This window comes from Pseudomonas sp. GW456-L12 (assembly GCF_059424045.1).
In genome coordinates this window covers 173,015-223,483 of the sequence record NZ_JBWKZA010000010.1, presented here as the reverse complement: position 1 = coordinate 223,483, position 50,469 = coordinate 173,015, and the positions used below count along the sequence as shown (strand labels likewise).

Below are 50,469 nucleotides of genomic sequence, written 5' to 3'. Positions count from 1 at the left end.
CCGGGGGCCTTGTCCAGCGGGCCGGGCAGTTGGCGCGGGGACCTGCTGATTTTCGGCTGCGTGCTGGGCTGGGGCGTCTATTCGTTGTTTTCGCGTACCCTGAACCAGACCCTGGGCCCCTTGCAGACCGTGACCTATTCGATCCTGCTGGGCACGGCAATGCTCTGCAGCACCGCGGCCCTGCGCGGCGAGGTACGGCTCGAAGCGCTGTCGAGCCTGACCCTGGAGCAGGGCCTGAGCTTGTTGTACCTCGGCGTGCTGGGCTCGGCCCTGGCGTATATCTGGTATTACGACGGCCTGCGCAAGATCGGCGCGACCCGCTCGGGGGTGTTTATCGCGCTCAATCCGCTGACCGCGGTGATCCTTGGCGCGCTGCTGCTGGACGAGCGTCTGAGCCTGGCCATGTGCCTGGGCGGCGGGTTGATCCTGTGGGGCATTTACCAGTGCAACAAACCCCTTGCGAGCCTGGAAAAAAAGCGGATTTTATAGAGAGTGCGGACAAACAGTTTTACGCTGTGTAGAATCTGGTTACGCATACAATAATAAAGTCTTCTGGCAGCAGAAGCCTCGCCCCCCAGCCGGTAAGACAAGGGTCGACATGAAGATTCTCGGGTTTCAACTGATTTACGGTGACTTCCTCGCGCGCAGCGTGCGGGGCATCTCTTGCGCGCCACCTGCCTGCCTCAGCATTGCTAGCAACTAACGATCCGTTAATTCCAAGCTATTGATTCTAAAAGCATGATGAGGCGCCAACCATGGCAGATATCTTCGAAAACCCGATGGGCCTGATGGGCTTTGAATTCATCGAATTCGCATCGCCGACCCCCAATACCCTCGAGCCGATCTTCGAGATCATGGGTTTCAGCAAAGTCGCGACCCACCGCTCCAAAGACGTGCACCTGTATCGCCAGGGTGCGATCAACCTGATCCTCAACAACGAGCCCCACAGCGTCGCTTCGTACTTCGCCGCCGAGCATGGTCCGTCGGTGTGCGGCATGGCGTTCCGCGTCAAGGATTCGCAAAAGGCCTACAAGCGTGCCCTGGAACTCGGCGCCCAGCCGATCCACATCGAAACCGGCCCGATGGAGCTGAACCTGCCAGCGATCAAAGGCATCGGCGGCGCGCCGCTGTACCTGATCGACCGCTTCGGCGAAGGCAGCTCGATCTATGACATCGACTTCGTGTTCCTGGAAGGCGTCGACCGTCATCCAAAAGGCGCCGGCCTGAAGATCATCGACCACCTGACCCACAACGTGTACCGCGGGCGCATGGCTTACTGGGCCGGCTTCTACGAGAAGCTGTTCAACTTCCGCGAGATCCGTTACTTCGACATCAAGGGCGAATACACCGGCCTGACTTCCAAGGCCATGACCGCGCCCGATGGCATGATCCGCATCCCGCTGAACGAAGAGTCGTCCAAGGGCGCCGGGCAGATCGAAGAGTTCCTGATGCAGTTCAACGGCGAGGGCATCCAGCACGTGGCCTTCCTCACCGACGACCTGATCAAGACCTGGGATCAGTTGAAGAAGATCGGCATGCGCTTCATGACCGCGCCACCGGATACCTACTACGAAATGCTCGAAGGCCGCCTGCCGAACCACGGCGAGCCGGTGAACGAGCTGCAGTCGCGGGGCATCCTGCTGGACGGCTCCTCGGAAGAGGGCGACAAGCGCCTGCTGCTGCAGATCTTCTCGGAAACCCTGATGGGCCCGGTGTTCTTCGAATTCATCCAGCGTAAAGGCGACGATGGTTTCGGCGAAGGCAACTTCAAGGCGCTGTTCGAATCGATCGAGCGCGACCAGGTCCGTCGTGGCGTGCTGTCCACCGACTAAGTCGCGGCCTGCCTGACAATCGAGCCCGGTCGGGGCATTCTCGACCGGGCTTTTTCTTGCCTGTCGGTTGGCGATTGTGAATGTGTTAATGTTCGGCCTTTGTGACGCTCCGCGTCGCCATCCAGCCCTGTGAACGACCCGCACATGACCAACCCAAGACCTTCCCTGACATTGACCCTGCTCCAGGCCCGCGAAGCGGCCATGGCGTTTTTTCGCCCATCCCTCAACCAGCACGACCTGACCGAGCAGCAGTGGCGGGTGATCCGCATCCTGCGCCAGAACGGCGAACTGGAAAGTCATCAACTGGCGAAAATGGCCTGCATCCTGCCTCCGAGCATGACCGGTGTGCTGACCCGCCTGGAGCGCGACGAATATGTCAGCCGGCGCAAATCCCCCGAGGACCAGCGCCGCCTGTTCATCACCCTGACGGAAAAGGGCGAGGCCTGTTTCGAGTCCATGAGCGGCGACATGGAAATCAACTACCAGCGCATCCAACAGCAGTTCGGCGAGGAGAAGATGCAGGCCTTGCTGGCCCTGCTCAACGAACTGAAGCAGATCAAACCCTGACCCATCTTCCGTAGGAGCGAGGCTTGCCCGCGATGCCGACAACTCGGAGCAACAGGTGATCCGCGTCGCATTCATCGCGAGCAAGCTTCGCTCCTACAACAGCAACAGCAACAGCCGCATCAGCTTCTGCGCTGGCGCATCAAGTGCTTGAACCCCTCGTACACCAGCACCAGCACCGCCAGCCAGATCGGCAGGTAGGTCAGCCATTCCCCGGCCTTGATGCTTTCCCCCAGCAGCAGGGCCACGGCCAGCAGCAACACCGGTTCGACATAGCTCAACAAGCCGAACAGGCTGAAGGGCAGCAGACGGCTGGCGATGATATAGGCCACCAGCGCCGAAGCACTGATCAACCCCAGCAACGGAATCAGCAGGTACAGCCAGGGGTGTTGATCGACCACGGCAAAACCCTGCTCGCCGCCTTGCACGAACCACAGCGCGATCGGCAACAGCAGGGCCATATCGAGCCACAGGCCGCCCAGGTTGTCGGCGGCCAGGCGTTTGCGTAGCACGAAATAGACGGGATAACCGATGGCCACCACGAGCGTCGCCCAGGAAAAACTGCCCACCTGATACAACTCGTTGAGCACCCCCAGGGTCGCCAGGCCGGCGGCGATCTTTTGCAGCCGCGACAGCTGTTCGCCGTAGACGATGCGCCCGGTCAGGACCATGGTCAGCGGCAGCAAAAAATACCCCAGCGACACGTCCAGGCTGTAGCCATTCAACGGTGCCCACATGAACAGCCACAGCTGCACCCCGAGCAGCGCCGCGGACAGCGGCAGCGCCAGCAGCAGAAGCGGTTGGCCCAGCAGTCTCTTGAGGATGGCGCCGACATGCCGCCATTCGCCGCTCACCAGCATGAATACCGTCATGCATGGGGCGGTAAGCAGCATGCGCCAGCCGAAAATCTCCACCCCGGTCAGCGGGGCCAGCAAGGAGGTGTAGAAATACATGACGGCAAACAGCACCGACGCCAAGACCGATAGAGCAATACCTTTAGACAAGCTGTCCTCGTGTGACCTGAACCAGGCAAATGGGATGGAGGGAAAAACTGCGGGGAATATAGAGGGTTTGGCGCGAGACGTTTACTCGGATTTATCGCAAGTTACGGGAAAATATCCCGTTTGCCGCCACTGACCGGCAGCGCGGCAGCAGGTGGCCCGCGGAAGGGGCCACCGCTGTGGGGGAGGTCAGCGCGGCGTGCGTCCGGAGACGAAGTGGCTGACGTCGTTGAAGCCCGGGGTCGAGGCATGCCCCGGAGTGACCAGCGAATCGATGAAGGCTTCATCCTCGGCGCTGATCTTCACGTCCAGCGCCTTGGTGTAGGCGTCCCACTGTTCCTCGGTGCGCGGGCCGACGATCGCTGAGCTGACCGCGGCATTGTTCAGCACCCAGGCGATGGCGAACTCGACCATGCCGACCCCGCGCCCCTGGGTGTACTGCTGGATCTGCTGGGCGATGCGCAGCGACTCGACGCGCCATTCGGTTTCCAGGATGCGTTTGTCCTGGCGTCCGGCGCGGCTGTTGCTGTCGGGGGCGACATCCGGCGCGTACTTGCCGCTGAGCACGCCACGGGCCAGCGGGCTGTAGGGCACCACGCCGAGCCCGTAGGCCTGGGCCGCGGTGATCTGTTCGGTCTCGGCCTGGCGGTTGACGATGTTGTACAGCGGTTGGCTGATCACCGGCCGGTCGACGCCGAGCCGGTCGGCGACGCGGATCACCTCGGCGATGCGCCAGCCGCGGTAGTTGGACAGGCCCCAGTAGCGGATCTTGCCCTGGCGCAGCAGGTCGCCGATGGCCGACACCGTGACTTCCAGCGGCGTGTTGTGGTCTTCGCGGTGCAGGTAGTAGATGTCGATGTAATCGGTGCCCAGGCGGGTCAGGCTGGCGTCGATGCCATTGAACATGTGCTTGCGGCTCAGGCCGCTGCGGTTGGGCACGCCATCGACGGGGCCGAAGCCGACCTTGGTCGCCAGCACCCATTGGTCACGCTGGCTGGCGATGGCTTCGCCGACGATCTCTTCGGAGCGGCCGCTGGTGTAGACGTCGGCGGTGTCGATGAAATTGATGCCCTGGTCCCAGGCCTTGTCGATGATGCGCAGGGAGTCCTCGGTACTGGTCTGTTCGCCGAACATCATGGTGCCGAGGGTCAGGGGGGACACGTGCAGCCCGGAATGGCCGAGGATGCGATAGCTCATGTACGAAATCCTTGTGCGTGAGGTAAGGCCGGCGCGACAACGGCCAGCGACCGGTCATGGGACGCCCATCAAATACCAGAACGGGCGTAGGGGGCAATCTGAATTATCCCGCCAGTAACTGGCAGCGGGCCTGCAAAAAGCGTTGCAGCACCTTCACCCGTTCCGAGACCTGCAAACGGTGCGGGCACAGCAGGTTGAGCGGCACGCTTTCGCCTTGCCAGTCGCCGAGCAGGGGTATCAGGCGCCCGGCGCGGATATCGCTGGCCACATCCAGCCAGGCCTTGTAGGCGATGCCATGGCCGGCCAGGGCCCAGCGCCGCGCCACTTCACCGTCGTCGCTGAGGTAGTCGCCGCGCATCTGGACCTCCTGCACCTCGCCGTCGCGGCTGAAATGCCAGCTGTTGTAGGGGCGACCGTTGCGCAGATAGATCAGGGCACTGTGCTCGCCCAGTTCGGCGGGTGTCTGCGGGGTGCCGTGGCGCGCCAGGTAATCGGGGCTGGCACAAGCCAGCCGGTGATGCCGCGGCAGGATCGGCAGGGCCACCAGGCTGGAATCGCTGGGCACGCCGAAGCGCAGGGCGACGTCGACGGTCTCGCGGAACAGGTCGCTGTGCCGGTCGTTGAGCAACAGTTGCAGGCGGATATGCGGGTGTTCGCGCTTGAAGTCGTCCAGCCAGGGCAGCAGCAGGTTGCGCCCGAAGTCCGACGGCGCCGCCAGTTGCAGCACGCCGCTGAGGCCCTGGCTCTGTTGCTTCAGCGCCTGTTCGCCCTCCGCCAGGGCCGCCAGCGCCACGCGCACGCTGTCCAGGTAGCGCCGGCCTTCTTCGGTAAGGCGCATGCTGCGGGTCGAACGCGCCAGCAAACGCATGCCCAGGCGGGTTTCCAGGCGCTTGAGGGCGATGCTGGCGGCGGCGGGGGTCAATTCCAGGCTGCGGGCGGCGGCGGAAATGCTGCCGGAATCGGCGGTACGGACGAAGACCTCAAGGTCGAGAATCGAGCTCATTGCTAAAAATCCTTTAAAGATCCTTGCGTTTTACCGGGATTTTTCCTCGATTATCAAGCTGAGAATATGCAGTCACTTCCATCGCACCAGGGTGACCCCATGAAAGCGCTCAGTACGTTCTTGCCGGATCGCACCGCCGTCATCGGTGGCGGAGGTGTGTCATGACCTGGCACTTCGACCATCTGGCCTTCAACACCGCCGAGGGCGATGCCTTGCAGCAGGCATTCCAGGCCTTGCTTGGGCTGCAGGCTGGGCGGCGCCCGCCGTTTCCCTTTCCCGGACGCTGGCTGTACCAGGACGGGCAGGCGCTGGTGCACGTGATTGAACAACCGACCTTCGCCGAGACCGCGCTCAGCCATATCGCCTTCAGGACCGAGGAGGATGCCGCGCAGGTATTGCAGCGGGTCCAGGCCAGCGGCTTGCCGCATCAGGTGGCGCAAGTACCGCAGGACGGCACCTGGCAGATTTTCGTGCGGATACCGGGTGGCCTGGTACTGGAACTGGACGCACCGGCGAGCCCCGACCTGCATCCGGGGTATCGCTATGCGGCGGATGGCGGCGCGCCGGCCTGAAACATGGCCGCGCCAATACGGGGGGCGCAAGCATCTGGTCCGTCAGCGCAGAAGCCGAAACTGTAGCCGCTGCCGCAGGCTGCGATCGAGGCCGCAGGACTCGCCATCAGCCATGACGCGGTCTGTCAGCAAAACGGCTTCTCTCCGGTCACGGCTGCTTCGCACGGAGTGCCGCCCAAACCGATCGCAGCCTGCGACAGCGGCTACAGGTGAATGCCTTGAAGCGCGGCGACCCCGATGGCCGGGGCCGCCGGCAATTCAGGCCGAATGCAACTGGTAGCGCACCGCATAACCGCTCAGACGCTGCTCCAGGGCCGCGCGGCGGGTGGCGTCCAGGCCGGGCACATGGATATCCACCCGTTGCCCGTGGCGATCGTCGCTGACGGCTTCGACGCGGATGCCCTCGGCAACCTGGCGCACCTCGTCTTCGAACACCCGGCGAATGGCGTCCAGGCGCAGGGCCGGCTTGAAGGTCTTGCCCACGGCCGTCAAGGGGATCTGCTCGAGCAGCCAGACGTCCTTGGGCAGCGCGGCCCGTTCGTGGATATGGCGCGCGGCGTGCTCCAGCAATTCTCCCGGGTCGGCGCTGGCGCCAGCCTTGAGCTGGACATACACCACCGGCAGCTCGCCGGCCTTGATGTCCGGCTTGCCCACCGCCGCGGCCATGGCCACGGCCGGATGGCGGTGCAGGGCTTCTTCGATCATCTGCGGGTCGATATTGTGGCCGCCGCGGATGATCAGGTCCTTGCTGCGTCCGGTGAGCCAGATGTAGCCGTCCCGGTCGATGCGCCCCAGGTCACCGGTGTTGAACCAGCCGCCGTCGAGCCACAGGCCCTGGTTCTTGTCGGCCTGCAGATAGCCCTTGAACACTGTCGGCCCGCGCAGGCAGACGTTGCCGGGTTCGTCGGTGGCGGCGTCGCGCAGGTAATGGCCGTCGCTGTCGAGCACGGCGATCTTGACCTCGCAGTACGGCAGGCGCAGGCCGATGGAGCCGGGGCGGCGCTCGCCGTCCTGGGGGTTGCAACTGGTGGCGCAGGTGCCTTCGGTGAGGCCGTAGCCTTCGATGATCTTCAGCCCCGAACGCGCTTCGAACTGACGGATCAGTTCCACCGGCATGGGCGCGGCGCCACACACGGCAAAACGCAGGCTGGAGACATCGATGCCGTCATTGGGCACTTGCAGCAACGCGGCATAGATGGTCGGTACGCCGCTGAAACAGCTGACCCGATAACGCTCCACCAACTGCCAGAAATCCTTGATCAGGGTCGGGTTGCGGTAGCCCTGGGGGCCGGCCAGTAGCACCCGGGCGCCGCGGTGGAAGGCGGACAGGCCGGTGACCATCACGCCGTTGACATGGAACAGCGGCAGCCCGCAGAGCAGCACATCGCTGCTGTCGTAGTCGCCGTGCAGGCTAATGATCTCGGCCATCGCCACTTCATTGAGGTGGCTGTGGGGCGCCAGTTTCGGCGTGCCGGTGGTGCCGCCGGTGTGGAAGTACGAGGCGATGTCGTCCGGCTGGATCGCCCGGCCGCTTTCCAGGTGGTCGGCGGGGCAGGCGGCCAGCAGGCTGTCGAAGTCCAGCACGTCTTCCGGCATCGCCGGGCGCTGGCTCTGGATCGCGCTGCGTTGCGGCTCGGGCAGCAGGTTGGCCAAGTCGATGGTGACGATGGCCTCCAGCTCCGGCAGGCGTTCGCGCAGGTTGGCGACCTTTTGCCAGAGGTCGGTGCCGGGGAAGGGCGCCAGGGTCACCAGCACCGTGGTGCGCGAGGCGCGGACCAGTTCGGCGATGTGCGCAGGCTCCAGCAGCGGGTTGATGGCGTTGACGATCCCGGCGGCCTCGCCGCCCCAGATCACGTAATGGGTCTGCGGCAGGTTGGGTAGCAGGAACGACACCGCCTTGCCCGGGCGGATGCCCAGCCGGTGCAGGGCGTTGGCGGTACGGGTGACCTGGGCGAACAACTCGGCGTAGCTGATGTTCCAGGGCTGGTCCTGGATGCTGCCCTGGGGCAGGAAGGTCAGGGCGGTGCGCTCGCCGAAACGGCTGGCCGAGCGTTGCAACAGTTCATAGGTGCTGGCGGGAAGATTGCGCTGGGCCAGGGGCTGTTGTTGTTCGAGGGCTTGGATATCGCTGAGGCGGGCGAGGGAGATGGGCGCGGTCATGATCGTGTGGGTCTTCCTTCGGTAAGGTCTGCGAGGGAGTCATCAATCGATCCAGCCAATGGAAAACTGCCGCGGCCGGACGTCTGTCCGATATACCACGGGGGCGCTGAGGTCGGCTGTTGCTTTTTGTAGCGAGGCGATGACAAACCGCGGTTTGTCCCGGGAAGCCGGGCCCGCCAGAGGGCAGGCCCGGTGGCAGGCTCGGAGGTATGGCTCAGCGTTTCAGCGTGCGGGTCATGCGCAGCGCCAGCAGGCTGCCAGCGACGATGACCCCGGCCAGCAGGTACAGCGCGGCGTCGGTGGAGCCGGTGCTGTCCTTGACCCAGCCGACGATGTAGGGGCTGAGGAAGCCGGCCATCTGGCCCATGGAGTTGATCAGCGCCAGGCCACCCGCGGCGGCGCCGGCGCTCAGCAGCGCGGTCGGCACCGGCCAGAACATCGGCAGGCCGGTGAGGGCGCCCATGGTGGCGAGGGTCAGGCCGAGGATGGCGATGGTCGGGTTGGCGGCGAAGTTGACCGCGATCACCAGGCCGATGGCGCCCATCAGCATCGGTACTACCAAATGCCAGCGGCGTTCCTGGCGCAGGTCGGCCGAGCGCCCGACCATCAGCATGAACAGCGCCGCCAGCAGATAGGGAATGGCGCTGAGCCAACCGATCACCAGGTTGTCGCTGAAGCCGAGGTTCTTGATGATCGACGGCAGCCAGAAGTTGATGGCGTACACGCCGCTCTGGATGCAGAAGTAGATCAGGCCGAAAGCCCAGATGGCCGGGTTCTTGAACACCGCCGCCAGGGAGTCGCCGCTGGTGCGTGGCTTGCTCGCGGCGTCTTCGGCCTGGTCGGCTTCCAGCAGCGCGCGTTCCTGCGGGCTCAGCCACTTGGCGTGGGCGAAGTTGTCATTGAGCAGGAAGTACGCCAGGGCGCCGAGGATCACCGTGGGGATGCCCTGCAGCAGGAACATCCACTGCCAGCCGGCCATGCCGCCCTGGCCCGCGGCGAAGTGGTTGAGGATCCAGCCGGAGAACGGGCTGCCGAGCAGGCCGGACACCGGGATCGCCGACATGAACAGGGCCATGATGCGCCCGCGGCGAAAGCTCGGGAACCACTGCGAGAGGTACAGCACCACGCCGGGGAAGAAGCCGGCTTCGGCGGCGCCGGTGAGCAGGCGCAGGCTGTAGAACTGGGTCGGGGTGGTGACGAACAGCAGGCAGGTCGACAGCGTGCCCCAGGCGATCATCATCAGCGCGATCCAGCGCCGCGGGCCGAACTTGTTCAGCGCCAGGTTGCTCGGCACGCCGCACAGCACGTAGCCGATGAAGAAGATTCCGGCACCGAGGCCGTAGACGGTTTCGCTGAACTTCAGGGCATCGAGCATCTGCAGCTTGGCAAAGCCGACGTTCACCCGGTCCAGGTAGTTGAACAGGTAGCAGATGAAGATGAAGGGGATCAGGCGCAGGGTGATGCGCTTGTAGACGGCGTTTTTATCGTCATCGGTGGCCAGGGTGGCAGCGGCGCTCTGTGACATGGCGTGTCTCTCTTTATTATGATTTTTTGCGATGCGAGGTTAACGTTGATCGCCCCGAGAGTCTCGGTCACCCCATGGGCCGCTGTCTTTGTGCCGGCGCACAGGCTTTGCCGGCATCCCCTGTGCCGGTGAACAAGCCTTCGCCATCGCCCCGAGCCTGTTTTTAACGCAGCATGGCCCGCGTAGCGCCGAAGGCGCCCAGCATGCAGCCACTTTTCGTAGAGAGCCTAGGATCACGCCGCTATGTTCGAACTGGATCACGACCTGGCGCAGGACATTGTCGACCGGACGATGGCCATCCTGCCCTACAACGTCAACGTCATGGACAGCCAGGGCCTGATCCTTGGCAGCGGCGAGCCCGAGCGCATCAATACCCGCCACGAAGGCGCGCAACTGGTGCTGGCCAACGGCCGGGTGGTGGAGATCGACGCGCAGACCGCCAAGCACCTCAAGGGCGTGCAACCGGGGATCAACCTGCCGCTGCTGCACGACCAGCGGTTGATCGGCGTGCTGGGCATCACCGGCGAGCCGGAACTGCTGCGCACCTATGCCGAGCTGGTGCGCATGACCGCCGAGATGCTGGTGGGCCAGCGCCACCAGCAGGCCGAACAGCAATGGCGCCGCCAGCGTTGCGACGACTTGCTGGCGCTGTTGCTCAGCGACAGTGGGGATTCGCCGCGGCTGGTGGACGAGGCGCAGCAGATGGGCCTCAAGCCGCAGTTGCCACGCACGCCTTATCTGTTCGAACTGGGCCAGCCCCAGGAGGGCGGGGCGCAGACCGTCGAGGCCCTGAGTACCTGGCTGATGTCCCGTTACCCGGACAGCTGGTGCGTCAGCTCGGCCAAGTCCTCGTTGCTGTGGTGCCGGCCGGCGACCCTGAGCGTCGACAACCCACGGCTGCTGGAGAAACTCGACAGCCTGGGCTGGAACATCCTGCGCATCGCCGTGGGCGGCCAGGCCGACGGGCTGGCGGGGCTGCGCCGTTGCTACCGGCGGGTCGGCGACTTGCTCGCCTATGGCCGTGATGTGCTGCCCCAGTCGCGCTTGCTGACCCTCAATCGTTTCCGCCTGCCGGTGATGCTCTGGCGCCACCGCAATGATGATGCCCTGGACGAGTTGCTCAGCCCCTTGCGCAAGGTCATCGCCAAGGACGCCAATGGCCAGCTGTTGGCGACCCTGCGCAGCTGGTGCGACCACGACGGCCAGAGCCAGGCCTGCGCCGACGCCCTGGGCATCCACCGCAACAGCCTGCGCTACCGCATGGAACGCATCGCCGAGCTCAGCGGCGTCGACCCGCTCAAGCTCGACGGCATGCTGGCGCTGTACCTGGGGGTGCAACTGTTGCCGCAGACCGATGCACCCTGACCACAGCATTCGTAGGAGCGAGGCTTGCCCAAGATGGCCACACTGCAGTGAGCCTGATACACCGCGGCGCCTTGATCGCGGGCAAGCCTCGCTCCTACAGGACTGCGTCTGGCTCCTATGATTGTGAAAATGAACAATAAAGCCGCCCCACACTTGTGCAGCGGACCGGGGTCAAGGTCGCGGCCAACTGGCAGCATGGGCGCCATAAGAACCGGAGATAGCCCATGAAAATCATCATCGCCCCCGACTCCTTCAAGGACAGCCTGAGTGCCTCTGGCGTGGCCAGCGCCATCGCCGACGGCCTGACGCGGGTGTGGCCGGACGCGCAGCTGATCCAGTGCCCGATGGCGGACGGCGGCGAAGGCACCGTGGAGTCGATCCTCGATGCCTGCGAGGGCCAGTTGCGCACCACCCGGGTCCAGGGACCGCTGGGCGCACCGGTGGAGGCGCGCTGGGGCTGGCTGCCGCAGAGCCACACCGCGATCATCGAAATGGCCGAGGCCAGTGGCCTGCAACTGGTGCCGCCGGGCCAGCGCGATGCCTGTACCAGCAGCACCCTCGGCACCGGCGAACTGATCCGCGCGGCCCTGGATGCCGGCGCGCGGCGGGTGATCCTGGCCATCGGCGGCAGCGCCACCAACGACGCCGGCAGCGGTGCCTTGCAGGCGCTGGGCGTGCGCCTGCTGGATCGCGATGGCCAGGTCTTGCCTCTGGGCGGCCTGGCCCTGGCGCGGGTGGCGCGGGTCGACCTGAGCCACCTCGATCCACGCCTGGCCGAGGTGCGTTTCGAGATCGCCGCCGACGTCGACAACCCGCTCTGCGGCCCCCATGGCGCCTCGGCAATTTTCGGCCCGCAGAAGGGCGCGTCGCCGCAGCAGGTCGAACAACTGGACCGCGCCCTCGGCCAGTTCGCCGACCAGGCCGCGCGGGTGCTGGGCAAGGACGTGCGCGACGAGCCGGGCAGCGGCGCCGCCGGTGGCCTGGGGTTCGCCGCCAAGGCGTTCCTCGGCGCGCGGTTTCGTCCGGGGGTGGACGTGGTGGCCGAGCTGGTGGGGCTGGCCGAAGCCGTGCAGGGCGCGGACCTGGTGATTACCGGCGAAGGTCGCTTCGACGCTCAGACCCTGCGCGGCAAGACCCCCTTTGGCGTGGCGCGCATCGCCAAGCAGCACCAGGTGCCGGTGATTGTGATCGCCGGGACCCTGGGCGAGGGCTACGAGCAGATGTATGAGCACGGGGTGGATGCGGCCTTTGCCCTGGCCAGCGGCCCCATGACCCTGGAGCAGGCCTGTGCCGAGGCGCCGCGCCTGTTGCGCGACAGGGCCGCGGACATCGCCCGGGTCTGGCGCCTGGCGGCGCGCCAGGGCTGAGGCCATCGCGGGCAAGCCTCGCTCCTGCAAGGCGCAGACCTGTAGCCGCTGCCGAGCCTGCGAGGCTGCGATCGACTGCGCAGCAGGCGCAAAACCTGTGATTGCTTTGGGTCTGGATAACCGCGTTGGCCCCGTTGCGGCCGCTGTGCGACCGATCGCAGCCTCGCGGGGCTCGGCAGCGGCTACAGAGGCTAGTAGACCCCGCCACCCGAGGTAGGCGCCGCCACCTCCTTGTACTGCCCCAGCAAGCCCAGCAAGCCCTTCATCAGCACCGTGGTATCCACTCCCACGGCGACGAAGTTCGCTCCCAGCTCGATATAGCGCTGCGCCAATGTCCGGTTGGCGCTGAGGATCCCGGCCGCCTTGCCGGCCTTGCGGATGCGCGCGATGGCGTCCTCGATCGCCGCGACCACCTCGGGATGCCCCGGGTTGCCGCGATGGCCCATGGCCGCCGAGAGGTCGGCCGGGCCGATAAACAAACCATCGACCCCGTCCAGGGCGGCGATGGCATCCAGGTTGGCCAGGCCTTCGAGGTTCTCGATCTGCAGCAGCAGGCACATCTGCTCATCGGCCTGGTCCAGGTAACCGGGAATGCTGTTCCAGCGCGACGCCCGGGCCAGGGCGCTGCCGACGCCACGAATGCCCGCGGGCGGATAACGCATGGCGCGTACCAGCTGCCGGGCCTGCTCGACGCTTTCGACCATGGGGATCAGCAGGGTCTGGGCGCCGATGTCCAGCAGTTGCTTGATCAGCGCGGTGTCGCCCACCGGCGGGCGAATGATGCCTTGCACCGGGTAGGGCGCGATGGCCTGCAACTGGCCGAGCAGGCTGTTGAGGTCGTTGGGCGCGTGTTCGCCGTCCAGCAGCAGCCAGTCGAAACCGGCGTTGGCCGCCAGCTCCGCGCAATAGGCATTGGCCAGGCCCAGCCACAGGCCGATCTGCGGCGCGTCCTGGCGCAGGCGTTGCTTGAAATGATTGATCGGCAGTTGCATGAGCATTCTCCTCAGACAAAACGGCAGGCGATGCTGCCGAGCTGATCGTAGTCGACGTGGAAGGTATCGCCGGGGCGGGCCGCCACCGGGCGGGTGAAGGAACCGCCGAGGATGATCTGCCCGGCCTCCAGGCCGACGTCGTAGGCCGCCAGTTTGTTGGCCAGCCAGGCCACGCCCTTGGCCGGATGGTTGAGCACCGCGGCGGACACCCCGGACTCCTCGATCACGCCGTTGCGATAGAGCACCGCCGGCACCTTGCGCAGGTCGATATCGTTGGGGCGCACCGCGCGGCCGCCCATGACCACCCCGGCATTGGCGGCGTTGTCGGAGATGGTGTCGAACACCTTGCGCGTAACCTGGGTTTGCGGGTCGACCTGCTGGATGCGCGCGTCGATGATCTCCAGGGCCGGGATCACCCATTCGGTGGCGTCGAGCACATCGAACAGCGTGCAGTTCGGGCCCTTGAGCGGCTTGCCGAGGATGAACGCCAGTTCCACCTCGACCCGCGGCACGATAAAACGCTGGAACGCAATGTCGCTGCCTTCCTCGAACAGCATGTCGTCCAGCAGGGCGCCGAAGTCCGGTTCTGTGATGTTCGACGACACCTGCATGGCCCGCGAGGTCAGGCCGATCTTGTGCCCGACCAGCTTGCGTCCGGCGCGGATCTTGTGTTCCACCCAACTGCGCTGGATGGCGTAGGCGTCCTCGATAGTGATGCCGGGAAACTCCAGCGACAGCTGGGCGATCTGTTCCCGATTGCGTTCGGCGGCGTCGAGGCGGGCGGCGGCCTGCTGGATGTCCGAAAGGCTGAGCATGGTTATTTCTCCTGGGGATTGACGATAAGGGCTGGCACCCGCAATACCAGCCAGGCGCCGAAGGCGATCAGCAGGGCCAGGGCATACAGGGCGAGGCTGGCGCTCTGGGTGGCGTCGCGGACCACGCCGATCAGGTAGGGCGCGAGAAAGGCGGCGATGCTGCCGAAGGAACTGATCAGGGCGATTCCCGCGGCCTGGGTGTTGCTGGCGAGAAAGGCCGGCGGCAGTTGCCAGAACATCGGCAGCGCGGCGCTGGCGCCCATGCCGGCCACCAGCAGCCCGGCCATCACCAGCCAGGCGTTGTCCGGGGCGACGCCTGCGACGATCAGGCCGAGGCTAGACATCAGCAGTGGCACGCCGAGGTGCCAGCGCCGTTCGCGCAGGCGGTCGGAGGAACGGCCGACACCGATCATGAACAGGCAGCCGGCCAGGTACGGCAGGGCGCTGAGCATGCCGACGCGGCTGTCGCGGGCGATGCCGGCGTGGTGGATCAGGGTCGGCATCCAGAAGGCGATGGTGTTGACCGCCAGCATCACTGCGAAATAGATGCACACCAGCAGCCAGATATGTTTGTCCTGGAGGATGCCGGCGAAGCGGGTGATCGGCTTGTGCTGTTCCTCCTCGCTCAGGGCCGCGTGCAGTTGCTGCTTTTGTGGGGCGCTCAGCCAAGCGACGCTGTCGATGCTTTCCGGCAGCGCCTTGAGCACCACCAGGCCGAGCAGGACCACCGGCAGGCCTTCGATCAGGAACATCCATTGCCAGCCGCGCATCCCGCCCAGGTCGTGAAAGCTTTCGAGAATCCAGCCCGACAGCGGCCCGCCGATCACCCCGGCCATGGGCACGGCAATGGCGAACAGCGCGGTCACCTGGCCGCGGCGGCTGGCCGGGAACCAGCGGTTGAGCAGCACCAGGATGCCGGGGAAAAATCCGGCCTCGGCCACCCCCAGCAGAAAGCGCAACAGGTAGAAGCCGGCGGCGTTGTCCACCAGCAGCATGGCACTGGACAGCAGGCCCCAGACCACCATCAGGGTGGCGATCCAGCGGCGCGGCCCGACCCGGTCCAATGCCAGGTTGCTGGGCACGCCGAACAGCGCATAGGCGATGAAGAACAGGCCGGCGCCGAAGCCGTAGACGCTGTCGCTGAAGCCCAGGTCCTGGGTCATCTGCAACTTGGCGAAGCCGATGTTGATGCGGTCCAGGTGGGCGAAGATGTAGCAGGTGAACAGCAGGGGCATCAGCCGCCAGGTGATCCGGCGATAGGTGTCGTTGGTCTCCACCGCGCTGGGCAGGGCAAGGGTCGAGCTGGACATGGGCGGGTCTCTTTTATTGTTCTTGTCGATAGGGCACGGACTTTGTAGCCGCTGCCGCAGGCTGCGATCGGCCGGGACGGCCGCAGCGACTTCAAGCTCGCTGAAGGCCTTCGGCCTTATCGCAGCCTGCGGCAGCGGCTACAGGTCAGGCTTGCCGCTTGAGAAACTCATGCACGTTGTTGTGCTTGAAGTTCAGCTCGGCATCCAGCTCGCTCATTTCGAACGACAGCGCCAGCAGGCGCTGGGCCTGGAGCTCGGCGAAGTGCGCCTTGATGATCTCGAACAGGTCCTCGGCGACCTTGCGTCTTGTCGCCAGGTCGCGCCCGGCGCCGACTTGCAGGCGCATATGGACGAAGGCGTAGTCGTGCTTGCCGTCGGCCATGCGCCAGGTGTCCAGGCGCACGCCGCGGCTGCGGATGCCACCGAGCGGGAACACGCCGCTGGCCCCGAGGTAGTTGTGGACCTTCTCGAACAGCCCTGGCAGGTCGGCGGCTTGCTCGATGTTGTCGGTGTATTCAGCGATGAAATGCGGCATAGGGGCCTCCTTTGGAGGCAGCGGCAAGCTACAAGCTGCAAGCGGCAAGATAACCCTCTTGCGGCTTGTGGCTTGCAGCTTGCCGCTGCTTCAAATCTCAAAAATGGCGTTGATCTGGCCGGTGCCGGAGCTGCCGAAAGGCGCGGTGACGATTTCCGCCGGCCGGTTGTATTCGGGGCCGCCGAGCAGGCCCAGGAGCATGGCGGTGTCGTGCATCCGGCCTTCGCCGAAGCAGTGCTCGGCATAGTCCGGGAGCATCGAGCAGAACTCGCGGAAGCGCCCCTGTTGCCACAGCTCGACCACTCGCAGGTCCATCTGTTTGTCGAACTCGCGGGTCCAGTTGTGGATGTTGGCTTCGGCCTCGCGGTCGTCGGAGAAACGGTGCGACAAGGAGCCTGAGGCCAGCACCAGGACCTTGCGGTCGCTCTTCTCGATGGCCCGGCGCACCGCGGCGCCGAAGGTGAAGCTGTCTTCGAGCTTGTGCCAGGCACACCAGGCGGCGATGGAAATCACCTTGAAATGCTGCTCCGGCGGTACGTCCATGTGCATGTAGCGCATCGGCACCAGGGTGCCGTACTCCAGCTCCAGGCTGGGGATGTTGTGGGCGAGGGTGCGCACATCGGCGGCATTGGCTTGGGCGGCAATCAGCTCGCCCAGTTCCGGGCAGCCGTGGTAGTCGTAGTCCATGTTCTTGATGAAGTGCGGCAGTTCGTTGCTGGTGTAGGTGCCCTTGAAGTGCTCGCCGCAGTTGATGTGGTAACCGCTGTTGACCAGCCAGTGCACGTCGAACACCACCGCGGTGTCGGCCCCCAGCTCACGGGCGCGGCGGGCGATTTCCTTGTGCCCGGCGATCGCCGCTTCACGACAGCCGTGGTGCTTGCCCGGCAGTTCGGACAGGTACATCGATGGAACGTGGCAGACCTTGGCGGCCATGACGACTTCGCCCATGGTGCTTCTCCTGAAACATCTTATTGTTCGGCCCGTAGCCGCTGCCGCAGGCTGCGATAAGTCCCGCAGGGACTTCAAAGAGCGGCGTCTCGTTCCGAGACGAGCGCAGCCTTCGGCAGCGGCTACAGGATTGCAAAACCTTACACGCCCCAGCGCGGGATGTGGTGGCTGCCCATGGAGATACAGATGTTCTTGATCTCGGCAAACACCTCGAAGCTGTACTCGCCGCCTTCGCGGCCGGTGCCGGAGCCCTTGACCCCACCGAACGGCTGGCGCAGGTCGCGCACGTTCTGGCTGTTGATGAACACCATGCCGGCCTCGATGCCACGGGCCAGGCGATGGGCCTTGCCGATGTCCTGGGTCCAGATATAGGAGGCCAGGCCGTACTCGGTGTCGTTGGCCAGTCGCAGGGCCTCGGCCTCGTCCTTGAACGGGATCAGGCAGACCACCGGGCCGAAGATCTCTTCCTGGGCGATGCGCATCTTGTTATTGACGTCGGCGAACACCGTCGGCTGGATGAACTGGCCACGGCCCAGGTGCGCCGGCAGGTTGGCCGGGCGCTCCAGGCCACCGGCGAGGAGGGTGGCGCCTTCTTCGATGCCGATGCGGATATAGCCGGTGACCTTGTCGTAGTGGGCCTGGGTGATCATCGAGCCGACCTGGGTCTTCGGGTCCTGCGGGTCACCGACAATCAGGCGCTTGGCGCGGGCGGCGAACTCGGCGACGAACTGCGGGTACACGCTTTCCTGGACGAAGATCCGGCTGCCGGCGGTGCAGCGTTCGCCGTTGAGCGAGAAGATGGTGAACAGCGCCGCATCCAGGGCGCGCTCCAGGTCGGCGTCTTCGAAGATCAGCACCGGCGACTTGCCGCCCAGTTCCATGGAGTACTTTTTCAGCCCCGCGGTCTGCATGATCTTCTTGCCGGTGGCGGTGCCGCCGGTGAAGGAAATGGCGCGCACGTCCGGGTGGCGCACCAGGGCATCGCCGGCGGTGGCGCCATAGCCCTGGACGATGTTCAGCACACCATTGGGAATGCCGGCTTCGACCGCCAGGCGCCCCAGTTCGTTGGCGGTCAGCGGCGACAGCTCGGACATCTTCAGCACCGCCGTGTTGCCCAGCGCCAGGCACGGCGCGGTCTTCCAGGTGGCGGTCATGAACGGTACGTTCCACGGCGACACCAGGGCGCAGACGCCGACCGGCTGGTACAGGGTGTAGTTGAGCATCTGGTCGTCCACCGGATAGCTGTGGCCATCCATGCGGGTGCAGACCTCGGCGAAGAAGTCGAAGTTGTGCGAGGCGCGCGGGATCAGCACGTTCTTGGTCTGGTGGATCGGCAGGCCGGTGTCGAGGGTTTCCAGCTCCGCCAGGTGCGGCACGTTCCGGTCGATCAGCTCGCCCAGCTTGCGCATCAGCCGCGCCCGTTCCTTGGCCGGGGTGTTGGCCCATTTCGGAAAGGCTTCCTTGGCCGCCGCGACCGCCTGGGCGATTTCCCCGGCGCCGCCGCTGGCCACTTCACCGATGGCCTCGCCGGTGGCCGGGTTGTAGTTGACGAAGGTGTCTTGGCTTTCGACCTCGCGGCCGTTGATCCAGTGTTTGATCATTTATGCGTGCTCCTTGGCCGCCAGTTGCGTGTCGTGTTGTGCCTTGATCCTGAAGAACTCCGCCTCGCTGACGATGCGGTTGACCAGCCGGCCGACGCCTTCGACTTCCACCACCACTTCGTCGCCGGGCACCACGTCGGACAGGCCTTCCGGGGTGCCGGTAGCGATCATGTCGCCCGGTTGCAGGGTCATGAAGCTGGACAGGTATTCGATCAGGTAGGGGATGTCGAAGATCATGTCGCAGGTGCTGCCTTCCTGGCGCAACTCACCGTTGACCCAGGTGCGCAGCTTCAGCCGGTTCGGCTCGGGCACGTCGGCGACGTCGACTATCCACGGCCCGACCGGGGTGGTGGCGTCGCGGTTCTTCACCCGCAGGTTGGGCCGGTAGTAGTTTTCCAGGTAGTCGCGGATCGCGTAGTCGTTGCACACCGTGTAGCCGGCCAGGTAATCCAGGGCGTCCTCGCGCTTGACGTTGCGCGCGGTCTTGCCGATCACCGCCACCAGTTCGCACTCGTAGTGCATGTAGGCGACATTGTCCGGGCGCCAGGTGACCTGGTTGTGGCCGGTGTAGGTGCCGGGGGACTTGATGAACACCAGCGGCTCGGTCGGCGGCTTGAAGGCCAGTTCGGCGGCGTGGTCGGCGTAGTTCAGGCCCAGGGCGAACATGCTGCCGGTGGCCGGTGGCAGCCACTCGACCTGATCCTCGGCGAGCACGCGGCCATCGGCCAGTTTCACGCTGTTGGGCGCGTTGACCACGACCTCGTGGACCTGGCCTTGATAACGGATGCGGGCGTGTTTCATGGCGGCTCCTTATTCGGCGGCAATTTCGGCGGCTATTTCTTCAGCGACAACGTGATTGGCGAGACGGCCCAGGCCGCTGATCTCCACTTCGATGCGGTCGCCGGGCTTGACGTCGACGCGGCCTTCGGGGGTGCCGGTGATCAGCACGTCGCCCTCGTGCAGGGTCATGAACTCGCTGATTTCGGCGATCAGCTGGGGAATACCGCGCACCAGGTTGGCGGTGCTGTTGCGTTGCAGCAGTTCACCGTTGACCCACAGTTTCAGTTCCAGCTCATGGGGATCGCGTACCTGGGCCGCGGGCACCAGTTCCGGGCCGAAGGCGCAGAAACCGTCACGGCACTTGGCTTTGACGGCGGGGCGGTAGTAGCTGTCTTCCGGCAGGCTGAACTCGTTGACGATGGTGTAGCCGGCCACGTGCTGCAGGGCATTTTCCACGCTGACCCGGCTGGTGCTCTTGCCGATCACCACGCCCAGCGCCGGGCCCGGTTGCAGGCGCTCGACGCCTTGCGGATAGATCACGGCGCCGCCGTGGACATTGCGCGTGTTGGGGGTCTTGATGAACAGCACCGGCTTGACCGGTGGCTTCTGGTAGGGCGGCTGGGTGAAGGATTCCAGGTGGCTGCGCAACAGGCCCTGGTAGTTCAGCGCGACGCCGAACAGGGTGCCGGTGGCGACTTCATGCAGTGCACGGCTCATTGTGGTTTTCTCCTGAGCATCGCGGAAGACGAGGTGATTTCGTTAATGTGTTAACGTTATATTTAATATGTTAATGATCGTCAAGCGCCGGCCAGGAGCCGATTACGAACTGTCTGCCCCGTGCTGGTGAACAGGCCGCGAATCACGCAGGATGTGGGCGCTTGCCGCAGGTAAAAAATAAAAGCGCCGCGGGCGAAAATAAAAAGCACCGCGAGCGAAAAAAGAGACATGCCACCATGAGCGATCGCCAGCCGATCCCCAACATCAACATCGGCCAGGTCTACGACCAGCGCTACGCCGATTCGCAGGTGCATTACGACAAGCTGAGCAACCTGGCCGGGTTCTTCGGCCGCAACATGCCGGTGCACCGCCACGACCGGTTTTTCCAGGTGCACTACGTGAAAAGCGGCGCGGTGCGGGTCTACCTCGACGACCAGCAATACCTGGAATCGGGGCCGATGTTTTTCCTCACGCCGCCGACCATTGCCCATTCCTTCGTCACCGAGGCCGACAGCGAAGGCCACGTACTGACCGTGCGCCAGCAGCTGGTGTGGGAGCTGATCGAAGCCGACAGCCGCCTCACCAGCGGCCCCCAGGTGGCGCCGGCCTGCGTAGCCCTGGCGCGCCTGGACCCGGGGTTCGCCGGCGAGGCGCGGCGCCTGGCGCTGCTGTTCGATGAGTTGCAGGAGGAAGTCGCCGGGCAGGGCGCCGGGCATGCGCCGGCGCTGGAAGCCCTGACCCGGTTGATCCTGATCAGCCTGCTCAGGCTTTCGGCCAATTCCCTCAAGGCCCGCCCGGCGCGGCATGAAGACCTGCACATCTTCCATCGCTTCAACGAACTGATCGAAGCCCGCTACCTGGAGCATTGGCCGCTGTCGCGCTATGCCGGGCAGATCGGCGTCACCGAGGCGCGTCTCAACGATGTCTGCCGGCGCATCGCCGACCTGCCGTCGAAACGCCTGGTGTACGAGCGCCTGATGCAGGAGTCCAAGCGCCTGCTGCTGTTCACCGCCAGTTCGGTGAACGAAATCTGTTACCAGCTGGGGTTCAAGGACCCGGCGTATTTCAGCCGGTTCTTCCAGCGCTACGCGAAGATGACGCCGGGGGAATACCGGGCGCGCCAGGGCGCGGCGAAACCCTCGTCCTGAGGGCAAAAAAGCTGGGAGCGCCAGCGCGCTGCGTGGGACAATCGGCGCTTTTACCCGACAAGGAAAGTCCCATGTTGCAGCGCACCCTGATGGTTCTTTTGCTGGCCGCCAGCGCCGCCCAGGCGATGGCGCAGAGCGCCGCGGAAAAGGTGCCGTTGCTGCGCCAGACCAAGGAATGGATCACCGGCTGCGACAACCTGCGCAGTTGCCACGCCCTGAGCGCGCCCAACGGTGAGCACGGTGTGCAGTACAGCAGCCTGACCCTGCATATCCAGCGTCGCGCCGGCCCCGACGGCCCGCTGGAAATGCGCCTGGACCAGCGCGGCGAACCCGCCGAGCTGACGGCCTTGCGCCTCGACGGCCAAGCGCTGGAGCCGCAACTGCTGGATGCCCTGGTGCTGTTGCCGGAGAAGAAGGGCGCGCAGATCCAGGTCACCCGCTATGAAATCGCCGACCCGGCCCGGGCCCGCCAGTGGCTGGAACGCCTGCGCAATGCCGAGGAACTGAAGCTGGAGGGGAACGACGAAGCCCGGGTGCCATTGTCCGGGTTGTCGGCGGCGCTGCTGCTGATGGACTCGGTACAGGGCCGGGTCGATGGCGTGACGGCGCTGTGGCGGCCAGGCCAGCGTCCGGCCAGCGAGGTGCCGGCGCGGCCGCTGCCGGCTCAGCTGCGGGCTTATCCGGGGGCACCGGAACTGACGGAGGCGCAACGCACGCGGATCTCGGCGGCCGCGGTGAAATTCGCCGCGCCAGGCACGCCCAACGACGATGAAGACTTTGTGGCCGAGCCCCAGGTCGAGGTCTATCCGCTGACCGCGCAGCGGGCGTTGACGGTGGTGCTGAGCGACTGCGCGGCCTACAACTGCGACTACCTGATCAGCAGCTGGTCGCGCGGCAACCCGCCGCAGCTCAAGGAATTGCGCCGGCAAGCCTTGCCCATGAACAACGCGGACGGTTCGGGCGGCGCCCACTACGATCCCAAGACCGGGGTGCTGACCACCTTCTATCTGGCGCGCGGCATCGGCGACTGCGGTGAAACCGGGCGCTGGCTGTTCGACGGTGAAAGCTTCCAGCTCAGCGATTACCGGCAGATGCCGACCTGCAATGGCTTGTCCTCCGAAGACTGGCCGCGGCTGTGGAACATCGCGCCGCCGGCCAGCCGCTGAGGCGTTTCAGGCCAGGCCGGGATGGCGGCGCGCGAACTTCTGTTCCAGCACGGTCTTGCCCCATTGCGCCGCGGGCTGTTCCTCCACCAGCTGGAAGCCGAAGGCTTCGTACAGGTGCCGGGCGGCGTCCAGGCCGCTGAAGGTCCACAGATAGCAGGTGGTTGCCCGCACCCGGTCGCAATGCTCCAGCGCCGCCTTGAGCAGCAGGCGGCCGGTGCCGGTGCCACGGGCCGCCTCGTCGAGGATAAACCAGCGCAGATGGGCGACTCTGTCGGCCTGAGGGCGATCCGCGGTGTCGCCGAGGTCGATGGCGATCGAGCCGACGATCTGCTCGTCCAGCACCGCCAGCCAGACGCCGTTATCGGGGTTGTCCAGGCGCTCGCTGAACTCCGCGAGGCCCGCCGCGACGCGCTGTTCAAAGAACTGCCCGAAACCCACCAGGCGTGAGTAGTAATGCGCATGCAGCTCGGTGATGCGGCCGATCATGCCCGGCCGATAGCCAGGCTGCACGGTCGGGGTGGCCGCGGCGATCTGCGCATGGCCCAGGCGGCAGGCCTGCAGCGCCTGGCCATAACTGCGCAGTCCGGCGACCACTTGGCTTTGCTCCCGTGGCGCCAGCAGGCGCAGCGCCTGTTGCACCTGGGCGCTGCCGAAGGCATGGAGCGCGGCGACCTGTTTGCGCCCGCTGGCGGTCAGGCCCAGGTGCTTTTCCCGGGCATCGGTGGGGCTGGGGCTTTCCTGGATATCGCCGCGCTCGATGAGCTTGCCCAGCAGGCGGCTGACCGAGGACTTTTCCAAATTCAGGGTCTTGCCCAACTGGGCGGCGGTGAGCGGGGCGTGCAGGTCGAGTTCGATCAGCGCATGCACCGCCGAGGGCGGCAGATCGGAGCCGGCCAGGGTAGCGCCCATAAAGCCCAGCTCGCGCACCAGTTTGCGCGATTCATTGCGGATCTGATCCACCAGCGGCGAAGGGGAGGACATGGCGAGGCTCCATATATTGTTGTATCGTGCAACTATATGTCCGCCCGATGGCAAAATCCATAGGGACGCGGGCGCCTGGGTCAACACCGATCAGTCAAGCGCAGGTGATCCCCTGTAGGAGCGAAGCTTGCTCGCGATAGGCTTGAGGGCGCCGCGTTTATCCAATCTGTACGCGTTATCGTTAACGACCATCGCGAGCAAGCTTCGCTCCTACAGGGGCTGTCTTTCAGCCAATGGCCAGCGTGGATGCCTGTTGCTCCAGGCGAGCAGGGATCTGAATGATTGGCGCCGCTTTACCCAGCAGCAGGTCCGCGGCCTTTTCGCCGATCATGATCGCCGCCGCGTTGGTGTTGCCGGTGGTCAGGCTCGGCATGATCGACGCGTCGGCCACCCGCAGGCCCTGCACGCCGTGGACCCGCAACTGGTCGTCGACCACCGCCTGGGCGTCATGGCCCATCTTGCAGGTGCCGACCGGGTGGAACACGGTGCCCAGGCTGTCGCGAATCCACTGCTCGATCTGCGCCTGGCTCTCGACCTGCGGGCCGGGCACCAGCTCGCCCTTGAGACGCCGGGAGAAGGCCTGGCTCGCCGCCAGCTGGCGCACCAGGCGCACGCCCGCCACCAGCTTGCGCAGGTCTTCCGGGTGGCTGAGGAAGTTGCTGTCGATGATCGGCTTGTCATGGGGATCGGCGCAATTGAGCCGGACCTGGCCACGGCTGTGCGGGTGCATCACGGCGATGTGCAGGCTGACCCCATGGCCCAGCGGCACCAGGCGCTGGGGCTGGTTTTTCAGCGCCGGGGCGACGATCAGGCCCAGCTCCGGGGCGGCGTCCTCGGGGTGCAGGCGCAGGAAACCGCCGGACTCCACGGTGTTGGAGGTCAGCGGGCCGCTGCGCCGGCTCAGGTACTGCCAGGGCGCACGGGCCAGGGGCAGCAGGCCTTTGGCCGACACGCCGTAGGTCAGCTCGCTGTCGCAGCGGTACATCAGCACCACGTCCTGATGGTCTTGCAGGTTGTGGCCGACTCCCGGTAGTTCATGGCGCTGGGCGATGCCATGGCGCGCCAGTTCCTCGGTCGGGCCGATGCCGGAGAGCAACAACAGTTGCGGCGAGTTGATCGCCCCGGCGCTGAGGATCACTTCGCGCCGGGCCTGGAGCTGGAACACCGTACCATCCTGGCTGACCTCGACGCCACAGGCGCGATTGCCCTCCAGCAACACGCGGTGGGTCAGGGTCGAGCTCAGGACGGTGAGGTTGGGCCGCGACAGCGCCGGGTACAGGAAGGCCCGCGCGGCGCTGCAACGCTCGCCGTTGATCTGGGTGACGTGGAAGGGGCCGTAGCCTTCCTGTTCCTCGCCGTTGAAGTCCGGGTTGTAGCGCCAGCCCAGTTCCTGGGCGGCCTGGTAGAACACCTCATTGATAGGGCTCGGGCTGCGTTGCGCGGCGACGTTGAGTTCGCCGCCCTGGCCGTGCCAGGGCGAGGCGCCGGGCTCGAAATGCTCCGAGCGCAGGAAGTACGGCAGCAGTTCGTCGTAGCTCCAGCCCTGGTTGCCGGCCGCCGCCCAGCGGTCGTAGTCGCTGCGGTGGCCGCGGATGTAGATCATGCCGTTGATCGCGCTGGAGCCGCCCCAGAGCCGGCCGCGGGGGCAGGGGATCGGGCGCTCGCCACTGGCGGCCTGGGCGCTGAACTGATGCATCCAGTTCCACTTCGGGTTGGCGATCAGGCGGATGATGCCCGCCGGGGTGCGCACATAGGCGCCGGGAAACAGGCTGCGGTCGCTGGGGCCGGCTTCGATCAGGCAGACGCTGAGCTGCGGGTCGGCGGACAGCCGGTTGGCCAGCACGCAACCGGCCGAGCCGGCCCCGACCACGATGTAGTCGAACGAACGTGGGGCAGAGTCAGTCATGGGAGATACCTCGTTGGCAGTGAAAAGCAGGTTTACAGCCCCAGCGCCGCGCCGACGTCGTACATGACTTGCAGGCCGACGACAAAACCGTTGCCGCTGAGCTCGCGGGCCTCGGGGTTGTAGAAGTTGTCCGGGTTGATCAGGTACTGCACGCTGGGTTCGAGCGCCAGGTGCCGGGTCAGGGCTAAGTGGCCGTTGGCCTCGATGGCGTACACGTTGCGTTCGCCCAGGCGGTGGTCGCCGCCGTTGGCGATCCGCGCCTGTTGCTGGAAGCGCAGTTGGTGGTCGTTGAGGCGCAGGTAGCTGGCCTTGAGGTTGAGCTTGTCCTGGGCGCGGTCGAAGGGCGCCAGGTAAGTCAGGCCGATCTCGGCGAAATGGCTGAAGGGCTGCTTGTCGTCGGCCGCCAGGGACAGCGAACCGAACGCCAGCAGCGCCTGGGGCGCGGTGCCCTGGCCGCCGTCGGCCCGCCAGAAGCCTTGCTGGAACTTGAAGAAGGCGCCACCGGTGCCGTGCTCGCTGGCACCGGTCAGCGGGTCGTGCTGGTTGGCGGTGTTGTAGTAGCCGTTGAGTTCGTAGTGGGCGCTGTAGGCGCCGTCGTGCTTGCTGCCGATGCCCAGCAGCAGGCTGGTGCCGCTGGCGTCGTCGGTGCTGAAGTCCAGGCCCTTGCGTTTTTTCAGGTAGTCCACCGGGTTCGATTCGAAGGCCCCGGCATGCACATAGAACCCCGGCGTCGGCTGGTACTTCAGGTAGCCGCCCCAGCTGCCGTAGGGCGGCGGCAGGATGCCGGTGGACGAATCGATGATCGGGTCGTTGCAGGTGACCACGGTTTCGCAGTTGTAGATATAGAAGTAGCGCCGCGCGTTGGTGCGCCCCAGGCTCATGTCGAGCTGGCCGTCGAGCCAGGTCTGCTGGTAGGTCAGCAGGCTCAGCTGGTTGCTGGTGATGTCGTTGTGGATCGGCGCGCCGGCGAAATAGCTGCCGGCGGCGCCTTGCCAGTTGCGCGAGGTCGGCTGGCCGGTGGCGGTGTCGAGGATGAAGAAGGTTTCCTCGAAATGAACGGCCGCGCCTTCGAGGCCGGCGAGGGTATCGAGGTCGAAGTCGGCGCCGACGAACAGGTCGCCGCTGTTGCCGAAGCTGTGTTGCCGCGGACCGGTGTCGAGGTTGTTCATCGACAGGCTCCAGAACTGCACATGGGGTCGGATGCCGTAGCCGGCCAGTTGCTCGCCGAGCCCGGCCAGCGGGCCTTCGCGGTTGGGTGCTGGAGTCCCGGCGTGGCACAACGGGGTGAACAGCGCCGCCGTCAGCAGCGGGCACAGCAGGAGAGTGCTTTTCATGGTCGATACTCGTTTCTTGTTGTTTTTGTGAGTAGCCGCTGCCGAAGGCTGCGATCGGACGCGCAGCGTTCGCCAACGGGTTACCAGGGTGCTGCCGATTGCGCTGGCGAGGACTGCGTCCTCGATCGCAGCCTGCGGCAGCGGCTACAGGTCATGCCTTGGCCAGTTCGGGGTTGGGATTGACCAGCACCTTGATCTGGCTCTTGTCCCGCAGCAGTGCCTCGAAGCCATGCTCCACGGCCTGGTCCAGGGTCACGCAGCGGGTCACGGCGCGGGTCAGGTCCAGGCGGCCGCTGGCCAGCAGCTCGATCAGCGGTGGGTAGGCGTTGCGATAGCCCACGCTGCCGAGCAGGCGCAGTTCGTGGTTGACCAGGTGGAAGGCATCGACGCTGACCTCGCCCATCAGGCCCACCAGCACCACCTCGCCGCCCTTGCGCAGCGAGTGCAGGGCCAGGCTCAGGGTCTGCTGGCTGCCGGCGGCCTCGAAGGCCGTGTCGACGCCACCACCGCTCAGTTCGTGCAGGCGTTGCGACAGGTCGGCGGCGTGGCCATCGAGCACTTCCTGGGCGCCGAAGTCGCGGGCCAGCCGCCGGCGTTCCGGGCTGATGTCCACGGCGAAGATCCGCTCCACGCCGCGCAAGCGCGCCAGCAGGATCAAGAGCAGGCCTATAGGGCCGAGGCCGAACACCACGCAGCTGTCGCCGGCCAGCAGGCTGCTCTGGTTCAGCGCGTGAAAGGCCACCGCCGCCGGCTCCAGCACCGCGGCCTGCTTGAAACTCACCGAATCCGGCAGCGGGTGCAGCATGTACGCCGGCACCAGCACCTGTTCGGCGAAACCGCCGTCGCCCATCAGGCCGATAAACCCCATGGACTGGCAGAGGTTGTACTGGCCGACGCGGCAGTACTGGCAATCGCCGCAGCGATACTCCGGCTCCACCGCCACCCGGCTGCCGACCCGGACCCGGTCGACGCCCGCGCCCACCGCCAGGACCTGGCCGCAGAACTCGTGGCCGAGGGTCAGCGGCGCGCGGCAACCGGACAGCGGGTGGGGCACCTGTTGTGGAATCGAGTGCGGGCCGTCGGCGTATTCGTGCAGGTCGCTGCCGCAGATGCCGCAGTAGGCCACCTTGACCAGCACCTCGCCCGGGCCGGGCTGCGGCAGTTGCAGATCGCTCAGGCGCAGGTCGCGGGCGGCATGCCAACGCAATGCTTTCATGGCTGGTTTCCTTGCAGGACAGGAGAGGGGGAAGGTTCGGCGCGGCGGCCGCGTGCCAGGACCGCCGGCGCGGTTTCCTTGAGGAACAGTGCCAGCAGCGCCGCCAGCAGGGCGCCGCCGCAGGAGATCCACATGACGATGGACAGGCCGAAACGGTCGGCGGCAAAGCCGGCGATGGTTGGCGAGACAAAACCGCCCACCAGCTCGCCGATGCCCATGATCATGCCCAGGGCGGTGGCCATGACCTCACGGGGCACGGTTTCCGCCGGGATGGTCGCCATGAACAGGGTGAAGCAGCCCAGGCCCGTGTAGGTCAGCAGCATCAGCACGCCCATCAGCAGCGGGCTGTTGGCGTAGAGCAGGGCGATCGGGCAGCAGGCGGCGATCAGCGAGAACAGCACCAGGGTCGGGCGACGGCCGAAACGGTCGGAAATCGCCGCCACGCCGAAGCCCCACAGCACCCAGGCGCCGCCCAGGCAACTCATCACCGTGCCCATGCTCGCCGGGCTGTAGCCGCGGACCTTGACCAGGAAGGTCGGGGTGAAGGAAATGAGGATCACGAACCAGGTGAGGAACACGCAGCTGATCAGGGTGCAGAGCACGATGTTGCGGCTTTTCAGCAGGGCCAGGCGGTTGACCGGAGCAGCAGGAGCGTTGTCCGTGATCGGTGCCGCCGGCGCGTCGTTGCGCACATAGCGCCAGATCAGCAGGGCGATCAGCAGCCCGGGGATCAGCGAGACGATAAAGGCATGGCGCCAGCCGTAGGCTTCGGCCAGGGCGATCAGCACCGGCGGGCCGATCACCGCGCCCAGCAGCCCGGCCGCCGAGCCTTGCAGCAAGCCCATGTTCAGGCCCCGGCGATGGGGCGAGGAGGCCTCCACCATCAGCGATTGCGAGAGCGGCAGGATCGGCCCTTCGGCCAGGCCCATGATGCCGCGGAACAGCAGCAGGCTGAGAAAACCGGTGACCAGCCCCGACAGCGCCGAGCACAGGGAAAACAGGATCACCGCGACGATCAGCAGCGGCTTGCGCTTGCCACGGCGGTCCGACCAGGCCCCAACCAGCGCGCCGGACACCGCCCAGGCCAGGGCCAGGATCGACGACAGCATGCCCAGGTGGCTGTTGCTCAGTTGCAGCTCGTCGGCCATGAAGGGGAACAGGAAGGACAGGGCCAGGCGATCGAAAAAGACGAAGCCGAACGTCAGGAACAGCACGCCCAGCAGGATGTTCTCGTAACCGGCTTTATTGTTGTTGTAAGCCATGGTCGTTCTCCGCGGGAGGGACAGGTGAAGTCGAGACTTCAGCGAAACAGCGTGTCGATATAGGCCGCGCCGAGGCCGATCTTTTCGTAGTGCGCGCGGCACAGGGCGATGTAGGAGTGCACGTCGAAGTAACCGTCCGGCTCGCCCTGTTCGTCGAGCCAGATCAGCGGGCCCTTGACGATGAAAAACGCGCGCATCGGTTGCTCGTGCTCGTAGGCCACCAGGGTGTGGCCTTCGCCCGGGGTCTCGTAGACGAAGTCGCCGGCGGTGGCGGTCCAGTCGTGCTCCAGGTAGCCCCACTTGCCGGACAGGGTGTAGGCGAACACTTCGTGGGGGTGGTAATGCCGGTTCACCAGGCCGGCGCTGCTGGCCATGAGGATGTCGCACCAGCGGTTCTCGCTCGGCGAGATCCACAGCGGCCGCGAGGACACGGTTTCGGTGAAGGGCACATACAGCTTCAGGTCGTCGCTGGCGGCATTGGGCAGGTAGACCTCGGGCTTGGCGTCCGGCTTGAAGCAATTGGCGATCGGTTGCAGGTCTTTCCAGAATTCACGGCGGGCGGCTTCGGGCATGGTCGGCCTCTATTCGTTGTGGGAGTCGAGGCGACTTTAGGCGCGGCGCGCGGGCGGGGTTTTATCCAATCGGACGGGATTGTTGACTGGATCGGACGAGACTTTTCCTACAGGCTTCAGGGACGCCGTTTACCCTGGCAATCGACTTGTGCCCACTGCGTTTCACGTTGACAGGGCATAAGCTTCATATGTTAATGAATCGCCGCGAGCGCCACCTGTCGCGGCCTCGGAATCCGGTCACTGCCTTGCCGACCGGGAATGCTTCCTAGCCATGAGAAGAATAAAAATGTCTCCATGCGCCTTGCTCGAAACCCGGCATGCCTGCACCCAGAGCATCGCCCTGGATCAGCGGCTGGCCTTCTGGGAGGACTACAACGCCTCCACCCTGGTCGGCCTCAAATGCACTTCCTTTTGTGAGAGCGGTTTTGCCGCCAGCCAGGACAACCTGCAGCTGGAGGGCATGCGCCTGGCGCGGATCGAGGGCAACGAGCACGTAGTCGAGCGTGACAACTCGATGATCCGCGCGGTGCCCAAGGAGTCTGTGTTCGTGTCCTTCGTCACCGGCAGCGGCTCGTTCTTCTATCAGGATGGCGCCTGCCAGTTGCTCGAACCGGGCGAGCTGATCGTCTACCGCACCGACAAACCCTATCTGTTCGGGTTCTCCGGGCCGATGCGCCAGTTCATTTTCGACATTCCCCAGGCGTTGTTCGCCGAGCGCTGCCTCAAGCGTTTCGACCGTCCGCTGAAGATTGGCGGGCAAAGCGGCGTGCAGCGCCTGTTGCTGCGCACCCTGGGCGAGCGCACCGGAGGCTTTTTCCAGCAGCCGCTGAGCGAGGACGCCGAGAGTTATCAGAACCAGGCGCTGGAGCTGTTGGCCAGCCTGATCGCCGGGCAGGCGGGAGAGCGGCGGATCAATGCCCTGAGCGCGTCCTATCTGCTGGCGGCCAAGCAGTGCATCAGCGAACAGCTGGCCGACCCTGGCCTGAGTTGCGAGCGGGTGGCCGCGCAGACCGGCATTTCCCCACGGCACCTGAGCCGCCTGTTCGCCCTGGAAGACAGTCAGCCCAGCCGCTTTATCCTGGAAAAACGCCTGCAACAGGCCCATGACCTGCTGAGCAGCCCACGGGGAGCCGGCCTGGATATCGGCGAAATCGCCTACCGTCATGGCTTCACCAGCCAGGCCCACTTCGCCCGGGCGTTCAAGGCCCATTACGGCCAGACCCCAAGCGAAGTCCGCAAACCCCTGTAGCCGCTGCCGCAGGCTGCGATAGGTCCGAAGGACCTCCAGCGTCCGAGAGATCGCAGCGCCCGTTCCGGTCGATCGCAGCCTGCGGCAGCGGCTACAGGTCAGTGGTCGTTGAGGAAGGTTTGTGCCAGATCGTCGATCAGTTGGCGTTGAAAGGCCTGGAACCGGGGATTGGGCTGCTGCAGCTGCACGAACTCCAGCATCGGGTCGGTCACCGCGGTCCTGACGCCGGCCAGCTCCTCGACCGTCGCCAGCCCGCAGAAGGGCACATAGGCCTCGGAATAACCACCTTCATGCACCAGCACCAGGCGGCCCTGGCACAGGCGCTCGGCGGCTTCGCGCACCTGGCGGGTCATGGCGCGGAACGAGTCGCTGTGCAGCAGCATCCGCGCCAGCGGGTCGACCGCGTTGGCGTCGTAGCCGCAGGCAACGATGATCAGCTCCGGCTCGAAGCGCTCCAGGGCCGGGATCACGATGCGTTGCAGGGCATGCAGGTATGCATCGTGGCCGCTGCCGGGCAGCAGCGGGATATTGAGGTTGGCCCCCAGCCCGGCGCCGCGGCCACGGTCCTGTTCGCCGCTGTAGCCGGGCGGGAAGCAGCCGTCCTGATGCAGGGAAAGGGTCAGCACATCGCCGCGCTCCTCGAAGATCGACTGGGTGCCGTTGCCGTGGTGCACGTCCCAGTCGATCACCGCGACCTTGCCCAGGCCGCGCCTGGCCTTGGCCGCCTCGATGGCGATGGCGATATTGGCCAGGAAGCAGAAGCCCATGGCGCCGTCGGCCAGGCAATGGTGCCCCGGCGGACGCGACAGCGAGTAGGCGTTGTCGGCTTCGCCGCCGAGCACCGCGTCCACCGCGGCGATGGCCAGGCCGGCGGAGAGCCGGGCGATTTCGTAGCTGCCCGGGCCGATCGGCGCTTGCGGGCCGAGTTCGCCGCCACCGGACTCGCTCAGGGCCTTGAAGCGTTGCAGGTACTCGGCGCTGTGCACCCGCAGCAGGTCCTCCTCGGTGGCGGTCGTGGCGCTGCGCACCAGCAGGTGGCGGGTCAGGCCGGAGACGTCCAGCAGGCTTTTCAGGCGGCGCTTGGTTTCCGGCGATTCGGCGTGCCCGGCCGCGGCGGGCGGTTGCACCCAGCCGCCCACCGGCAGCGTCAGCGCATGCAGCCCGGCGCTGTGCCAGAGGCTGAGTTCATCGAAGAAAAACGCGGTTTTACGGGTCATGGGCATATCCATCTATGGGGCGAAAATTTGTAGCCGCTGCCGCAGGCTGCGATCGACCGGAACGGTCGCTGCGATCTTCCGGGCGCCAGAGGTCCTTCGGACTTATCGCAGCCTTCGGCAGCGGCTACAGGGGGTCAGGGGCTCAGGCGTTCAGGTGCCGCGCCGGCAGCCGAGGATCAGCGCCAACGACAGCAGGGTCAGGCCGGCCCCGCCGATCAGCAGGGGCTGGAAGCCACCGGTGCTTTCGATCAACCGCCCGGCCAGCGCGGGGCCGATGGCCAGGCCGCCGCCGATCACCAGGTTGGAGGCGTTCATCAGCTTGCCGGAGCGGTCGAGGTCGGCCAGGCAGGCGAGGATCAGCGGCAGGATGAAGGTCCAGGTGAACTTGAAGACCAGGGCGGCGAGGGCGAAGCGCGCCAGGGGCGGCGCGCCCAGCAGCAACAGCACCGAGCCGGCCATCAGGCTGTAGCCGAACAGCAGCAACAGCAGGCGCGGCAGGCGATTGCCGATCAGCGAGGCGCAGCCGGCACCGACGATGCCCATGACCGTGGCGACGGCCAGCAGCTCGCCGCTGGCTTGCGCGGAGATGCCGGCCTTGGCGCTGATCGAACCGATAAAGGTCCAGACCCCGCTGAGGCTGATATAGAAGCCAAGGATGCCGAGAATGCCGCACAGGGCCTTCCACTTCGGCGCGGCGGCTGCCTGCCCCGCGGTTTTTTCCGGGGGCGGCGCGCCCTGGGGAAAGTAGCGCGCCAGGGGCAGGCACAGGCTCATCAGCAGCGCCAGCAGCAGGTAGCAGGCCGCCAGGCCGTAATGCTCGAACAACCGCGGCAGAATGCTCAGGCCGATTGCCCCGACCACCAGTTGGCCCATGACCCACAGGCCGTAGGTCCGGCTGGGGTTGGCGGTGGAGGCGGCGCTGGACAGGCAGATGATCATCAGCGAACCGCCGGCCAGGGCACTGCAGAAACGCAGGGCCAGCAGCGCGCCATAACCCTGGGCCCAGATCGACAGCAGGTTAGTGACTATGAACAGCGCCCCGGCCAGTAGCGCCGCGCGGCGCCAGTCGACGCGCTTGAGCCACCAGAAGGCGGGCAGGGTGGCCAGGCTCATGGCCCCCAGTTCAGTGGAGAACAGGTCGCCGATCTGCGACGGGCTCAGTTGCCATTGGCTGGCCAGTTGCGCGGCCACCGCCGGGGCGGTCATGAGGATGGTCGGGGTGATGGCGGCGAACAGCACGATGGCCGCCAGCAAAGCCAGGGATGAAGCGGTGTGCGGCTGGGCGCCGGGGAACGCCTGGCTTTTGTCGATCATGGGGGTCGTCATGGTGGGTAGCTCCGGAAAAACGCTTCAGAACACGTGGACCAGGCGCAGCAGGGCGTCGGTGCCGTGGTAGCCGTTACGGGTGGCGACGTTTTGCGAGAGGCCGAACATCAGCTGGTTCTGCTGGTCCAGCCAGTGGCCGACCTCGAAGCCGACCTGGGTGTAGCGCTTGTGGGTGTCGTCGATGCGCTGGTCGTTGATCCGCAGCTCGCCACCGTCGGCGTGGATCAGCCGCAGGGCGCCGTAGGTGCTGCTGGTGAAGTCATAGGAGGCGAAGGCTTGCAGGCGGTACAGCGGGTCCTGCTTCAGGTCGCTGCCGAAGTAATCGTCGTTCTTGGCGTAGAGCTGGGCTTCGAGGTTGGCTTCCAGCACCCACTTCTCGCCGACGCCCTGGGTGTAGTTGTAAACGAAGGTCGCGCCCCAGCGGTTGGCGCCCGGCGAGACATCCGGGTTGTCGCCGTGGTATTCGCCCACCGGCAGGGTGATCAGGGTCAGCAGGCCGCTGTAGGTTCGGCTGGCCGGATCGTTGATGAAAAACAGGGTGCCGCCGACCTGCGGGTCGCCGAAGCCGCTTTCCCCGGTGTGGCGATTGGCACCGGGCAGGCGCGCGTCGATATCGGCGAAAGGCACGATGAATTGCGGGGTGCACAGGGTGCCGCAGATGTCGGTGAAAAATACCTGGCGATAGGCCAGGGCGTTGACCTTCAGCTCGGCCTTGCCGGTGCTGTCGGCAGGGCCGTGGAAGTCGTCGGCGCGGGTCGCCGGCAGGTACAGCACGCCCAGGCTGGTGCCCGAGGGCGCGCCGAAGAAGTCGCGGGCGTTGAGGTCGGCGGCGCTGGCGTTCAGGCTCAGCAGGGCGCCGGTGACGGCCAGGGCGGTGTGGTGCGCAAGCGTTCTGGTCATGGGCGTAACGTCTCTTCTTTGAGTTGTTGTGCGGCGAAGTGCTCGCCGGTACGCGGCAGTGGCTGGAAAAAGGGCAACAGCGGCCCGTGGCCGTCAAAACGACAGCGCGAAAGTCAGTCAGCGAGGGAGGTAACCGTCAGTCGGGTGGGGCATGCAGCAGGTGGGCGATGCGGGTCTTGTCCTTGACCCCGAGCTTGTTGTAGATGGCGCGGATGTGATGGCGCACGGTGTTCGGCGACAGGCCCAGCTCGCGGGCGATTTCCTTGTAGGTCTTGCCTTCGCCGAAGCCCAGGGCCACGTCGTTTTCCCGTGGGCTCAGTTGGGTCAGCAGCGTGCGGCCGCGGGCGGCGAGCAGGAACAGGTCGCCCACCGGCGAGGCCTCGCATTGCAGGTGCCGGCCTTCGTAACCGCCATCGGCCATGGGCACGGGCAGGCAGGGGCCGCTCCAGTCCGGCCACTCGCCGAGCAGCAGGTCGACGAAGCCGCGTTCGGCGCAGTGCAGGGTGCCGCGCTGGTCACACACCGCCAGCGCCAGGTTGCGCGGGCTGGTGAGGGTTTCGCGCATGGCCACCAGGGTGCGGATCTGGTTGGCCGACACCGCGGCCACCAGGTGCAGCATCAGGTTGTTCAGCAGCAGGCAGTCGTCGGCGTCGAAGCGTTTGGCGCCGGGCGCGCGGTACAGCGCCAGGTGGTCGCTGAGGTGGGTCTGCGGGTCGATGTACACCACGCACAGCAACTCGCCGATGCCATAGGTCGTGCCCAGCCAGTTCAGGCCGGGGCCGTTGGCCGGGTCGCGCATGTCGACGATCACCGCCTGGCCCGGGTGCGCATGGACCCGGCCGACGGTGACGTCGACGTGCTTGATCGACTGCCAGTCCGGCAGGTAGCTGGGGGGCAAGTGATGGAGGTAGGAGCTGTGTTCTTCCGGCAGGCCGTCGATCAGCGCGGCGCGGCCCCACCAGGCGCTGTCGAAGGGCAGCAACTGGCCGATGCGGTTCAGCGCATGGCCATGGAAATGTTCGATGTCCTTGTGCTGCGCCAGGCGCTGCAACTCCAGGGTCAGCGAGCTGAAGGCTTCCAGCAGGCTGGCGTGAGCATGATCATCACGGCTCATCGGGTGTTCCTCTGTGCGACTTTCTTATTGTTTTCGTCACGGAGTCAGTAGGGACCGGAACGTCCAGGGACGTGGGCAGGGCCTGGGCACGAGTATCGTCGGGTTGGCGGGGGATCGCTATCCTACAGATGCAGGATGAAGGCGGATGGCATGGGAGATGAAGGGTGGCGTAATCCCTGTAGGAGCGAGGCTTGCCCGCGATAGCCGCGCAGCGGCGATAGACCCGCCAACGCGCGTTATCGTTGTAGATTTATCGCGAGCAATCGAGCGTCGACCGGCCGCTCCTACAAAAGATCAGAAGATCAGGCCGCCTGGACGGCTCGCTGCAAACGATGGAAACCACGGCTGAAATACACCAGCGAGTCGCCGTGTTCGCGCACGCAGATTTCATCCAGCTGCACCAGCATCACCGAATGGGTGCCGACTTCCTGGACCTCGGTGATGCGTCCCTGCAGGCTGGCCAGGGCGCCGTCGAGCACCGGCAGGGCGCCCTGGCCGTCGCGCCAGGGGTGCAGGCTGAAGCGCTGCTCCATCTCCACCCCGGTCATGCCGGCGAAGTGCCGGGCAACCTCTTCGTGTTCGCCGCAGAGCACGTTGACGCAGAGCTGGCCGTTGCGCTTGAACACCGGGTTCAGGGCGCTGTTGCGGTTGACGCAGACCATCAGGCTGGGCGGGCTGTCGGTGACCGAGCAGACCGCGGTGGCGGTGATGCCGCAGCGTCCGGCCGGGCCGTTGCTGGTGATGACGTTGACCGCCGCGGTCATGTGCGCCATGGCATCGCGAAAAGCCTGTTGCTTGGGATCGAGTTGAGTCATGACAGATTCCTCGGGTGAACCCGCGGGCGCCGGCAATCGGGGGGCGCCCCGCGGGTCATTCAGGTCGGGCGGCGCTTATTGGCGGATGCGGTCGAGCATGTTGATGTCGTCCGGATTGGTCAGGTGCGGCACCGTCCAGCCGTCGAGGTCGTAGTCGGCCAGGCATTGGTCCACCAGGTCGGTCATGGCTTTCATCGAGCCGGTGGCCTGGGCATGGCGCAGGCACTGCATGCGGATTTCGTCCTGGCTGCCGGCGTAGTTGATTTCGTACAGCTCGTGGCGGCCGCCGAACTCGGTGCCGATGGCATCCCACAGCAGCTTGAGGATCTTGATCCGCTCCTCGTGGCCCATGCCCGCCGAACCCCGGCAATAGGTGCTCAGGTACTGGTTGAGCATCGGGTCCTTGAGGTCGCGGGAGCCGGACGGCAGGTAGATCAGGCCGCTGGCCACCACCTGCTCGATGATCTTCTTGATGTCGGTGTAGGCCTGGGGCGCCAGTACCCGGTAGGCCTGCAAGGCCTGGGCGCTGGGCAGGAAGGCGCCATTGAGCCATTCGCTGGCGTTGCCGTGCATGGCGTCGGTCAGCGACCAGAACAGGTTGCGCCAGGCCACCACCTCGCCAACCTGCGCCTGCACCCCGCGAAACTCCAGGGAACCGGTGCACTGCAAGGCCTTGACCAGCAGCCCGGTGATGAAGTCGAGCTTGACCGCCAGCCGGGTGCAGCCCTGCATCGGGAACAGCCGGCCGAAACCGCCTTGCGGGAACCACTGCCGGCAGCGTTCGAAGTCGCGGTAGATCAGCACGTTTTCCCAGGGGATGAACACCTTGTCCATGATCAGGATCGCGTCGTTCTCGTCGAAGCGGCTGGACAGCGGGTAGTCGAACGGCGAACCGGTCATGCCGGCCTGCAGTTCGTAGGACGGGCGGCAGATCAGCTTCATGCCGCGGGTGTTCATCGGTGCGATGAACATCAGGGCGAAGTCGGTGTTGTCGCCCAACAGCTGCGCCGAACCCTGGCCGACGAAGTTGTAGTGGGTCAGGGCCGAGTTGGTGGCCACCACCTTGGCGCCGCTGACGATGATCCCGCCTTCGACTTCCTCGTCCACCGAGATGAACACGTCCTTGACCTGGTCCACCGGCTTGTCGCGGTCGATCGGCGGGTTGACGATGGCGTGGTTGAGGTACAGGCAGGCTTCCTGGATGCGCTTGTACCAGGTGCGGGCGTTGTCCGCGAACTTGCCATAGAACTCCGGGTTGGCGCCCAGGGCGCTGCCGAAGGCGGCCTTGTAGTCCGGGCTGCGGCCCATCCAGCCGTAGGTCAGGCGCGACCACTCGGCGATGGCGTCGCGCTGCTGGCGCAGGTCGTCGGCGCTTTTCGCCGAGCGGAAGAACTTGTGGGTGTAGCCGCCGTTGCCGGTATCGGTGGCCCAGCACAGCTTGTCCTTGGTCTCGGGGTCGTGCAGGGCGTCATAGAGGCGCGCCATGGAGGCGGCGGAGTTGCGGAACGCCGGGTGGCTGGTCACATCCTTGACCCGGTCGCCATAAATGTAGATTTCGCGATCGTCGCGCAGGCTGGCCAGGTATTCGGCGCCGGTCAGCGGGCGGTTGGTCTCGGCACGGAAGTCTTCGGGTTTCATCATCCACTCCAGTCGTTGTTGTTATGAATTGCCATTGCGAGCTGGGGCCCATGATGGGCAGGACGGGGCGGCGACTGAATGGCTTTTCCGGCGAATGAATTGCACTTTTCATGGGGCTGGTCATGGAGTAGGTCATGGGCCTGGTCATGGACGCGGAACCGATCCGGCAAGGCCACCCGTTTCACCGTTGAAACACTTTCGCGGCGACGAAAAATATTTTCGCCGGGGCCTGCAAAAAACCTAAAGCCCGGCCGATATCGCTATTAGGCCCACAGACCAACTACAACAGTGGCGCCCACCTGTCAGGCCGCCAGCCATCGCTGGTGACAGGGTTCAGTGCATGGATGCTCGCAGTCCTCAATTCCCGAGAGTCATCCTATGTCCCTACGTAATATGAATATCGCGCCTCGAGCTTTCCTCGGTTTTGCGTTCATCGCGTTGCTGGTCATCGCGCTGGGTGTGTTCGCTGTCAACCGCATGTCGATCATCCGACAGGCCTCCCTGGAAATGGAAAGCAACCAGCTGCCCAGCGTAGGGTTCCTCGGCAACGTCACCGAAAACATGCTGCGCCTGCGGATTCTCTCGTTCCGGGTACTGGTCAACCGCGAACCGGCCGGCCTGCAGGAAGCGCAGACGCGTATCGGCGTGCTGGTGGACAAGCTCAAGCAGGCCCAGGCCAGCTACGCCGCCTTGCCGGCGGGGGAAGAGGAAGTGGCCCTGTACAAGACCTTCGCGGCCACCCTGGAAAAGTACCTGCAAGCGCAGAACGACATGCTGGAGCTGTCGCGACAGAACAAGCTCGAGGAGCTGCGCACCCTGATCAATACGCGGATCAAGGACGGCACCGACCAGATGGGCGAGCAACTGAACAAACTGGTGGCGATCAACAAGGCCGGGGCCACCCAGGCGTCTGACCTGGCCGGTGAGCATTACCACGGCGCCATCACCGGCATCATCGCCGTGGCGGTGGTCGCGGCCCTGCTCACGGTGGTGCTGGCCCTGCTGCTGACCCGCAGCATCGTCACCCCGTTGAACCGCGCGCTGCTGGCCGCGCAGACCATCGCCGCGGGCAACCTGACCAAGGCCATCGAGGTCGACGGCAAGGACGAGCCGGCCCGCCTGTTGGTGGCGCTGAACGAGATGCAGGGCAACCTGCGCAAGACCATTGAGCAAATCTCCGGCTCGGCCACCCAGCTGGCCTCGGCCTCGGAAGAACTCAGCGCGGTCACCGAGGAAGCCTCCCGTGGTTTGCAGCAGCAGAACAACGAAATCGAACAGGCGGCCACCGCGGTCAACGAAATGACCGCCGCCGTGGAAGAGGTGGCGCGCAACGCCGTGTCGACTTCCGAAGCCTCGCACCAGTCGACCCAGGCCGCCCGCGAAGGCCGCGACCGGGTGGTGGAAACCGTCGACGCGATCCAGACCATGACCCACGACGTGCAGAGCACTTCGGTGATGATCGAAGGCCTGGCCACCCAGGGCCGCGACATCGGCAAGGTGTTGGACGTGATCCGCGCCATCGCCGAGCAGACCAACCTGCTGGCCCTCAACGCAGCCATCGAGGCGGCCCGCGCCGGCGAGGCCGGGCGCGGGTTCGCGGTGGTGGCCGACGAGGTGCGGGCCCTGGCCCATCGCACCGCGCAATCGACCCAGGAAATCGAAAAGATGGTCGCCGGCATCCAGAACGGCACGGGCGAGGCGGTGCAGTCGATGCAGCAAAGCAACCAACGCACCCAGAACACCCTGGAAATGGCCCGCGCCGCTGGCGTGGCCCTGGAGCAGATCGCCGAATCGATCAACCTGATCAACGAGCGCAACCTGGTGATCGCCAGTGCTTCGGAAGAGCAGGCCCAGGTGTCCCGCGAGGTCGATCGCAACCTGGTGAATATCCGCGACCTGGCCACCCAGTCGGCCGCCGGGGCCAACCAGACCAGCGCCGCCAGCCATGAGCTGTCGCGCCTGGCGGTGGATTTGAATGCGATGGTGGCGCGCTTTGTGATTTGAGTTAGGGTTGTTGGAATGCGTGCCCAAGGAGAGCGAGATGCGCTATTCAGCCTTGACCCAACGGATCGCCGGCGAAGGTGCCGCGGCCTGGCAGATTCACTACCGCGCCCTGGAGCTGCGCGAGCAGGGCGTCGATGTGCTGCTGCTGACCATCGGCGACCCGGATTTCGACACCCCGCGGCCGATCGTCCAGGCCGCCATCGATAGCCTGCTGGCGGGCGACACCCACTATTCGGAGGTGCGCGGCAATCGTTCGCTGCGCACCCGCATCGCCCACCGCCATGCCACCCGCAGCGGCCAGGCGGTGGACGCCGAGCATGTGGTGGTGTTGCCGGGGGCGCAGTGCGCGGTGTTCTCCGTGGCCCAGTGCCTGCTCGATCCGGGCGACGAGGTGCTGGTGGCCGAGCCGATGTACGTCACCTACGAAGGGGTGTTCGGTGCCTGCGGGGCCAAGGTGCTGCCGATTCCGGTGCGCCCGGAAAACGGTTTTCGTGTCGAGCCCTCCGTGGTCGCCGCGCGCATCACGCCGAAGACCCGCGCGCTGATGCTCAACAGCCCGAACAATCCCTCCGGCGCCAGCCTGTCCCGGGAAACCTGGCAGGCCCTGGCGCGACTGTGCGTCGAGCATGACCTGTGGCTGATTTCCGATGAGGTCTACAGCGACCTGCTGTTCGACGGCGAACACATCAGCCCCGGCAGCCTGCCGGGCATGGCCGAACGCACGGCGACCATCAACAGCCTGTCCAAGTCCCATGCCATGACCGGCTGGCGGGTCGGCTGGGTGGTGGCGCCCCAGGCCCTGGCCGGGCACTTGAGCCATCTGGCGCTGTGCATGTTGTACGGATTGCCGGATTTCGTGCAGAACGCCGCGGTGGTGGCGCTGGACGCCGACCTGCCGGAACTGGAACAGATGCGCGAGGAATATCGCCAGCGCCGCGACCTGGTGTGCGCGCAGCTGAGCCAATGCCCGGGGTTGAAACCGGTCAAGCCCGATGGCGGCATGTTCGTCATGGTCGATGTGCGGGAAACCGGCCTGGGCGCCCAGCAATTCGCTGAGCTGCTGCTGGAAGGGCACGGCGTCTCGGTGCTCGCCGGCGAGGCCTTCGGCCCCAGCGCGGCGGGGCATATCCGTATCGGCCTGGTGGTGGATCAACAGCGTCTGGCGGACGCCTGCCAGCGGATCGTGCGTTGCACCCAGGACCTGCTCGAAGGCCGAACCTCAAAACGCCGCTGAGCCTGTAGCCGCTGCCGCAGGCTGCGATCGTCGAAACGCCGCCGCCCCTGTAGCCTCTGCCGTAGGCTGCGATCGACCGGAACGGTCGTGGCGATCTTCAGGATGCCGAGGTCCTGCGGACCTATCGCAGCCTGCGGCAGCGGCTACAGGGTGGATCGGACGGTCGGGCAGCTACAGCGTCACACCGCGGCCTTGCGGCGCTCCCAGGCCCGGGGGTTGACCAGGTTGGCCGGGCGCTGGCCGGCCAGGGCCGCCAGCAGGTTGTCGACCGCGCAGCGGGCCATGGCCTCGCGGGTCTCGAAGGTCGCCGAGCCGATGTGCGGGGTGGCCACCACATTGTTCAGCTGCAACAGCGGCGAGTCGTGGCCCAGGGGCTCACGCTCGAACACATCCAGCCCGGCCGCGCGAATCCGCCGTTGCTGCAAGGCTTCGATCAGCGCCTGTTCGTCCACCACCTTGCCCCGGGAAATATTGATGAAGATGCTTTCCGGACGCATCAGGGCGAACTCTTCACGGCCGATCAGGCCCAGGGTCTGGTCCGTCAGCGGCAGGGTCAGGCAGATAAAGTCGGCCTGTTGCAGCAGCTCCGGCAGGCTGCAGTAGCGGGCGCCGAAACGCTGTTCCACCGCCGGTTTCGGGCTGTTGCTGTGGTAGATCACCGGCATGCCGAAGCCGAAATGGCCGCGCTGGGCCAGGGCTTCGCCGATCCGCCCCATGCCGATGATGCCCAGGGTCTTGCCGTGCACGTCGCTGCCGAAATGCAGCGGGCCGATATTGCGGTTCCACTGGCCGGCGCGCACCAGGTTGGCCAGCTCCACCACGCGCCGGGCGCTGGCCAGGATCAGGGCGAAACCGGTGTCGGCGGTGGTTTCGGTGAGCACATCCGGGGTGTTGCTGAGCAGGATGTCGCGGCGGGTCAGGTAGTCGATGTCGTAGTTGTCGACACCCACCGACACGCTGGCCACCGCTTCCAGGCGTGGCGCCAGGTCCAGCAGCTCGGCGTCCAGGCGCAGGCTGGCGCCGAGCAGGCCCTGGGCGGCGGGCAGGGCGCCGCGCAGCTTGGCCAGGCCTTGGGCACCGAGGTCTTCGATCAGGGTCACTTGGGCCTGCTCGTGCAGGCGGGCCATCAGCGGCGGCGAGAGTTTCTTGTACAGCACGACCTGTTTTTTCATGGGGTTCACCTTGTTCGATTCAGGAATGCGCCAGGCGGCGACGTACCGGCAGCGCGGTGCGGCTGCGGTCGCTGGCGCCCGGGTTGAGAAAGAGGGTCAGCAGCACCGATAGCAGCAGCGCGCCGCTCATCAGCAGGTAGGAGGCGCCGGGCGAGCCGGTGGCGCTGTTCAGGTAGCCCACCAGGTAGGAGCCGCCGAACGAGCCCAGGGCGCCCATGCTGTTGATCAGCGCCATGGCGCCGCCGGCGACGTTGGCCGGGAGGATCTCCGGGACGATGGCGAAGAACGGTCCGTAAGGCGCGTACATGCAGGCGCCGGCGATCACCAGCAGGGTGTAGGACCACCAGAAGTGCTCGGCGCCCAGCAGGTAGGAGCCGTAGAAGGCGAAGGAGGCGATCAGCAGCGGCGGCCAGACGAAACGCTTGCGCTTCTGGATCCGGTCCGAGCCCCAGGACACCCCGAGCATGGCGATCACCGCGGCCAGGTAAGGCAGCGCCGACAGCCAGCCGGCCTCGACCATGTCCATCTGCGCGCCGTGCTTGAGGATCGACGGCAGCCACAGCACGAAGCCGTAGACGCCGATGCTCCAGCAGAAGAACTGCAGGGCGAGGATGATCACTTTGGGCGAGCGGAAGGCTTCGGCGTAGTTCTTCACCGCCTTGATGCCCACCTGTTCGGCGGCCAGGGCGCTTTCCAGGTCGTGTTTTTCCTGGTCGCTGAGCCACTTCGCCGCGCTTGGGCGGTCATCGGCCAGGCGCCACCAGATAAAGGCCCAGAGCACCGCCGGCAAGCCTTCGATGATGAACATCCAGCGCCAGCTGAAATGCTCCACCAGGTACCCCGAGACCACCGACATCCAGAGCATGGTCACCGGGTTGCCGAGGATCAGGAAGGTATTGGCCCGCGAGCGTTCGGCCCGGGTGAACCAATGGCACAGGTAGACCAGCATCGCCGGCATCACCGCGGCTTCGACCACCCCGAGCATGAAGCGGATGGCGATCAGCCAATAGGCGTTGGACACCACACCAGTGAGGGTGGCCAGGCCGCCCCAGAGGATCAGGCTGACGAAGATCAGCTTCTTCACGCTGTGTTTTTGCGCGTAGATCGCCCCCGGTACCTGGAAGAAAAAGTAACCGAGGAAGAACAAGGCGCCGAGCAGGGACGACAGGCCCGGGGTGATCATCAGGTCGGCGGCCATCCCGGAGGCGGCGGCGAACCCGTAGTTGGCGCGGTCCAGGTACGCCAGGCTGTAGGTGATGAACACGATGGGCATGATGTACCACCAGCGGCGGGTGGCGAGTTTCAGCGTTTGCATAAGGGTGCTCCTGAGCTTGTTGTTTTTGTCGCAACAGGTAACGCGTTGGTTCAATCAGGCGGTGTTGTTTTCACGGTTTTATCGCGAGCAAGCTCGCTCCTACAGAACTTGCGCAGCCCCTGTAGGAGCGAGCTTGCTCGCGATCGGTCGCGCAGCGACCGTCGGTAATTCATCGCGGCTTGGCAGGCCTTCCATGTCGCCGCGGCTCTGCACCGCGCGGCTGCCAATCCAGTTGGCGCGCTGCACGGCCTCGGCGACGCTGTGGTTTTCCAGCAGGGCGCTGATCAGGCCGACGGCGAAACCGTCGCCGGCGCCCACGGTGTCGACCACCTGGGTCACCGGTACGGCCTCGACGAAACCTTCGTGCAGCTGGGTGCGGTAATAGGCGCCATGGGCACCGAGCTTGATCGCCACGGCCTCGACGCCCTGGTCCAGGTAAAACGCCGCGATGTCGGCCGGGTCTTCATAGCCGGTCAGCAGGCGGCCTTCGCTCAAGCCCGGCAGCACCCAATGGGCGAGCACGGCCAGGCGGTTGATTTCGTCGATCATCAGTTGTTCGCTGCCCCACAGGCTGGGTCGCAGGTTCGGGTCGAAGGACACGCTGCGGCCGGCCGCGCGCATCTTGCTCATCAGGCTGTGGGACAGTTCCCGGGCCGAGGCCGAGAGCGCCGGGGGAATGCCGGTGGCGTGCAGGTGCCGGGCGCGCAGCAGCTGGGGGGCGATGTCGGCGACGCTCAGGTGGCTGGCCGCCGAACCGCGGCGGAAGTACTCCACCCGCGGATCGTCGCCGTGCTCCTCCAGGGACTTGAGTTGGAAACCGGTGGGGTGGTGCCGGTCGGTGGCGACGTAGCGGCAGTCCACGCCTTCGGCTTGCAGGCTGTCGATGACGAAGCGCCCCAGGGAGTCGGCGCCGACCCGGCTCAGCCAGCCGACCTTGAAACCCAGGCGCGACAGGCCGATGGCCACGTTGCTGTCGGCGCCGGCGATGCGTTTGTGAAAGTGGCCGACCCGGGCCAGGTCGCCGCTCTGTTCGGCGACGAACATCGCCATGGTTTCACCGAACGACAGGATATCGAGCTCAGACATGGGCGTGCTCCAGGCGGGACTGGCCGAGGCGGGCGAGGGTGGCGACGTGTTCGCGGGTCAGCTGCACCAGGTCTTCGCCTTGCAGCGGGTATTCCACGGCCCGGGTCACACCTTGAGTCATGTGCCGCAGCAATTGTTCCCACAGGTGCAGGTCGGCCATGCCCGGCGGTATCGCCACCAGCTTGCCGTCGGCGCGCCGGGCCACGGCCTTGCAGTGCACGTAGCCGACATGCCGGCCGAGCAGGCGCGCGGCGACGGAGGCGGACTGGTCCTGCCACTGCCAGTTGCCGATGTCGAAGGTCATCTGCACCGGCAGGCGGTGGCGCTCGACCTCGGCGAAGAAGCGCTGGAAGGGTTCGATGCGCCCGCCGTGCAGGGTCTGGTCGTTTTCCACCAGCAGCTGCACCGGGGACTGCGCCAGCAGCAGGGCCAGCTGGGGCAGGTCGTTGTGCTCGGTGAAATACCCCAGGGACACCTTGAGGCTTTTCGCGCCGAAGGCTTCGGCCCGTTGCAGTGCCTGTTCCAGCAGCGGGTTGGCCCGGGAACGCCCGGCCACCCAGAGTTCCAGCGGCGAAGAAAACACGCTTTCCAGTTGCCGCTCGCGGGTGGCCCGGGCCAGCTGGGACGGGTCTTCGACGGTCAGCAGCTCTTCGCGCCATTCGATGCGCGATGCGCCGGCGGCGGCCAGCACCTCGATGAAACTGCCCTGGCCCTGCTCACGGACGCGGTCGGCGCCGTAGCTGGACAGGCTGATGGAGACAGGCGATTTATTCATGGTCATGACCTCTGAAACCGGTTTCATTTCTTCTTAAAAAAAGCCCCCAAAAAGAAGCTCATTTCCCTATCTTCATGCCTGCGCCGTTCCCTGTAGCCGCTGCCGCAGGCTGCGATCGGCGGCGTAGCCGCCGTAACCCGGGCGAAGCGTTTTCCAGGCAGATCGCGGACGCAGGTTTTGCGGCAACTGCATTGCCGATCGCAGCCTCGCAGGCTCGGCAGCGGCTACACCGGCACTGCGATTCCCGAGTCGATCAGTGGTTACAGAGACCCTCGCTGTCGGGTGGAACCGCGGACGATCAACTCGGCCGGGAAATCCAGCACCCGCAGCGGCTCGACATCGCCGCGCAAACGCTTGAGCAGGCACTCGAAGGCGCTGGCGCCGATGCGTTCGGTGGGTTGGGCGAGGGCGGTGATGCCGCTGCCCACCAGCGGATACCAGTCGAGGTCGTCGAGGGCGATCAGGCCGATCTCGTCGAACAGCGCGCAGCCCAGCTCGCGCAAGGCCCGGGTCGCGGCCAGGGCGGCGACGCCGTTGGCGCAGAACAGCGCTTTCGGACCGGGGCCGGGGGCGGCGAGGAACTGTTGCAGTTGCTGGTTCAGCGCGGCGCCGGTTTCCACCGCCGCGCCTTGCAAGCCCGGGCGTTGCTCGATCTGCGCCTTGAAACTGTTGCTGCGCTCGATCCGCGAGCTGGTGCCGTCATGGGGTTCGCTGACCAGCAGCAGGTCGCGGTAGCCGCGCTCTTGCAGGTGTTCGATGGCGCTGCGCACGGCTTGCGGGTTGTCCAGGCCGACCAGGTCGCTGTGCAGTTGCTCGACCTTGCGGTCCACCAGGACCATGGGCATTTCCCGGTGCAGTTCGCGCAGTTCGTCCAGATGATGGCCCAGGGTGTTCACGATCAGGCCTTCGATGTTGTACGAGCGCAGGTTGGCCAGGTGCTGGCGCTCCTGCTCGTCGTCGCGGTCGGTGTTGCACACCACCAGGCTGTAGCCGTGCTGACGGCAGGCGGTTTCCACGCCATGCATCACGGCAATCGAATAGGGGTTGCGGATATCGGCCACCAGCATGCCGATCAGGCGCGTGCGCCCGCGTTTCAGGCCACGGGCCATCTGGTTCGGGCGGTAGCCCAGCTCGGCTATTGCCTGTTCGATGCGCAGGGCGATGGCATCGGAGAGCAGGGCGCGGTCTTCGCCGATAAAGCGCGACACGCTGGCCTTGGAGACCCCGGCGCGTTCGGCGACATCGAGCATGGTGACGCGGCTGCGCTGGGCGGCGGAAAAACTGTTCACGGGCGGCGACCTGTCTTTGGCGTTCTTGTTATGGGGTATATCCGCTCCAGGTGCGACGTTCCGCCGCATCGCTGAAACCGGTTTCAGGAAACAGCAAAGCGCTTTCGCCGTCAAGCGCGATCAGCGCCAGCGGCATGAAAAAAATGTCATGCAGTCGATCGCGGGCGGTCTTCTTCGGTAGAGGGAGGTGTCTGGCACCTCGTTGCTGGTGATCGCGGGCAAGCCTCGCTCCTACGGGGGAAGTCATGCGCTTGACGGGCTCTTCGTAGGAGCGAGGCTTGCCCGCGAAAAGGGCCGCGCGGTTTCGCTGAAGAAAGACTATCCGAGGCAGCCCCTCAGATAGTCGAGCAGGGCGCCATACAGCGCATCCACCTCCGGCGCGAGGCCTCGGGCGCGCAGGCAGCCATGTACCAGGCCGAGGCCCGGGTACAGCTGGCTGTGGCCGTCGGCGGCCAGCAGTCGCTGGTGATACAGCTCGCCGTCGTCGCGCAGCGGGTCGAACTGCGCCAGGGCGATAAAGGCGGCGGGCAGGCCGCGCAAGTCCGTGGCCAGCAAGGGCCGGGCATAAGACGAATGCCGTTCCGGGCCGGGCAGGTACAGGGCCTGGTAGGCGTCCAGGTCGTTGCTGCCGAGCAGCGGCGCGTCGGCGCACTGGCTGCGCGAGGGCAGGTCGGCGCCTCCGCCGAGGCCGGGGTACAGCAGCACTTGGGCGGCGGGCAGCTGTTCGCCGGCATCGCGCAGGGCCAGGCACAAGGCCGCGGCGAGGTTGCCGCCGGCGCTGTCGCCGATCACCAGCTGCCGCCGGGCATCCAGGGCAAAGGGGCTGGCGCCGGCCTGCAAGGCGCGCCAGGCCGCCAGGCAATCGTCGAAGGCGGCGGGGAACGGATGTTCGGGCGCCAGGCGGTAATCCACGGCAATCACCAGCACCTGCAACTGCGCCGCCAGGTAGGCGGTGATGAAGTCGTGGGAATCCAGGTCGCCCACCACCCAGCCGCCACCGTGCAGGTACAACAGGCAAGGCCAGCCGTCCGCGGGCATCGGGCGGGCGGGGCAATAGGCGCGTGCCGGCACCCCGGCCAGTTGCAATTCGCTGATCCGCAGGCCCTCGGGACGGGGTGGGGTGAAGGCGCGGCACATGCGGCTGTAGTTGTCGCGCAGGCCCTGGGAACTGTTGTCGGGGCTGGTGAAGCTCAGGGTGCGCTCGACGAAGGCGGCGAGTTGGCGAGAGAGCGGGTAGTGGCGCATGGGCGGGAGTGTCCGTTGTCTGGAAGAGGGCCATCGCGAGCTGGCTCGCGATGAGACCGGCAGGACGCCACTATTTCAAGCTGGCCTGCACCGCCGCCACGCCGTCCTTGCCCTCGAAGCTGCTGACCCCGGCCAGCCAGCGTTGCAGGTCTTCGGGGTGCTCGCGCAGCCATTGCCGCGCCACGTCCTGGGGCGTCCTGCGTTCCATGATCGGCACCATCAGCTGGCTTTCCTGGGCGGCGCTGAAGGTCAGGTTCTGCAGCAGGCGCTGGACGTTGGGGCAACGCTCGGCGTAGTCCGGCGCGGTGACGGTGGACACCCTGGCCGCGCCTTCGTTGGGGCCATAGACGTCTTCGCTGCCGGTCAGGTAGGCGATGCGCATGTTGATGTTCATCGGGTGCGGGGTCCAGCCGACGAAGACCACGAACTCCTTGCGGTTGATCGCCCGTTGCACCGCCGCGAGCATGCCGGCCTCGCCGGACTCCACCAGCTTGAAGCCCTTGAGGCCGAAGCGGTCGCTGTCGATCATGGTCTTGAGGGTGGTGTTGGCGCCGCTGCCGGGCTCGATGCCATAAATCTTGCCGCCCAGTGGCTCCTTGAAGCGGGCGATGTCGGCGAAGGTCTTCAGGCCCGCGGCGGCGACATAGTCCGGCACGGCGAGGGTGGCCTGGGCGTCGGCCAGGCTCGGCTGGTCCAGGACCTTGACTTGCCCGGCTTCGAGGAACGGCGCGATGTTCTTGTCCATCGCCGGTTGCCAGTAGCCGAGGAAGATGTCCAGGCGCTTGTCGCGGATGCCGGCGAAGATGATCTGCTGCACGGCGCTGGTCTGTTTGCTGTCGTAACCCAGGCCGGTCAGCAGCACGTCGGCCATGCCGCTGGTGGCGATGACGTCGGTCCAGTTGACCACGCCCATGCGCACGGTCTTGCAGGAGGCGGGCTCGCTGGCCCAGGCATTGACGCTGAGGAGCAGGGCGCCACAGAGCAGCGGGAGACAAGGCTTGAACAGGGTTTTCATCGGAGGGTCTCGTTCGGCAGGTCGTTATTGTCAGAGGCGGCGTCTTTAGTGCGCCGTGCCCACCACTTTAGGTAACCCTGGCCGTTATGAACGCGCCCTGAGGCGACTGGCTTTTGCACTGGGGCGACGGCGGCCAGCCCCTTCAGGCCCACAGGCTCGCCCAGGCCGAGACCAGCAGCAACAGCGCCATGCCCTGGTTGAAACGCTGCAGGGCCAGCGGCGAACGCAGCAGCCGGGCGGAGCCGGCGCCGAGCAGCGCCCAGGCGCCGAGGCAGGGCAGGGACACCAGGAAAAACACCAGCGACAGGTACAACACCTGGTCCTGGCGTTCGCTGCCGTTGCCGGCGAACACACTGATCACGGCCAGGGCCATCATCCAGGTTTTCGGGTTGACCAGTTGCAGGCTGGCGGCGCCGAGCAGGCCCAGGCGCCGGTGGTGGGTGTCCGCTTGTGGGTCGAGGGACGCGGCCGGGGCACGGAAGATCTGCCAGGCCAGGTAGCTTAACCAGATCACCCCGGCCCAGCGCATGGCGCTCTGCAGGCCGGGCACTTCCATCAGCGTGCGGCCGAGGCCGCTACCCACCAGCATGACTATGCCGGCGGCGGCCACACAGGCGCCGACAACGATCGGCAGCGCGGCCTTGAACCCGTAGCGGGCGCTGTTGCTCAGCACCAGGATATTGGTCGGCCCCGGGGTGATCGAGGCCACGAAGGCGAACAGCAGGAAGGGCAGCAGGCTGGGCAGGGAAGGTAAGAAGGAGAACATCGTGGGCAGGCTCCAGTGAAGATCGAGGGAGCCGATCTTCGCCGGTGCGGGTTCAGGCGTCTGGAAGGTTTGAGCAGCGCTTGCGGTAGGCCGCCGGGGTCAGGCCATAGGCGCGGACGAACCAGCGGCCCATATGGCTCTGGTCGGCGAACCCCAGGGCCATGGCCACCTCGGCCGGCTGTTCGCCGCGGGCCAGCAGGCGTCGGGCCTTGGCTAGGCGCAACTGCACCAGGTAAGCGTGGGGCGGCAGGCCATAGGCGGCCTTGAAGGCGCGGGTCAGGCGGAAGCGATCGACGCCGCAGACCGCGCCCAGCTCGTCCAGGCTGATGTCCTGCTGGGCGTGGGCATGCAGGTAGTCGCGGGCCTTGTGCGCCACCAGGGGCAGGCGCGGGTCTGCGTGGTAGCGCTTGCGCCAGTGCAGGTGGCCGGTGAGCTGGTCG

Annotated in this window: 46 protein-coding genes and 1 pseudogene (1 of these 47 running past the window's edge); 12 read left to right on the top strand and 35 right to left on the bottom strand. The window is 66.0% G+C overall.

Annotation, left to right across the window (positions count from 1 at the left end):
- From AC07Y9_RS15830 to hpaR, 3 genes are all read left to right on the top strand, one after another.
- Positions 1-489: DMT family transporter (locus tag AC07Y9_RS15830; protein WP_146021868.1), on the top strand; the 489-nt coding region annotated here is incomplete at its 5' end.
- A 266-nt stretch (positions 490-755) separates the two neighbouring features.
- The gene (gene hppD / locus AC07Y9_RS15825; protein WP_007921770.1) at positions 756-1,832 is read left to right on the top strand and encodes a 4-hydroxyphenylpyruvate dioxygenase; all 1,077 of its coding nucleotides are present in this window, start codon (positions 756-758) and stop codon (positions 1,830-1,832) included.
- Between the two features lie 144 nt (positions 1,833-1,976).
- The gene (gene hpaR, locus AC07Y9_RS15820) at positions 1,977-2,399 is read left to right on the top strand and encodes a homoprotocatechuate degradation operon regulator HpaR (RefSeq protein WP_007921772.1); all 423 of its coding nucleotides are present in this window, start codon (positions 1,977-1,979) and stop codon (positions 2,397-2,399) included.
- Positions 2,400-2,518: 119 nt separating this feature from the next.
- Here hpaR and rarD read toward each other — a convergent pair whose 3' ends face one another.
- From rarD to AC07Y9_RS15805, 3 genes are all read right to left on the bottom strand, one after another.
- Positions 2,519-3,400, bottom strand: coding sequence for an EamA family transporter RarD (gene rarD, locus AC07Y9_RS15815; protein ID WP_009044210.1), 882 nt, complete (start codon positions 3,398-3,400; stop codon positions 2,519-2,521).
- A gap of 186 nt (positions 3,401-3,586) precedes the next feature.
- Positions 3,587-4,594, bottom strand: a complete 1,008-nt coding sequence (locus AC07Y9_RS15810; protein WP_087090569.1) for an aldo/keto reductase — start codon at positions 4,592-4,594, stop codon at positions 3,587-3,589.
- A 103-nt stretch (positions 4,595-4,697) separates the two neighbouring features.
- Positions 4,698-5,597: a LysR family transcriptional regulator gene (locus AC07Y9_RS15805; protein ID WP_102681155.1), complete on the bottom strand. Its 900-nt coding sequence runs from the start codon at positions 5,595-5,597 to the stop codon at positions 4,698-4,700.
- 161 nt (positions 5,598-5,758) lie between these two features.
- On the opposite strand from AC07Y9_RS15805, the gene AC07Y9_RS15800 reads away from it, so the two are divergent.
- The gene (locus AC07Y9_RS15800) at positions 5,759-6,169 is read left to right on the top strand and encodes a VOC family protein (RefSeq protein WP_007921777.1); all 411 of its coding nucleotides are present in this window, start codon (positions 5,759-5,761) and stop codon (positions 6,167-6,169) included.
- 258 nt (positions 6,170-6,427) lie between these two features.
- Here the strand turns inward: AC07Y9_RS15800 and AC07Y9_RS15795 are convergent, their stop codons facing one another.
- Together AC07Y9_RS15795 and AC07Y9_RS15790 are read right to left on the bottom strand one after the other, a co-directional pair.
- The gene (locus tag AC07Y9_RS15795; RefSeq protein WP_102681154.1) at positions 6,428-8,329 is read right to left on the bottom strand and encodes an acyl-CoA synthetase; all 1,902 of its coding nucleotides are present in this window, start codon (positions 8,327-8,329) and stop codon (positions 6,428-6,430) included.
- Between the two features lie 214 nt (positions 8,330-8,543).
- Positions 8,544-9,854, bottom strand: a complete 1,311-nt coding sequence (locus AC07Y9_RS15790; protein WP_053261482.1) for an MFS transporter — start codon at positions 9,852-9,854, stop codon at positions 8,544-8,546.
- Positions 9,855-10,097: 243 nt separating this feature from the next.
- On the opposite strand from AC07Y9_RS15790, the gene AC07Y9_RS15785 reads away from it, so the two are divergent.
- Both AC07Y9_RS15785 and AC07Y9_RS15780 read left to right on the top strand, forming a co-directional pair.
- Complete coding sequence (locus AC07Y9_RS15785; RefSeq protein WP_102681153.1) at positions 10,098-11,219, top strand: sugar diacid recognition domain-containing protein; 1,122 nt, start codon at positions 10,098-10,100, stop codon at positions 11,217-11,219.
- A gap of 224 nt (positions 11,220-11,443) precedes the next feature.
- Positions 11,444-12,586, top strand: coding sequence for a glycerate kinase (locus AC07Y9_RS15780; protein ID WP_102681152.1), 1,143 nt, complete (start codon positions 11,444-11,446; stop codon positions 12,584-12,586).
- Between the two features lie 191 nt (positions 12,587-12,777).
- Here AC07Y9_RS15780 and hpaI read toward each other — a convergent pair whose 3' ends face one another.
- From hpaI to AC07Y9_RS15740, 8 genes are all read right to left on the bottom strand, one after another.
- On the bottom strand, positions 12,778-13,578 hold the full coding sequence (hpaI, locus tag AC07Y9_RS15775) for a 4-hydroxy-2-oxoheptanedioate aldolase (protein ID WP_102681151.1): 801 nt from the start codon (positions 13,576-13,578) through the stop codon (positions 12,778-12,780).
- 11 nt (positions 13,579-13,589) lie between these two features.
- Complete coding sequence (gene hpaH, locus AC07Y9_RS15770; protein ID WP_007930762.1) at positions 13,590-14,393, bottom strand: 2-oxo-hept-4-ene-1,7-dioate hydratase; 804 nt, start codon at positions 14,391-14,393, stop codon at positions 13,590-13,592.
- Positions 14,394-14,395: 2 nt separating this feature from the next.
- Complete coding sequence (locus tag AC07Y9_RS15765; RefSeq protein ID WP_087090585.1) at positions 14,396-15,703, bottom strand: MFS transporter; 1,308 nt, start codon at positions 15,701-15,703, stop codon at positions 14,396-14,398.
- Positions 15,704-15,848: 145 nt separating this feature from the next.
- Positions 15,849-16,238, bottom strand: a complete 390-nt coding sequence (locus AC07Y9_RS15760) for a 5-carboxymethyl-2-hydroxymuconate Delta-isomerase (RefSeq protein ID WP_053261476.1) — start codon at positions 16,236-16,238, stop codon at positions 15,849-15,851.
- Positions 16,239-16,328: 90 nt separating this feature from the next.
- The gene (hpaD, locus tag AC07Y9_RS15755) at positions 16,329-17,186 is read right to left on the bottom strand and encodes a 3,4-dihydroxyphenylacetate 2,3-dioxygenase (protein WP_087090589.1); all 858 of its coding nucleotides are present in this window, start codon (positions 17,184-17,186) and stop codon (positions 16,329-16,331) included.
- Positions 17,187-17,326: 140 nt separating this feature from the next.
- Positions 17,327-18,787, bottom strand: coding sequence for a 5-carboxymethyl-2-hydroxymuconate semialdehyde dehydrogenase (hpaE, locus tag AC07Y9_RS15750; protein ID WP_102681150.1), 1,461 nt, complete (start codon positions 18,785-18,787; stop codon positions 17,327-17,329).
- Positions 18,788-19,588: a fumarylacetoacetate hydrolase family protein gene (locus AC07Y9_RS15745; protein WP_007923540.1), complete on the bottom strand. Its 801-nt coding sequence runs from the start codon at positions 19,586-19,588 to the stop codon at positions 18,788-18,790.
- A gap of 9 nt (positions 19,589-19,597) precedes the next feature.
- Complete coding sequence (locus AC07Y9_RS15740; RefSeq protein ID WP_102681149.1) at positions 19,598-20,284, bottom strand: fumarylacetoacetate hydrolase family protein; 687 nt, start codon at positions 20,282-20,284, stop codon at positions 19,598-19,600.
- Positions 20,285-20,520: 236 nt separating this feature from the next.
- Here AC07Y9_RS15740 and hpaA point away from each other — a divergent pair, with 236 nt between their 5' ends.
- Complete coding sequence (gene hpaA, locus AC07Y9_RS15735; RefSeq protein ID WP_102681148.1) at positions 20,521-21,432, top strand: 4-hydroxyphenylacetate catabolism regulatory protein HpaA; 912 nt, start codon at positions 20,521-20,523, stop codon at positions 21,430-21,432.
- Between the two features lie 71 nt (positions 21,433-21,503).
- Complete coding sequence (locus tag AC07Y9_RS15730; protein WP_102681147.1) at positions 21,504-22,598, top strand: DUF1176 domain-containing protein; 1,095 nt, start codon at positions 21,504-21,506, stop codon at positions 22,596-22,598.
- A gap of 6 nt (positions 22,599-22,604) precedes the next feature.
- Here AC07Y9_RS15730 and AC07Y9_RS15725 read toward each other — a convergent pair whose 3' ends face one another.
- The 6 genes from AC07Y9_RS15725 to AC07Y9_RS15700 form a co-directional block, all read right to left on the bottom strand.
- Positions 22,605-23,579: a bifunctional helix-turn-helix transcriptional regulator/GNAT family N-acetyltransferase gene (locus AC07Y9_RS15725; RefSeq protein ID WP_102681146.1), complete on the bottom strand. Its 975-nt coding sequence runs from the start codon at positions 23,577-23,579 to the stop codon at positions 22,605-22,607.
- 226 nt (positions 23,580-23,805) lie between these two features.
- A complete protein-coding gene (locus tag AC07Y9_RS15720) occupies positions 23,806-25,485 on the bottom strand; it encodes a GMC family oxidoreductase (RefSeq protein ID WP_102681145.1) in 1,680 nt (559 codons plus the stop codon).
- Positions 25,486-25,517: 32 nt separating this feature from the next.
- On the bottom strand, positions 25,518-26,819 hold the full coding sequence (locus tag AC07Y9_RS15715; RefSeq protein ID WP_102681144.1) for a carbohydrate porin: 1,302 nt from the start codon (positions 26,817-26,819) through the stop codon (positions 25,518-25,520).
- A gap of 151 nt (positions 26,820-26,970) precedes the next feature.
- Positions 26,971-28,035 carry a 2,3-butanediol dehydrogenase gene (locus AC07Y9_RS15710; RefSeq protein ID WP_053261467.1) on the bottom strand — a complete coding sequence of 355 codons (1,065 nt, stop codon included), beginning with the start codon at positions 28,033-28,035 and terminating at the stop codon, positions 26,971-26,973.
- Positions 28,032-29,297: an MFS transporter gene (locus tag AC07Y9_RS15705; RefSeq protein WP_102681143.1), complete on the bottom strand. Its 1,266-nt coding sequence runs from the start codon at positions 29,295-29,297 to the stop codon at positions 28,032-28,034. The genes AC07Y9_RS15710 and AC07Y9_RS15705 overlap by 4 nt, the downstream gene beginning before the upstream one ends.
- Positions 29,298-29,335: 38 nt before the next feature.
- The gene (locus AC07Y9_RS15700; protein ID WP_007927291.1) at positions 29,336-29,869 is read right to left on the bottom strand and encodes a 2,4'-dihydroxyacetophenone dioxygenase family protein; all 534 of its coding nucleotides are present in this window, start codon (positions 29,867-29,869) and stop codon (positions 29,336-29,338) included.
- Between the two features lie 286 nt (positions 29,870-30,155).
- On the opposite strand from AC07Y9_RS15700, the gene AC07Y9_RS15695 reads away from it, so the two are divergent.
- Entirely contained in the window at positions 30,156-31,118 is a 963-nt protein-coding gene (locus tag AC07Y9_RS15695; RefSeq protein ID WP_102681142.1) for a helix-turn-helix domain-containing protein, read from the top strand.
- Between the two features lie 98 nt (positions 31,119-31,216).
- Here AC07Y9_RS15695 and AC07Y9_RS15690 read toward each other — a convergent pair whose 3' ends face one another.
- The 6 genes from AC07Y9_RS15690 to hpaB all read right to left on the bottom strand — a co-directional run bounded on the left by AC07Y9_RS15690 (position 31,217) and on the right by hpaB (position 38,128).
- Positions 31,217-32,335 (bottom strand): class II histone deacetylase, encoded by a 1,119-nt coding sequence (locus AC07Y9_RS15690; protein ID WP_102681141.1) that lies wholly within the window; start codon positions 32,333-32,335, stop codon positions 31,217-31,219.
- 150 nt (positions 32,336-32,485) lie between these two features.
- Positions 32,486-33,649 (bottom strand): MFS transporter, encoded by a 1,164-nt coding sequence (locus tag AC07Y9_RS15685; protein WP_102681140.1) that lies wholly within the window; start codon positions 33,647-33,649, stop codon positions 32,486-32,488.
- A 36-nt stretch (positions 33,650-33,685) separates the two neighbouring features.
- Positions 33,686-34,561 (bottom strand): transporter, encoded by an 876-nt coding sequence (locus AC07Y9_RS15680; protein WP_102681139.1) that lies wholly within the window; start codon positions 34,559-34,561, stop codon positions 33,686-33,688.
- 136 nt (positions 34,562-34,697) lie between these two features.
- On the bottom strand, positions 34,698-35,675 hold the full coding sequence (locus tag AC07Y9_RS15675; protein WP_102681138.1) for a helix-turn-helix transcriptional regulator: 978 nt from the start codon (positions 35,673-35,675) through the stop codon (positions 34,698-34,700).
- 302 nt (positions 35,676-35,977) lie between these two features.
- A complete protein-coding gene (gene hpaC, locus AC07Y9_RS15670) occupies positions 35,978-36,490 on the bottom strand; it encodes a 4-hydroxyphenylacetate 3-monooxygenase, reductase component (RefSeq protein ID WP_007930913.1) in 513 nt (170 codons plus the stop codon).
- Positions 36,491-36,565: 75 nt separating this feature from the next.
- Positions 36,566-38,128: a 4-hydroxyphenylacetate 3-monooxygenase, oxygenase component gene (gene hpaB, locus AC07Y9_RS15665; RefSeq protein WP_102681137.1), complete on the bottom strand. Its 1,563-nt coding sequence runs from the start codon at positions 38,126-38,128 to the stop codon at positions 36,566-36,568.
- Between the two features lie 378 nt (positions 38,129-38,506).
- Here hpaB and AC07Y9_RS15660 point away from each other — a divergent pair.
- The 3 genes and pseudogenes from AC07Y9_RS15660 to AC07Y9_RS15650 all read left to right on the top strand — a co-directional run.
- Positions 38,507-39,274, top strand: a pseudogene (locus AC07Y9_RS15660) (MCP four helix bundle domain-containing protein); the annotation flags it as partial.
- A complete protein-coding gene (locus AC07Y9_RS15655; RefSeq protein WP_371919074.1) occupies positions 39,269-40,132 on the top strand; it encodes a methyl-accepting chemotaxis protein in 864 nt (287 codons plus the stop codon). The pseudogene AC07Y9_RS15660 and the gene AC07Y9_RS15655, both read left to right, overlap by 6 nt.
- Before the next feature lie 37 nt (positions 40,133-40,169).
- Positions 40,170-41,366, top strand: coding sequence for a pyridoxal phosphate-dependent aminotransferase (locus AC07Y9_RS15650; protein ID WP_102681135.1), 1,197 nt, complete (start codon positions 40,170-40,172; stop codon positions 41,364-41,366).
- Between the two features lie 179 nt (positions 41,367-41,545).
- Here AC07Y9_RS15650 and AC07Y9_RS15645 read toward each other — a convergent pair whose 3' ends face one another.
- The 10 genes from AC07Y9_RS15645 to AC07Y9_RS15600 all read right to left on the bottom strand — a co-directional run.
- Positions 41,546-42,538, bottom strand: coding sequence for a 2-hydroxyacid dehydrogenase (locus tag AC07Y9_RS15645; protein WP_102681134.1), 993 nt, complete (start codon positions 42,536-42,538; stop codon positions 41,546-41,548).
- A 19-nt stretch (positions 42,539-42,557) separates the two neighbouring features.
- Positions 42,558-43,853, bottom strand: coding sequence for an MFS transporter (locus tag AC07Y9_RS15640; protein ID WP_102681133.1), 1,296 nt, complete (start codon positions 43,851-43,853; stop codon positions 42,558-42,560).
- Between the two features lie 99 nt (positions 43,854-43,952).
- Positions 43,953-44,939 carry a sugar kinase gene (locus AC07Y9_RS15635; protein WP_102681132.1) on the bottom strand — a complete coding sequence of 329 codons (987 nt, stop codon included), beginning with the start codon at positions 44,937-44,939 and terminating at the stop codon, positions 43,953-43,955.
- A complete protein-coding gene (locus tag AC07Y9_RS15630) occupies positions 44,932-45,714 on the bottom strand; it encodes a sugar phosphate isomerase/epimerase family protein (protein WP_102681156.1) in 783 nt (260 codons plus the stop codon). The genes AC07Y9_RS15635 and AC07Y9_RS15630 overlap by 8 nt, the downstream gene beginning before the upstream one ends.
- 260 nt (positions 45,715-45,974) lie before the next feature.
- The gene (locus AC07Y9_RS15625) at positions 45,975-47,003 is read right to left on the bottom strand and encodes a LacI family DNA-binding transcriptional regulator (RefSeq protein ID WP_087090629.1); all 1,029 of its coding nucleotides are present in this window, start codon (positions 47,001-47,003) and stop codon (positions 45,975-45,977) included.
- A 28-nt stretch (positions 47,004-47,031) separates the two neighbouring features.
- Positions 47,032-47,250, bottom strand: coding sequence for a hypothetical protein (locus AC07Y9_RS15620; RefSeq protein ID WP_146021807.1), 219 nt, complete (start codon positions 47,248-47,250; stop codon positions 47,032-47,034).
- A gap of 71 nt (positions 47,251-47,321) precedes the next feature.
- A complete protein-coding gene (locus AC07Y9_RS15615) occupies positions 47,322-48,248 on the bottom strand; it encodes an alpha/beta hydrolase (protein WP_102690463.1) in 927 nt (308 codons plus the stop codon).
- Between the two features lie 70 nt (positions 48,249-48,318).
- Positions 48,319-49,263 (bottom strand): choline ABC transporter substrate-binding protein, encoded by a 945-nt coding sequence (locus AC07Y9_RS15610; protein ID WP_102680384.1) that lies wholly within the window; start codon positions 49,261-49,263, stop codon positions 48,319-48,321.
- A gap of 142 nt (positions 49,264-49,405) precedes the next feature.
- The gene (locus AC07Y9_RS15605) at positions 49,406-50,029 is read right to left on the bottom strand and encodes a LysE family translocator (protein ID WP_102680383.1); all 624 of its coding nucleotides are present in this window, start codon (positions 50,027-50,029) and stop codon (positions 49,406-49,408) included.
- A 52-nt stretch (positions 50,030-50,081) separates the two neighbouring features.
- Positions 50,082-50,469, bottom strand: partial view of an AraC family transcriptional regulator gene (locus AC07Y9_RS15600; protein ID WP_102680382.1) — the end only. 452 nt of this gene lie beyond the right edge of the window; the window shows 388 of its 840 coding nt (coding positions 453-840); its start codon lies off the right edge, out of view; it ends in the stop codon at positions 50,082-50,084.

Coding starts and splice junctions, on each gene's coding strand:
- AC07Y9_RS15690 (WP_102681141.1), bottom strand. CDS start 32,335: ATGACCCGTAAAACCGCGTTTTTCTTCGATGAACTCAGCCTCTGGCAC.
- AC07Y9_RS15615 (WP_102690463.1), bottom strand. CDS start 48,248: ATGCGCCACTACCCGCTCTCTCGCCAACTCGCCGCCTTCGTCGAGCGC.
- AC07Y9_RS15805 (WP_102681155.1), bottom strand. CDS start 5,597: ATGAGCTCGATTCTCGACCTTGAGGTCTTCGTCCGTACCGCCGATTCC.
- AC07Y9_RS15675 (WP_102681138.1), bottom strand. CDS start 35,675: ATGAGCCGTGATGATCATGCTCACGCCAGCCTGCTGGAAGCCTTCAGC.
- AC07Y9_RS15725 (WP_102681146.1), bottom strand. CDS start 23,579: ATGTCCTCCCCTTCGCCGCTGGTGGATCAGATCCGCAATGAATCGCGC.
- AC07Y9_RS15710 (WP_053261467.1), bottom strand. CDS start 28,035: ATGAAAGCATTGCGTTGGCATGCCGCCCGCGACCTGCGCCTGAGCGAT.
- AC07Y9_RS15715 (WP_102681144.1), bottom strand. CDS start 26,819: ATGAAAAGCACTCTCCTGCTGTGCCCGCTGCTGACGGCGGCGCTGTTC.
- AC07Y9_RS15765 (WP_087090585.1), bottom strand. CDS start 15,703: ATGTCCAGCTCGACCCTTGCCCTGCCCAGCGCGGTGGAGACCAACGAC.
- AC07Y9_RS15650 (WP_102681135.1), top strand. CDS start 40,170: ATGCGCTATTCAGCCTTGACCCAACGGATCGCCGGCGAAGGTGCCGCG.
- AC07Y9_RS15655 (WP_371919074.1), top strand. CDS start 39,269: ATGCAGGGCAACCTGCGCAAGACCATTGAGCAAATCTCCGGCTCGGCC.
- AC07Y9_RS15780 (WP_102681152.1), top strand. CDS start 11,444: ATGAAAATCATCATCGCCCCCGACTCCTTCAAGGACAGCCTGAGTGCC.
- AC07Y9_RS15695 (WP_102681142.1), top strand. CDS start 30,156: ATGTCTCCATGCGCCTTGCTCGAAACCCGGCATGCCTGCACCCAGAGC.
- AC07Y9_RS15630 (WP_102681156.1), bottom strand. CDS start 45,714: ATGAATAAATCGCCTGTCTCCATCAGCCTGTCCAGCTACGGCGCCGAC.
- AC07Y9_RS15680 (WP_102681139.1), bottom strand. CDS start 34,561: ATGACCAGAACGCTTGCGCACCACACCGCCCTGGCCGTCACCGGCGCC.
- AC07Y9_RS15605 (WP_102680383.1), bottom strand. CDS start 50,029: ATGTTCTCCTTCTTACCTTCCCTGCCCAGCCTGCTGCCCTTCCTGCTG.
- AC07Y9_RS15640 (WP_102681133.1), bottom strand. CDS start 43,853: ATGCAAACGCTGAAACTCGCCACCCGCCGCTGGTGGTACATCATGCCC.
- AC07Y9_RS15720 (WP_102681145.1), bottom strand. CDS start 25,485: ATGACTGACTCTGCCCCACGTTCGTTCGACTACATCGTGGTCGGGGCC.
- AC07Y9_RS15705 (WP_102681143.1), bottom strand. CDS start 29,297: ATGGCTTACAACAACAATAAAGCCGGTTACGAGAACATCCTGCTGGGC.
- AC07Y9_RS15645 (WP_102681134.1), bottom strand. CDS start 42,538: ATGAAAAAACAGGTCGTGCTGTACAAGAAACTCTCGCCGCCGCTGATG.
- hpaA (WP_102681148.1), top strand. CDS start 20,521: ATGAGCGATCGCCAGCCGATCCCCAACATCAACATCGGCCAGGTCTAC.
- AC07Y9_RS15810 (WP_087090569.1), bottom strand. CDS start 4,594: ATGAGCTATCGCATCCTCGGCCATTCCGGGCTGCACGTGTCCCCCCTG.
- AC07Y9_RS15790 (WP_053261482.1), bottom strand. CDS start 9,854: ATGTCACAGAGCGCCGCTGCCACCCTGGCCACCGATGACGATAAAAAC.
- AC07Y9_RS15795 (WP_102681154.1), bottom strand. CDS start 8,329: ATGACCGCGCCCATCTCCCTCGCCCGCCTCAGCGATATCCAAGCCCTC.
- AC07Y9_RS15800 (WP_007921777.1), top strand. CDS start 5,759: ATGACCTGGCACTTCGACCATCTGGCCTTCAACACCGCCGAGGGCGAT.
- AC07Y9_RS15610 (WP_102680384.1), bottom strand. CDS start 49,263: ATGAAAACCCTGTTCAAGCCTTGTCTCCCGCTGCTCTGTGGCGCCCTG.
- hpaE (WP_102681150.1), bottom strand. CDS start 18,787: ATGATCAAACACTGGATCAACGGCCGCGAGGTCGAAAGCCAAGACACC.
- AC07Y9_RS15760 (WP_053261476.1), bottom strand. CDS start 16,238: ATGCCGCATTTCATCGCTGAATACACCGACAACATCGAGCAAGCCGCC.
- AC07Y9_RS15730 (WP_102681147.1), top strand. CDS start 21,504: ATGTTGCAGCGCACCCTGATGGTTCTTTTGCTGGCCGCCAGCGCCGCC.
- hpaD (WP_087090589.1), bottom strand. CDS start 17,186: ATGGGCGAAGTCGTCATGGCCGCCAAGGTCTGCCACGTTCCATCGATG.
- hpaI (WP_102681151.1), bottom strand. CDS start 13,578: ATGCAACTGCCGATCAATCATTTCAAGCAACGCCTGCGCCAGGACGCG.
- AC07Y9_RS15740 (WP_102681149.1), bottom strand. CDS start 20,284: ATGAGCCGTGCACTGCATGAAGTCGCCACCGGCACCCTGTTCGGCGTC.
- hpaB (WP_102681137.1), bottom strand. CDS start 38,128: ATGAAACCCGAAGACTTCCGTGCCGAGACCAACCGCCCGCTGACCGGC.
- hpaR (WP_007921772.1), top strand. CDS start 1,977: ATGACCAACCCAAGACCTTCCCTGACATTGACCCTGCTCCAGGCCCGC.
- hppD (WP_007921770.1), top strand. CDS start 756: ATGGCAGATATCTTCGAAAACCCGATGGGCCTGATGGGCTTTGAATTC.
- hpaH (WP_007930762.1), bottom strand. CDS start 14,393: ATGCTCAGCCTTTCGGACATCCAGCAGGCCGCCGCCCGCCTCGACGCC.
- AC07Y9_RS15620 (WP_146021807.1), bottom strand. CDS start 47,250: ATGACTTCCCCCGTAGGAGCGAGGCTTGCCCGCGATCACCAGCAACGA.
- AC07Y9_RS15685 (WP_102681140.1), bottom strand. CDS start 33,649: ATGATCGACAAAAGCCAGGCGTTCCCCGGCGCCCAGCCGCACACCGCT.
- AC07Y9_RS15700 (WP_007927291.1), bottom strand. CDS start 29,869: ATGCCCGAAGCCGCCCGCCGTGAATTCTGGAAAGACCTGCAACCGATC.
- AC07Y9_RS15635 (WP_102681132.1), bottom strand. CDS start 44,939: ATGTCTGAGCTCGATATCCTGTCGTTCGGTGAAACCATGGCGATGTTC.
- hpaC (WP_007930913.1), bottom strand. CDS start 36,490: ATGACTCAACTCGATCCCAAGCAACAGGCTTTTCGCGATGCCATGGCG.
- AC07Y9_RS15745 (WP_007923540.1), bottom strand. CDS start 19,588: ATGAAACACGCCCGCATCCGTTATCAAGGCCAGGTCCACGAGGTCGTG.
- AC07Y9_RS15785 (WP_102681153.1), top strand. CDS start 10,098: ATGTTCGAACTGGATCACGACCTGGCGCAGGACATTGTCGACCGGACG.